This is a genomic window from Glutamicibacter sp. HZAU, assembly GCF_004100365.1.
Lineage (GTDB): Bacteria > Actinomycetota > Actinomycetes > Actinomycetales > Micrococcaceae > Glutamicibacter > Glutamicibacter nicotianae.
Genome location: NZ_SCKZ01000003.1, coordinates 260,094 through 315,808, shown reverse-complemented (window position 1 = coordinate 315,808; position 55,715 = coordinate 260,094). Strand labels below are relative to the sequence as shown.

The 55,715-nt window shown below is 63.7% G+C and carries 53 protein-coding genes, 4 tRNA genes and 1 riboswitch; of the genes, 16 read left to right on the top strand and 41 right to left on the bottom strand.

Annotation, left to right across the window (positions count from 1 at the left end):
• The first annotated feature begins 187 nt into the window (after positions 1-187).
• On the top strand, positions 188-355 hold the full coding sequence (locus EKH49_RS06170) for a hypothetical protein (protein ID WP_201739571.1): 168 nt from the start codon (positions 188-190) through the stop codon (positions 353-355).
• A gap of 72 nt (positions 356-427) precedes the next feature.
• Positions 428-619 carry a hypothetical protein gene (locus EKH49_RS06165; protein ID WP_013349261.1) on the top strand — a complete coding sequence of 64 codons (192 nt, stop codon included), beginning with the start codon at positions 428-430 and terminating at the stop codon, positions 617-619.
• Between the two features lie 15 nt (positions 620-634).
• On the opposite strand, the gene EKH49_RS06160 is transcribed toward EKH49_RS06165, so the two are convergent.
• The gene (locus EKH49_RS06160; RefSeq protein WP_128470134.1) at positions 635-1,585 is read right to left on the bottom strand and encodes a phosphotransferase; all 951 of its coding nucleotides are present in this window, start codon (positions 1,583-1,585) and stop codon (positions 635-637) included.
• A 51-nt stretch (positions 1,586-1,636) separates the two neighbouring features.
• On the bottom strand, positions 1,637-2,389 hold the full coding sequence (locus tag EKH49_RS06155) for a metal-dependent hydrolase (protein WP_038990750.1): 753 nt from the start codon (positions 2,387-2,389) through the stop codon (positions 1,637-1,639).
• A gap of 62 nt (positions 2,390-2,451) precedes the next feature.
• Between EKH49_RS06155 and EKH49_RS06150 the strand changes: the two genes are divergently transcribed.
• Together EKH49_RS06150 and EKH49_RS06145 are read left to right on the top strand one after the other, a co-directional pair.
• Positions 2,452-2,940: a GNAT family N-acetyltransferase gene (locus EKH49_RS06150; RefSeq protein WP_121866957.1), complete on the top strand. Its 489-nt coding sequence runs from the start codon at positions 2,452-2,454 to the stop codon at positions 2,938-2,940.
• Positions 2,940-4,226 (top strand): alpha/beta fold hydrolase, encoded by a 1,287-nt coding sequence (locus EKH49_RS06145; RefSeq protein WP_128470133.1) that lies wholly within the window; start codon positions 2,940-2,942, stop codon positions 4,224-4,226. The genes EKH49_RS06150 and EKH49_RS06145 overlap by 1 nt, the downstream gene beginning before the upstream one ends.
• A gap of 80 nt (positions 4,227-4,306) precedes the next feature.
• On the opposite strand, the gene EKH49_RS06140 is transcribed toward EKH49_RS06145, so the two are convergent.
• The 5 genes from EKH49_RS06140 to coaE form a co-directional block, all read right to left on the bottom strand.
• A complete protein-coding gene (locus EKH49_RS06140) occupies positions 4,307-4,774 on the bottom strand; it encodes a MarR family winged helix-turn-helix transcriptional regulator (protein WP_128470132.1) in 468 nt (155 codons plus the stop codon).
• Positions 4,775-4,884: 110 nt separating this feature from the next.
• Entirely contained in the window at positions 4,885-5,916 is a 1,032-nt protein-coding gene (locus EKH49_RS06135; RefSeq protein ID WP_236641055.1) for a TerC/Alx family metal homeostasis membrane protein, read from the bottom strand.
• Between the two features lie 246 nt (positions 5,917-6,162).
• The gene (gene uvrB, locus EKH49_RS06130) at positions 6,163-8,250 is read right to left on the bottom strand and encodes an excinuclease ABC subunit UvrB (RefSeq protein ID WP_121866960.1); all 2,088 of its coding nucleotides are present in this window, start codon (positions 8,248-8,250) and stop codon (positions 6,163-6,165) included.
• A gap of 72 nt (positions 8,251-8,322) precedes the next feature.
• Positions 8,323-8,571 carry a hypothetical protein gene (locus EKH49_RS06125; protein WP_066138801.1) on the bottom strand — a complete coding sequence of 83 codons (249 nt, stop codon included), beginning with the start codon at positions 8,569-8,571 and terminating at the stop codon, positions 8,323-8,325.
• A 2-nt stretch (positions 8,572-8,573) separates the two neighbouring features.
• On the bottom strand, positions 8,574-9,170 hold the full coding sequence (coaE, locus tag EKH49_RS06120; protein WP_128470131.1) for a dephospho-CoA kinase: 597 nt from the start codon (positions 9,168-9,170) through the stop codon (positions 8,574-8,576).
• A 25-nt stretch (positions 9,171-9,195) separates the two neighbouring features.
• Between coaE and EKH49_RS06115 the strand changes: the two genes are divergently transcribed.
• From EKH49_RS06115 to EKH49_RS06105, 3 genes are all read left to right on the top strand, one after another.
• Positions 9,196-9,870, top strand: a complete 675-nt coding sequence (locus tag EKH49_RS06115; RefSeq protein WP_128470130.1) for an IMPACT family protein — start codon at positions 9,196-9,198, stop codon at positions 9,868-9,870.
• Positions 9,867-11,048 (top strand): class I SAM-dependent methyltransferase, encoded by a 1,182-nt coding sequence (locus tag EKH49_RS06110; RefSeq protein ID WP_236641054.1) that lies wholly within the window; start codon positions 9,867-9,869, stop codon positions 11,046-11,048. Before EKH49_RS06115 ends, EKH49_RS06110 begins: the two co-directional genes overlap by 4 nt.
• Before the next feature lie 61 nt (positions 11,049-11,109).
• Complete coding sequence (locus EKH49_RS06105) at positions 11,110-12,810, top strand: HNH endonuclease signature motif containing protein (protein ID WP_128470129.1); 1,701 nt, start codon at positions 11,110-11,112, stop codon at positions 12,808-12,810.
• A 28-nt stretch (positions 12,811-12,838) separates the two neighbouring features.
• On the opposite strand, the gene EKH49_RS06100 is transcribed toward EKH49_RS06105, so the two are convergent.
• The 5 genes from EKH49_RS06100 to polA form a co-directional block, all read right to left on the bottom strand.
• The gene (locus EKH49_RS06100) at positions 12,839-14,149 is read right to left on the bottom strand and encodes a hypothetical protein (RefSeq protein WP_128470128.1); all 1,311 of its coding nucleotides are present in this window, start codon (positions 14,147-14,149) and stop codon (positions 12,839-12,841) included.
• 257 nt (positions 14,150-14,406) lie between these two features.
• Positions 14,407-15,882, bottom strand: coding sequence for a 30S ribosomal protein S1 (gene rpsA, locus EKH49_RS06095; protein ID WP_038990737.1), 1,476 nt, complete (start codon positions 15,880-15,882; stop codon positions 14,407-14,409).
• Between the two features lie 217 nt (positions 15,883-16,099).
• Positions 16,100-17,413: a GNAT family N-acetyltransferase gene (locus EKH49_RS06090; protein WP_161567461.1), complete on the bottom strand. Its 1,314-nt coding sequence runs from the start codon at positions 17,411-17,413 to the stop codon at positions 16,100-16,102.
• Positions 17,414-17,483: 70 nt separating this feature from the next.
• Entirely contained in the window at positions 17,484-18,392 is a 909-nt protein-coding gene (locus EKH49_RS06085; RefSeq protein ID WP_236641053.1) for a polysaccharide deacetylase family protein, read from the bottom strand.
• 68 nt (positions 18,393-18,460) lie between these two features.
• The gene (polA, locus tag EKH49_RS06080) at positions 18,461-21,073 is read right to left on the bottom strand and encodes a DNA polymerase I (RefSeq protein ID WP_236641065.1); all 2,613 of its coding nucleotides are present in this window, start codon (positions 21,071-21,073) and stop codon (positions 18,461-18,463) included.
• Positions 21,074-21,158: 85 nt separating this feature from the next.
• Between polA and EKH49_RS06075 the strand changes: the two genes are divergently transcribed.
• Positions 21,159-21,641, top strand: a complete 483-nt coding sequence (locus tag EKH49_RS06075) for a hotdog fold thioesterase (RefSeq protein ID WP_128470125.1) — start codon at positions 21,159-21,161, stop codon at positions 21,639-21,641.
• 79 nt (positions 21,642-21,720) lie between these two features.
• Here the strand turns inward: EKH49_RS06075 and EKH49_RS06070 are convergent, their stop codons facing one another.
• The 4 genes from EKH49_RS06070 to EKH49_RS06055 all read right to left on the bottom strand — a co-directional run bounded on the left by EKH49_RS06070 (position 21,721) and on the right by EKH49_RS06055 (position 24,745).
• Entirely contained in the window at positions 21,721-22,266 is a 546-nt protein-coding gene (locus EKH49_RS06070; protein WP_128470124.1) for a dihydrofolate reductase family protein, read from the bottom strand.
• A 93-nt stretch (positions 22,267-22,359) separates the two neighbouring features.
• The gene (locus tag EKH49_RS06065) at positions 22,360-22,608 is read right to left on the bottom strand and encodes a hypothetical protein (RefSeq protein WP_073706076.1); all 249 of its coding nucleotides are present in this window, start codon (positions 22,606-22,608) and stop codon (positions 22,360-22,362) included.
• Positions 22,605-23,837 (bottom strand): inorganic phosphate transporter, encoded by a 1,233-nt coding sequence (locus EKH49_RS06060; RefSeq protein WP_128470123.1) that lies wholly within the window; start codon positions 23,835-23,837, stop codon positions 22,605-22,607. Before EKH49_RS06060 ends, EKH49_RS06065 begins: the two co-directional genes overlap by 4 nt.
• 290 nt (positions 23,838-24,127) lie before the next feature.
• Entirely contained in the window at positions 24,128-24,745 is a 618-nt protein-coding gene (locus EKH49_RS06055; protein WP_066138831.1) for an ANTAR domain-containing response regulator, read from the bottom strand.
• 189 nt (positions 24,746-24,934) lie between these two features.
• Here EKH49_RS06055 and EKH49_RS06050 point away from each other — a divergent pair.
• Positions 24,935-25,019 (top strand) — tRNA-Leu (locus EKH49_RS06050).
• A 185-nt stretch (positions 25,020-25,204) separates the two neighbouring features.
• Here the strand turns inward: EKH49_RS06050 and pyk are convergent.
• The 12 genes from pyk to hisI form a co-directional block, all read right to left on the bottom strand.
• Positions 25,205-26,716, bottom strand: a complete 1,512-nt coding sequence (gene pyk / locus EKH49_RS06045) for a pyruvate kinase (protein ID WP_128470122.1) — start codon at positions 26,714-26,716, stop codon at positions 25,205-25,207.
• Positions 26,717-26,802: 86 nt separating this feature from the next.
• Positions 26,803-28,272, bottom strand: a complete 1,470-nt coding sequence (locus EKH49_RS06040) for a glutamate synthase subunit beta (protein WP_128470121.1) — start codon at positions 28,270-28,272, stop codon at positions 26,803-26,805.
• Positions 28,265-32,884: a glutamate synthase large subunit gene (gene gltB / locus EKH49_RS06035; protein ID WP_442903500.1), complete on the bottom strand. Its 4,620-nt coding sequence runs from the start codon at positions 32,882-32,884 to the stop codon at positions 28,265-28,267. The genes EKH49_RS06040 and gltB overlap by 8 nt, the downstream gene beginning before the upstream one ends.
• Positions 32,885-33,120: 236 nt before the next feature.
• Positions 33,121-33,333, bottom strand: coding sequence for a hypothetical protein (locus EKH49_RS06030; RefSeq protein ID WP_128470120.1), 213 nt, complete (start codon positions 33,331-33,333; stop codon positions 33,121-33,123).
• A 121-nt stretch (positions 33,334-33,454) separates the two neighbouring features.
• A complete protein-coding gene (gene lgt, locus EKH49_RS06025; RefSeq protein ID WP_236641052.1) occupies positions 33,455-34,489 on the bottom strand; it encodes a prolipoprotein diacylglyceryl transferase in 1,035 nt (344 codons plus the stop codon).
• The gene (gene trpA / locus EKH49_RS06020; protein ID WP_128470119.1) at positions 34,489-35,271 is read right to left on the bottom strand and encodes a tryptophan synthase subunit alpha; all 783 of its coding nucleotides are present in this window, start codon (positions 35,269-35,271) and stop codon (positions 34,489-34,491) included. The genes lgt and trpA overlap by 1 nt, the downstream gene beginning before the upstream one ends.
• Complete coding sequence (gene trpB, locus EKH49_RS06015; protein WP_128470118.1) at positions 35,272-36,603, bottom strand: tryptophan synthase subunit beta; 1,332 nt, start codon at positions 36,601-36,603, stop codon at positions 35,272-35,274.
• A 110-nt stretch (positions 36,604-36,713) separates the two neighbouring features.
• Positions 36,714-37,538, bottom strand: a complete 825-nt coding sequence (trpC, locus tag EKH49_RS06010; RefSeq protein WP_128470117.1) for an indole-3-glycerol phosphate synthase TrpC — start codon at positions 37,536-37,538, stop codon at positions 36,714-36,716.
• Position 37,539: 1 nt separating this feature from the next.
• Positions 37,540-37,788 carry an HGxxPAAW family protein gene (locus EKH49_RS06005; RefSeq protein ID WP_128470116.1) on the bottom strand — a complete coding sequence of 83 codons (249 nt, stop codon included), beginning with the start codon at positions 37,786-37,788 and terminating at the stop codon, positions 37,540-37,542.
• A 157-nt stretch (positions 37,789-37,945) separates the two neighbouring features.
• The gene (locus EKH49_RS06000; protein ID WP_128470115.1) at positions 37,946-38,536 is read right to left on the bottom strand and encodes a Trp biosynthesis-associated membrane protein; all 591 of its coding nucleotides are present in this window, start codon (positions 38,534-38,536) and stop codon (positions 37,946-37,948) included.
• Complete coding sequence (locus EKH49_RS05995) at positions 38,533-40,104, bottom strand: anthranilate synthase component I (RefSeq protein ID WP_128470114.1); 1,572 nt, start codon at positions 40,102-40,104, stop codon at positions 38,533-38,535. The genes EKH49_RS06000 and EKH49_RS05995 overlap by 4 nt, the downstream gene beginning before the upstream one ends.
• Positions 40,105-40,207: 103 nt before the next feature.
• Positions 40,208-40,609, bottom strand: a complete 402-nt coding sequence (hisI, locus tag EKH49_RS05990) for a phosphoribosyl-AMP cyclohydrolase (protein WP_128470113.1) — start codon at positions 40,607-40,609, stop codon at positions 40,208-40,210.
• Positions 40,610-40,743: 134 nt separating this feature from the next.
• Here hisI and EKH49_RS05985 point away from each other — a divergent pair, with 134 nt between their 5' ends.
• From EKH49_RS05985 to EKH49_RS05970, 4 genes are all read left to right on the top strand, one after another.
• Positions 40,744-41,385, top strand: coding sequence for a TIGR03085 family metal-binding protein (locus tag EKH49_RS05985; RefSeq protein WP_236641064.1), 642 nt, complete (start codon positions 40,744-40,746; stop codon positions 41,383-41,385).
• A 102-nt stretch (positions 41,386-41,487) separates the two neighbouring features.
• The gene (locus EKH49_RS05980; RefSeq protein WP_128470111.1) at positions 41,488-42,123 is read left to right on the top strand and encodes a hypothetical protein; all 636 of its coding nucleotides are present in this window, start codon (positions 41,488-41,490) and stop codon (positions 42,121-42,123) included.
• A 243-nt stretch (positions 42,124-42,366) separates the two neighbouring features.
• Positions 42,367-43,005: a DUF6318 family protein gene (locus tag EKH49_RS05975; protein WP_128470110.1), complete on the top strand. Its 639-nt coding sequence runs from the start codon at positions 42,367-42,369 to the stop codon at positions 43,003-43,005.
• The gene (locus EKH49_RS05970) at positions 42,969-43,919 is read left to right on the top strand and encodes a hypothetical protein (protein WP_161567460.1); all 951 of its coding nucleotides are present in this window, start codon (positions 42,969-42,971) and stop codon (positions 43,917-43,919) included. The genes EKH49_RS05975 and EKH49_RS05970 overlap by 37 nt, the downstream gene beginning before the upstream one ends.
• Before the next feature lie 54 nt (positions 43,920-43,973).
• Here the strand turns inward: EKH49_RS05970 and hisF are convergent, their stop codons facing one another.
• The 13 genes from hisF to EKH49_RS05905 form a co-directional block, all read right to left on the bottom strand.
• Positions 43,974-44,744, bottom strand: a complete 771-nt coding sequence (gene hisF / locus EKH49_RS05965) for an imidazole glycerol phosphate synthase subunit HisF (RefSeq protein WP_128470108.1) — start codon at positions 44,742-44,744, stop codon at positions 43,974-43,976.
• A gap of 21 nt (positions 44,745-44,765) precedes the next feature.
• Positions 44,766-45,614, bottom strand: coding sequence for an ATP phosphoribosyltransferase (hisG, locus tag EKH49_RS05960; protein ID WP_038991809.1), 849 nt, complete (start codon positions 45,612-45,614; stop codon positions 44,766-44,768).
• 142 nt (positions 45,615-45,756) lie between these two features.
• Positions 45,757-46,020 (bottom strand): phosphoribosyl-ATP diphosphatase, encoded by a 264-nt coding sequence (locus tag EKH49_RS05955; RefSeq protein WP_038991810.1) that lies wholly within the window; start codon positions 46,018-46,020, stop codon positions 45,757-45,759.
• Between the two features lie 72 nt (positions 46,021-46,092).
• Complete coding sequence (ribH, locus tag EKH49_RS05950; RefSeq protein WP_066138867.1) at positions 46,093-46,584, bottom strand: 6,7-dimethyl-8-ribityllumazine synthase; 492 nt, start codon at positions 46,582-46,584, stop codon at positions 46,093-46,095.
• Positions 46,585-46,619: 35 nt separating this feature from the next.
• Positions 46,620-47,867, bottom strand: a complete 1,248-nt coding sequence (gene ribB / locus EKH49_RS05945) for a 3,4-dihydroxy-2-butanone-4-phosphate synthase (protein WP_128470107.1) — start codon at positions 47,865-47,867, stop codon at positions 46,620-46,622.
• Positions 47,867-48,490, bottom strand: coding sequence for a riboflavin synthase (locus EKH49_RS05940; protein ID WP_128470106.1), 624 nt, complete (start codon positions 48,488-48,490; stop codon positions 47,867-47,869). The genes ribB and EKH49_RS05940 overlap by 1 nt, the downstream gene beginning before the upstream one ends.
• Before the next feature lie 34 nt (positions 48,491-48,524).
• The gene (gene ribD, locus EKH49_RS05935; protein ID WP_128470105.1) at positions 48,525-49,565 is read right to left on the bottom strand and encodes a bifunctional diaminohydroxyphosphoribosylaminopyrimidine deaminase/5-amino-6-(5-phosphoribosylamino)uracil reductase RibD; all 1,041 of its coding nucleotides are present in this window, start codon (positions 49,563-49,565) and stop codon (positions 48,525-48,527) included.
• Positions 49,566-49,579: 14 nt separating this feature from the next.
• Positions 49,580-50,281 carry a nicotinamide riboside transporter PnuC gene (gene pnuC, locus EKH49_RS05930; RefSeq protein WP_128470215.1) on the bottom strand — a complete coding sequence of 234 codons (702 nt, stop codon included), beginning with the start codon at positions 50,279-50,281 and terminating at the stop codon, positions 49,580-49,582.
• 115 nt (positions 50,282-50,396) lie between these two features.
• Positions 50,397-50,534, bottom strand: a riboswitch (FMN riboswitch).
• A gap of 41 nt (positions 50,535-50,575) precedes the next feature.
• Positions 50,576-51,238 carry a ribulose-phosphate 3-epimerase gene (rpe, locus tag EKH49_RS05925; protein WP_128470104.1) on the bottom strand — a complete coding sequence of 221 codons (663 nt, stop codon included), beginning with the start codon at positions 51,236-51,238 and terminating at the stop codon, positions 50,576-50,578.
• Positions 51,239-51,266: 28 nt separating this feature from the next.
• Entirely contained in the window at positions 51,267-52,790 is a 1,524-nt protein-coding gene (locus EKH49_RS05920; protein WP_128470103.1) for an RsmB/NOP family class I SAM-dependent RNA methyltransferase, read from the bottom strand.
• A complete protein-coding gene (gene fmt / locus EKH49_RS05915; protein WP_128470102.1) occupies positions 52,787-53,719 on the bottom strand; it encodes a methionyl-tRNA formyltransferase in 933 nt (310 codons plus the stop codon). The genes EKH49_RS05920 and fmt overlap by 4 nt, the downstream gene beginning before the upstream one ends.
• 3 nt (positions 53,720-53,722) lie before the next feature.
• Positions 53,723-54,286 carry a peptide deformylase gene (gene def / locus EKH49_RS05910; protein ID WP_128470101.1) on the bottom strand — a complete coding sequence of 188 codons (564 nt, stop codon included), beginning with the start codon at positions 54,284-54,286 and terminating at the stop codon, positions 53,723-53,725.
• 93 nt (positions 54,287-54,379) lie between these two features.
• A complete protein-coding gene (locus EKH49_RS05905; protein WP_201739570.1) occupies positions 54,380-55,222 on the bottom strand; it encodes a PD-(D/E)XK nuclease family protein in 843 nt (280 codons plus the stop codon).
• 192 nt (positions 55,223-55,414) lie between these two features.
• On the opposite strand from EKH49_RS05905, the gene EKH49_RS05900 reads away from it, so the two are divergent.
• The 3 genes from EKH49_RS05900 to EKH49_RS05890 all read left to right on the top strand — a co-directional run bounded on the left by EKH49_RS05900 (position 55,415) and on the right by EKH49_RS05890 (position 55,710).
• Positions 55,415-55,487: transfer RNA gene (locus EKH49_RS05900), tRNA-Gly, on the top strand.
• A gap of 54 nt (positions 55,488-55,541) precedes the next feature.
• Positions 55,542-55,612, top strand: a tRNA-Cys gene (locus EKH49_RS05895).
• A gap of 26 nt (positions 55,613-55,638) precedes the next feature.
• A tRNA-Val gene (locus EKH49_RS05890) sits at positions 55,639-55,710 on the top strand.
• Positions 55,711-55,715: the final 5 nt, after the last annotated feature.

The window sequence follows — 55,715 nt, the reverse complement described above, 5'->3', positions numbered from 1 at the left end:
CCCTTTTCTTTAACAGCGGTATAGAGAAAGTCGATATTTTCCCACAAACGAGAGCCAATATTGGATATGTTTCCATTTACGAGCGTGGATATTTTCCCAAGTTCGAGGGTGGGTAAAAATAGAACTAAAATGCCGTTTTGACAGCTATTAAGACCTCTCAAAACAGTGGGATGGTGTACCGAGACTTATGGAGCCGGAGCGAACCGCGCAGCTGCGTTGGTTCCCGGTGGATGCCCTTCCGGATAACCTCGTTGAACAGGAAGATCTGGTACTTTCCAGGCTGGATTCCGACCTGCCGCCGATCCTTTCCATGGGATTCGGCACGGAAACGCCCCAGCCCCAACGTCTGGACTAGTCGCACACAATGCCCGCAACATCCTGCCGGAAACCGGTAGCAATGTTGCGGGCATTGTCGTAGGGTGTGGCCATGAATGGATTCAAGCTGCGTCTGCTTGGAGCAGGCATATTGCTGCTGGTCCTGATAGGGCTGCTCAGCGGTTGGTCGGAACTCTTTGCTTCCGGCGCATGGGTCGCGACCGTTCTCCAACTCGGCCTGATATTCCTCGGCCTTGCCCTGATCTACCGCGGGGAAAACGCCGAGATGCCCGGGTCCGGCTAGCAACAGGTCTTAGCATTACCCCAATCGGGCTTTGAGCCAGGCTACGCAGGCCGTTGCCTGCTTGGCGTGATAGCTGCGCAGGGTGGGCAGCCCCGGAACTTCTGGCCTGCGCGCGGCATCAACATAGTAGGCAGCCAAACCAGCCAGCGCTCCAGTCAGAGCATCGGAGCTCGCCGAGGCGAAAATCCGGTGGGATGATGCAATGGCGTCCGCATCCAGTGCCGGATCGAAAATCCTGGCCTCAACCAGCACCGTCAACGCGTCATACCACGCGGCTCCACGCGAAGCCCACGGCCAGTCGACCAGAAGCACGCCCCCATCTTCGCCCAGCAAGATGTTGTCCGAGCGCAGATCAGTGTGCACCAGCTGGTTTCCGGCCAGCGCCCCAATTCCTTCGATGGCCAGTTCATGGAGTGCTTCCAGGTTTTGCGCCAACCAAGGGTCAGCAGGAATCCATTCATCAGCCATGATCCGAGCAAAACCGCTGGCGTCCTCGCGCAGATCTACTTCGAGGGCAGGAAGCAAGCTGGTGATTCCAGCTGGCTGCTGATCCGCCAGCTGCGCGAGCGTGTCCAGCACCCGGATAAGCTCGTCGGCACCCCAGGGAAGCTGCGGGTTAACCCCTGGCGCTTGGTCGAAAATCAACGCCTCCCAGTCATCCCAGCGAATCCTTCCCAGGAATTTCGGAACCGGCATCGAAGCCGGGAGCATCGCTGCGATCTCCGCCTCTCGCGCATGCAGGGCGGCGCCCGGGCCATTCAGCCCGTGGCTGACAGCTTTGGCGAACACCTTCTGCCCTGCGGCGGTGAGCAGCCGGTCGGCGCTGCCCGCAGAGAACCCGCCGTATTGGCTATGCGCCGTGATGACTTGCGATCCCAGGTGCGATTCAATCAGTTCGCGCAGTTCGGCAGGAAGATCTGGCCAGCTGATGCGCTGGGTGTAGTGGATCGGCATAGTTCGGATCATGCCATGGCCTTAGGCCATCTCCCAAAAATGTTCTGGCGTGCCTGCGGGCAGCTAGGCGACGATTAGCGCGATGCCCACATAGGTGGTCAGTCCCGTGGCCAACAGCCATTCGGAGGTGGAACCGGTTTCGCCCAGAATCGGCAGCGCCACCCGGCCGTTGGACTTCCAGCAGCCGCCGATGACCGGCATCCGGCGGAACCAGCGCGGAGAGCCGATCTTGATCGGCCACAGCAGATTGCAGCCTCCGATGGTCAGCATGTCCCCCACCACGTGCGCGATCACGCCGATGGCCACCGCCAGCAGGAACCACTGGTTCTCCGCCGGAGTGTTCATCCCCACGAAGGTGCCGGCGGCCAGGGCGATAATCCAGCACAAGAGCGGCGGCATGAACTTCATGGTCTTCACCGCGAAGGAGATCAGCAGGATCGCGAACAGCGCCGCCGCCGGATAAACCGTCCCCAGGGCCGCGGTTTGCACATCCCAGCCATTGGCCAGCCAGGCCAGGAAGATGAAGAAGGCGATGCCGATCAGCGAATGGGTGCCATTGCGGTGCCCGCCGGAAGCAGAACCGATGATCCGGGTGAAGATGCTGGAAATTGGCGGCAGTGAACGGGCGATCGTGGCCGAATGGTGATCGGCGTCGGGCAGCAGGGCGGCACCTGCGCACACGATCGCTCCGGCCAGGGTTTCCCAGCGGTCCATTTGGAAGGTGCCCAGCCCCAGGTTCACCGATCCCACGGTGACCGGAGTCGTTATTGCCAACCATGCGGCTGCGCCGCTCACCGCGTGGTGTCCACCCATCATGCATTCAACCTTAGGTCTGGTCACCGACGTTTTAGCGGTGCGACGGAGGTAAGCTGGAACACATGAGTATTGTGCGTGAAGCTGTTCCGGGCGACTGCCCGCAGATCTTGGAGATGATCCAGGAATTGGCCGACTACGAAAAGGAACCAGATGCGGTGCACAACACCGTAGCTGATCTCCAAGAGCACCTCTTCGGCCCCAATCCCCAGGTTTTCGCCCACGTGGCCGAGGATGAATCCGGCGAGCTGAAGGGCATGGCCCTGTGGTTCCTGACCTACTCCACCTGGGAAGGCCGGCACGGCATCCACCTGGAAGACCTCTACGTGCGCGAAGCGCGACGCGGTTCGGGCACCGGCACCGCGTTGCTGCGCACCCTGGCGCAGATCTGCGTCCAGCGCGGCTACAAGCGCCTGGAATGGTCGGTGCTGGATTGGAATGAACCGGCGATCAAGTTCTACGACGCGATCGGCGCTGGTTCCATGAACGGCTGGACCACACGCCGCCTGGACGGCGAAGCACTGCACGCACTTGGCACCCGAGGAGCAAACTAATGCGGCATTACCGCGGCATGGACGTCACCGACCATCGCATCGAGGTCCCGCTGGACCATGCAGACCCGCAGGGCGAGAAGATCTCGATCTTCGCCCGCGAGATCAGCACCGACGCATCAAATCCCTGGCTGCTGTTCCTGCAGGGCGGGCCAGGCGGCAAGTCCCCGCGCCCCGGTTCCCTCTCCGGGTGGCTGGCCGAAGCCACCAAGCACTTCCGCGTACTGCTCCTGGACCAGCGCGGCACCGGGCTGTCCACCCCGGCCAACCGCAAGACTCTTCCGTTGCGCGGGGACTCGGCGGCCCAGGCACGCTACCTCACGCATTTCCGGGCCGATTCGATCGTGCGCGATGCCGAGGCGCTGCGCGAGCACCTGGGCATCGAGCAATGGAGCACCCTGGGCCAAAGCTACGGCGGGTTCTGCACCCTGACCTATCTCTCGCTCTTCCCGCAGTCGCTCACCCGCTGCCTGGTCACCGGCGGGCTGGCCTCGCTGGATGCCGATGCGAAGACCGTCTACCGTGCCACCTACCAGCGCATGGCCGAACGCAACCGCGAGTACTTCTCCTGGTATCCCGAGGACTATGAGACTCTGCACAGGATCTACGAGCATGTGCGCGCCAATGACGATGAGCGTCTGCCCAACGGCCAGCGCGTCACCGTCCCGCTGGTGCAGATGCTGGGCATGTACCTGGGCGGCAACACCCGGGTGCACCTGCTGCACCACATCTTCGAGGAGGCCTTCAGTGATACCCCGGGCGGCGAACGCCTCTCGGACGCCTTCCTCGAAGCGCTGAACGCGCAGTCCTCGTTCGCATCGAACCCGCTCTATGCGCTGATGCACGAAACCATCTACGCGCAAGGCGAGGCGACCAATTTCGCCGCGGAACAGGTCTTGCCGGAGTTCCCGGAGTTCACGCACCACGCGAAGGCCCCGTTGCTGACCGGCGAGATGATCTACGGCTGGCATTTCTCCGAGGATCCGGCCTTGCGCCCCTTGGAGGATGTGGCCCGCATCCTGGCCGAGCACGAGGGCTTCGGCCCGTTGTACAACCTGGACGTGCTGGCCAAGAACACGGTGCCGGTGGCCGCGGCGGTTTACCACGACGATGTCTATGTGGACCGCGAGCTTTCGCTGCGCACGGCCTCGCAGGTGGCAGGATTGCAGGTGTGGGTGACCGAGGACTACCACCATGACGGCATCGGCGATGACGGCCCGGCGATCTTCCGCCGCCTGCTGGCCATGGCCAACGGCGAGGAACCCCAGGCCGCGTCCAACGACGACTAGACAAGGGAGCCGATCGGGCAGCTGAGATGGCAAACAGACAACGCGCTTGAATCCCGCCGAGGATTCAAGCGCGTTGCCGATTAAGCCTGCTGTCCGTGGGTGTCCAGCTGCGCGGCGACCTGGTCATTGAGCCGTTGCAGCAGCGGCACCGCCTGCGCCATAACCTGCCGCTCCTCGGCGCTGAAGGAATCGATGCCGCCTGCCAGCGAAGCGATCGCGCGCTGCCGGTAGGCTTCGAGCGCTTCCTTGCCCTCGCCAGTCAGGCTGACCAAGCTGGCTCGGCCGTCCTTCGGGTCCGGCTGGCGCTGCACCAACCCGTCATTCTCCATGCGGATGACCAGGCCGGTCATGGTCGGCTGCGCAACACGCTGCTCAACAGCAAGGTCTCCCACGCGCTGCGGACCCAAGCGGTCCAAGGTGGAAAGCACCCGCCACGCGGTGACCGATCGGCCCTGCCCTGCCGCGCGTCCAAGCAGCCGCGACATGGTGCCCGAGGCGAGTGCAACGCCGGTGGCAATGGCGCTGGCTTCTGTTGATGGATCGCTCATGGAAATTACCTTAGCAGAACTGCATAGGCACACTATCCGGGTACGAAAAACCCGCCGGGACCAGTTGGAATCAACTCGTCCCGGCGGGCTGTTACTCGCGCTACCCGGCGTTAGTCTTGCTTTGCGTGCTCAGCGGCGTCGGCCACTGCGGCGGCTTCGGCGTTCGCGGCTGCGCGCTTGCCCCACGGGCTCCACAGCGAGAGCACGGTGGCGATGACGATCGCGCCGAGGATCACCAGCAGCGAGAGGCCAACGGAGATGTCCAGCCACGCGTAGTGAAGCGGTTCGCCGCCGTTGATGAACGGCACCTGGTTCTCGTGCAGGGCGTGGAAGACCAGCTTCACGCCGATGAAGGCCAGGATGAAGCTCAGTGCGTGCTTCAGGAAGACCAGGCGGTTCATCAGCCCGCCGAGCAGGAAGTACAGCTGGCGCAGGCCCATCAGCGCGAAGATGTTCGCGGTGAAGACGATGAACGCGGACTTGGTCAGGCCGAAGATCGCCGGAATCGAGTCGAAGGCGAACAGCAGGTCGGTCATGCCGATGGTCACGAAGACCAGCACCATCGGGGTGAACAGCTTCTTGCCGTCGACCACGGTGCGCAGCTTGGCGCCATCGAAGTCCTTGGAGATCGGCAGCTTGCTGGTCAGCTTGCTAACCAGGCCGCTTTCCTCGTCCTCGTCTTCGTCCTTGAGCTGGTTCCATGCGGTCCACAGCAGGAAGGCGCCGAAGATGTAGAAGACCCAGGACCACTGCTCGATGATTGCGGCACCGAGCAAGATGAAGATCGCGCGCAGGATCAGCGCGATGATGATGCCGAACATCAGCACTTCCTGCTGGTACTTTCGCGGTACCGAGAAGCGGGCCATGATGATGATGAAGACGAACAGGTTGTCCACCGACAACGCGTATTCGGTGATCCAGCCGGCGTAGAATTCCTGGCCGACCTGCGGGCCGGCCTGCCACCAGATCAAGCCGCCGAAGGCGATGGCCAATGCGATGTAGAAGCTGACGAAGATGCCAGCTTCCTTCATGGAAGGAATGTGCGGACGCTTCGTTACGTACAGTAAGTCAGCGGCCAAGATCACGCACAGGACTACCAGTGCGATGATCTCGAATTGAAGGCTAATTCCAGAAGTGCCCACGGACGAGCGACCTTTCGTTGGAGGGTATGTCAAAATCGCCGCAAGTCTCTCCGCCGCCTGCACGGTGCCCGAAATCTCGTGGCACCCGTGGTGCTGGTCGGCTGCTGCGCCCGGCGGAACATCATTGGTCCGCGTGTTGACGTTCACAGCATTGGGATACTCCCCTACGTCCAGTGATCAAGTGTAGCGCACAGGAACCGCACAGGGTCAGTGGAAGTCGCCATACTGCGCCGAACAGCACACTTCTTACGCGTGGCCGGCGGCCTGCATCTGGCGCAATTCCTTCTTCAGCTCGGACACTTCGTCGCGAATGCGGGCAGCGAGCTCGAACTGCAATTCGGCGGCCGCCGCATGCATCTGCTCCGTCATTTCCTCGATCTGGCCCAGCAGGTCCTCGGCCGGAGCCGCGGCCAGGCCGTCCTTGCGCACCGCCGGGGAGGCCTTGCTGCGCTTGGCATTCTTCGCCAAGCGGTTGTTGTTCAGCAGCTCCTGGGTGTCGGCGTCCTCGCGCGCCAGCTGGTCGGTGATGTCGGCGATCTTCTTGCGCAGCGGCATCGGATCGATCCCGTGCTCCTTGTTGTGCGCTTCCTGGATGGCCCGGCGGCGATTGGTCTCCTCGATCGCCTGGTCCATCGCCTCGGTGATCTTGTCCGCATACATGATCACCTGGCCGGAGACGTTGCGCGCGGCACGGCCGATCGTCTGGATCAGCGATGTCGCCGAGCGCAGGAAGCCCTGCTTGTCGGCATCCAGGATCGCCACCAGCGAGACCTCGGGCAAATCCAGGCCCTCGCGCAGCAGGTTGATGCCGACCAGCACGTCGAAGGAGCCCATGCGCAGCTCGCGCAGCAGCTCCACGCGGCGGATGGTGTCCACGTCCGAGTGCAGGTACTGCACCCGGACCTGGTGCTCGGTCAGATAATCGGTCAGATCCTCGGCCATGCGCTTGGTCAGTGTGGTGACCAGCACGCGCTCGTCGCGGTCCACCCGGGTGCGGATCTCGTCGAGCAGGTCGTCGATCTGCCCCTTGGTCGGCTTGACGATGATCTCCGGGTCGACCAGGCCGGTCGGGCGGATGATCTGCTCGACAAAGCCGTCGGACTTGCCCAGCTCGTACTTGCCCGGGGTGGCCGAGAGGTACACCGTCTGCCCAATGCGCTCCAGGAACTCGTCCCACTTCAGCGGGCGGTTGTCCATCGCCGATGGCAGGCGGAAGCCGTGCTCCACCAGGGTGCGTTTGCGCGACATGTCGCCCTCGTACATGGCGCCGATCTGCGGCACGGTCACATGCGACTCGTCGATGACCAGCAGGAAGTCGTCCGGGAAGTAGTCCAGCAGGCAGTGCGGTGCGGAACCTGCCTCTCGGCCGTCAATATGCCGCGAGTAGTTCTCGATGCCGTTGCAGAATCCCATCTGCTCCATCATTTCCAGGTCATAGGTGGTGCGCATGCGCAGCCGCTGGGCCTCGACCAGCTTGTTCTGCGACTCCAGCTCCTTCAGCCGCACCGCCAGCTCGTCCTCGATGGACTTGATGGCCTTGCCCATCCGCTCGGCGCCGGCCACATAGTGGCTGGCCGGGAAGATGTACATCTCGGTTTCCTCGCGGATCACCTCGCCGGTGACCGGGTGCAGCGTGTAGATGGCCTCCACCTCGTCGCCGAAGAACTCGATGCGCACCGCCTGCTCCTCGTACATCGGGATGATCTCCACGGTGTCGCCGCGCACCCGGAAAGTGCCGCGGTGGAAGTCCATGTCGTTGCGGGTGTACTGCATGGCGACGAACTGGCGCAGCATCGCGTCGCGGTCCAGTTCCTCGCCCTGGCGCACGGTGACCATTCCGGCCACGTATTCCTCGGGGGTGCCCAGGCCATAGATGCAGGAGACGGTGGCGACGACGATCGTGTCGCGGCGGGTGAGCAGCGAGTTGGTGGCCGAGTGGCGCAGCCGTTCGACCTCCTCGTTGATCGAGGAGTCCTTCTCGATGAAGGTATCGGTTTGCGGGACGTAGGCCTCGGGCTGGTAGTAGTCGTAGTAGGAGACGAAGTACTCCACCGCATTGTTCGGCAGCAGCTCGCGGAATTCGTTGGCCAACTGGGCGGCCAGGGTCTTGTTCTGCACCAGCACCAGGGTGGGGCGCTGCACCTGCTCGACCAGCCAGGCGGTGGTCGCGGACTTGCCGGTGCCGGTGGCGCCGAGCAGCACGATGTCCTTCTCGCCGGCGTTGATCCGCTCGGTCAGCTCCTTGATGGCCTGCGGCTGGTCGCCGGCAGGCTCGTACTCGCTGATGACTTCGAAGGGGGCGACCACGCGCTTGATCGGCTGTGCAAGACTCATGCTTCCAGCATATCCACTTGCGCCGGCCGATGGCCGCTCGCCCGAGCCAGCTTTCAGCTTAATGCCCGGGTGCTACTTGCGCATCCCGTAACGGATCGCATTGCGCTTGACGGTGCGCTGGATGCTGCTGCCGAAGAAGCCGACTGTCATGACGGTCGCGGCGGCCAGGCCGATCAGGCCCAGCCAGCCGGAAATGTAGACCACCGGCGAATACGGTCCGGATTCGCTGGCGACGAATTCCTCGCGGCCGCCGAATCCCAGCCACAGCACCAGTGCTGCGGCAAAGGCGAGCAGGGTGGTCCACTTGCAGATCTTGTACATTGTTACTCCTGTGCTGGGGCCAATTGGCGGTAGAGGGAGGCGACCTGGGCCTCGAGTTCTTCCAGGCTGCCGGAATTATCCAGCAGGTAGTCGGCGACGGCCGCCCGCTGGTCGTCCGTGGCCTGCGCGGCCATCCGGGCTTCGGCGTCGTCGCGGCTCCAGCCGCGGTCCTGGACCATGCGGCGGATGCGTTCATCATGCGGGGCCTGGACGACGATCACGGCATCGAAGCGGTCCGCCTGCCCGGACTCGACCAGCAGCGGGATGTCCTCCACCACCAGCGCACCGGGTGCCGCGGCCTCGCGCAGGGCCTCTGCTTGCTCGCGCACCAGCGGGTGCACGATCTCGTTGAGCTTGGCCCGCTGCGCCGCATCGGAGAATACGATCGCGCCTAAGGCGGGCCGGTCCAACGACCCGTCGGGCAGCAGAATCCCCTCGCCGAAGGTGTCCTTGATCGCAGCCAGCCCGGGCGTGCCGGGTTCCACGACCTGGCGGGCTAATGCGTCGGCATCGATGACGACGGCGCCCAATGATGCCAGTTTGGCCGCGACCGCCGATTTTCCGGAGGCCACTCCCCCGGTCAGTCCCACATGCTTCATGCTTCCACCCTATAAACTAAGGGGGATGAACACCAACGACTCGGCCGCGACCCGGTACACGACTTTGACCAGCGATTGCGTGCACGAGCTGGAAATCAAGCGTTCGCGCTTCATCACCTACCTCTACCGGGTCGAGACCGAGGCGGCCGCCCGCGAGCATATTGCCGCACTGCGCAAGAGCCACTTCGATGCCCGCCACCACTGCAGCGCGTTCATCCTGGGCCCCGATCGGATGGCCCAGCGCTCCAACGACGACGGCGAGCCCTCGGGCACCGCCGGGATCCCGATGCTCGATGCCCTGGCCAAGCGCGAAATCGCCGACGGCAGCGCGCTCTCGGATGTGCTGGCCGTGGTGGTCCGCTACTTCGGCGGGATCAAGCTCGGCGCCGGCGGGCTGGTCCGCGCCTACTCCGAGGCGGTGTCCTCCGCACTGGACCAGGCGCAGCTGCACCTGCGCCAGCGCATGCGGATCCACACCTTCGCCGCCTCCCACGCCGACGCGGCCCGCTACGAGAACGACCTGCGCGCCGCCGGCTACCAAATCGAGCCGACCGCCTGGCAGGCCGATGCCGCGATCGTGCAGGTCGGCGTCCCGGACACCCCGGAAGCCGCCGGCCAGCTGCGCACCCATATCGCCACGCTCACCTCCGGCGCCGGGGAACTGGCCCCCGCCAACACGCAATGGGTTGACCTGATTTGAACACTGCCGCTGATTCCCACGACGCCGACGAGAGCGCCAGCGCGCTGCAGGCCCTGCTTCCCGCGCTGCGCCGCTGGCCCGATGTCGAAGCGCCGAACCTCTTCGCCACCGATGCCTCGGACCGGCTCATCCTTGACTCCTGCGCCTCCGCGTCCGGAACCGGCTCCTGGCCGGCATCCATCGCGGTGATCGGCGACCACTACGGCGCGCTGGCACTGGGCTCGCTGGCGCTGGGCAGCACGAGCGTGCGCGTGCACACCGATTCGCTCACCGCCCGCCGCGCCATCGAGGCCAACCTGGCCCGGCTGATGCCCGAAGCGGCCGAACGCCTCGACTTCTTCCCGCTCCAGCAGGTCGCTGCACAGGCCAGCGTCGTCCTGCTGGCCCTGCCCCGCGGATTGGACGTGCTTGGCGAGCAGGCCGCCGCGGTGGCCGCCGTGGCCGCCCCCGGTGCACGGCTGTTCGCCGGCGGCCGGATCAAGCACATGAGCCGTTCCATGAACGAGGTGCTCGCGGCGCATTTCGAGCGCGTCGACGTCTCGCACGCCCGGCAGAAGTCCCGGGTGCTCACCGCCAGCAGCCCGCGCGCCGAGCAGCCCGCCAGCAGCTTCCCGGCCACCGCCACCCACCAGGTGCGCGGCACCAGCTTCACCCTGCATGCCGGTGCCGGGACCTTCGGCAACGCGCGGCTGGACCCGGGTACCCGGCTGCTGTTGGAAAACCTGCCGGATCTGTCCGAACACAGCACGCTCGTCGATTTGGCCTGCGGCAACGGCTCGATCGGCATCTACGCCGCCCTGCGCAATCCGCAGCTGCGCGTGGACGCCTCGGACCATTCAGCTTCCGCCGTCGCCTCCACGCTGGCCGCCGCGCAGCGCAACCAGCTGGCCAGCCGCATCACCGCCGTGCAGGATGATGCCCTGAGCCGCCTGCCCGACGCCAGCGCCACACTCATCACGCTGAATCCGCCCTTCCACATCGGCAACACCGTCACCGCCGACATCGCGTTCAAGCTGATCGACGATGCCGCCCGCGTGCTCGCCCCCGGCGGCACCCTGCTGTGCGTGTTCAACTCCCACCTTCGCTACCGCAGCGAACTGGTGCGCCGGGTCGGCCCCACCAGGCAACTGGCCCGCGACAAGACCTTCACCGTCACCGCATCCACCCGCGCGCACTAGCTTTTCCACAGCCCGCGTCCCGCCCCGGCACGCCGCGCGCGACCAGCCGCATGCTGGGTCCATGAGCGGAACAATCAGCCAAGCCCTCGCCGGGCTGGCACAAGCAATCGAGGACACGCCGGCCCTCAACGTCGACGACGCACTGGCCTTGGCCGCGTTCCTCCCCCGCCTGCAGCAGACCCTGCTCCCGGACGCTTCGTCCACCCAGCCCTCCGATGTTCCGTCCGCCGGCTCCGTGCCGCACTACCTGCACGACCCCCGCTATGCCCTGGCCTTGGCCACCGCCGCCGAGGCAACAACCCACCAGGGACAGCGCCTGCAGATCTACGCGGCCCACCTCATCGAGGACACCGCCGCCCACACCCTCATCCCGGAAGAGCTGGCCGCGGCCCGCGATAACCGGAGCGATTTCAGCATTCCCGCCACGCGCACCGGAGCACGGCCCGGCTCCCCCGGGCCCGCGACGCTGTTGGCATCCTGGCTGCGTACCGAGCATTTCGAAGCGAAACGCCGCATCCAAGCCACCCACCACGTCTACGCGCAATACGACTACCAGCACCAGAGGTACCCTGCACAGTTCCCGCTGCTGGCCGAGCGCTTCAATGACCCGCACCAGCCGCCAGCCGAAGTGCTCAGCGCGGCCCGGCGCCTGGGCGCGCTGGAACCCACGCTGGACGAATTCGCCGCACCGGCCACTGCCTCGGCGCTCAGCGAAGACGGCGAGCTGCTTGAATCCGTCGTCGATGAGCACTTGGATGAACCCGATCCGGGCACCCGCCGCCGCTTGGTCGGCAACTTCCTCAAGGCCCAGAAGGAACGACTCGGCAAGAAGCGGCCCGAAGCGCTGGAAGGGGTGTTCCGGCGAGGTGAACGCGACGGGCTGGTTCATTACGATCTCGCCCTGCGCCCCACCCGTGCGGAGCTCTTCGAGTCGGGCATCTCGCAAATCGACAATCCACGCTCTGCACCGGGCCAGGCCGCGCGCCAAGCTTTCACCGATCCGCTGCAAGACGATCCAGGGCAAGACACTGGAGACGGCACTTTCTACCAGCCGGGCAGTGGAACCCATCCCGACTTCGTCACCGATGAAGAAGCCGCGGCCAGCGAAGAACCTGGCCCTGAGCCACTTTCTCCCGCGGCACGCCGTCTCAACGGCCTGATGAATTTGCTGGAGATCAATTCGAAACGCTTGCAGGAGCTGCTCCACGCAGTGCAGAACGGAAAATCCGGACAGGGTACCGAAGATCTTGCTGACGGCTCCATCAAGGTCCCCGCCATCACGCCGAAGATCGTGGTAATGCTGACCTTGGATGAGCTGGAAGGCCGGGCACGAACCCACGGCATCACCCAGCATGGATTCAAGCTCAACGCTACCGACCTGCGCCAGACCCTCGCCAGGGCACGCATCATCCCGATGGTGCTCGGCGGCAAGGGCGAACTGCTGGATATCGGCCGCAGCCAACGCAAGCATCCGGGATACATGCGGCTGGGTATCGCCGTGCGCGATCGCGGCTGCATTGTGCCCGGGTGCACGATGGACCCCGAGCGCTGCAACATCCACCACATCTGGTTCTGGTCCGAGGGCGGTGTCACCGCAGTCTATTGGAGCGCGATGCTCTGCGACACGCATCATCATGACGTGCATGCCGGACTGATCAAGGTCATTCCCGATGGCGGGGTGCCCAAGGTCATCCTGCCCAGCTTCATCGATCCCGCCCAGCAACCGGTACGCAACAACTACCACATGGCAGCGGCCGCCTAGCTCGCGGTCCTACAGCATCCATACCAGGTTAGATCAAGAATGGGCGCCCACCGTGCACGCGCACTGCATGGGCGTTGATACCTATGGGATGCAGGTCGATCCGGTCAATCTCGGCCCGCTTGTTATTGTCGAAGTCATCGCCAAGAACTGAGTCGCCATTCGGCGTCTTAACCGCCAGGCGTCGTTTGCTGCGGTTCAACGGTTCGCGTGCGAATTCCGGAGAGTAGTAGGCGCTCGCCTGTTTCCCTCCCCCATAGAGCCAGGATGCCCGCACGGCAATCGGGCGCGAGCCCCATCCGGTTAATCCCGCGATGACCAAACGCTGGCCGGTTCCTTCAAGCAGTTTCCCATTCAGGTTCTCCCCGTAGACCCAGGGCTGGGCCGCAATGCCCAGGAACTCCTCGTGGGAGAGCTGATTGACCGCATGCACCCCGTGCTCGGGGCATACCTCGGAACAGAAAATGAATCGCGGATCTTCGAATTCCTTCGTGGATCCGTTCTTGTCGTCGTTCCGGCACAGGCAGTTCGCGGTTTCATCCGTGTCGATGAGGATCGCGTTTCCGCAGGCCCGCAACGAGGTTGGGCCGATCCGGTGATCCGCTGGCACTTCGAGTGCGAAAAGGCCCATTGCTTGCAGGTGCATCCAGCGCAATACGCTGATCAGCAAGCTGATGCCCAACAGGATTACCGCGGCCAACACGTCAAGCCGGTATCCTTCATCCAAGTCATGCAACGAATGCACTTCTGTGCTGATCAGTTCCCAGCCCAGCCGGAGAATCGGATAAGCCAGGGCGCCCAACGCCAGTTTCCAGACTGTGGGCGGCATTTGCTTGGTGATTCCGAAATCGCGTTCCTGACCCGAGGCCAGTTCGATGCCGCCTGTTGCTTCACGTTTCCAGGATTTCAGCTGGCGTCTGAGCCGGGCATCGAGGATGCCTACGGTCAGGGAGAGCAGAAGGAAATAGGCCATCGACAGCATCAGCATCCGTTGCAGATCCCCGGCAGGGGCCAGCAGCAAATAAACTCCAGCTGCTACACTCAATCCCATCCACGGTGCTTGCCGGCCGCCGCCGAAGATCATGGCGAGGACGGTAGCGATCATCGAAAAGGACGCGATATGCCAGAAACCCTGGTCGAGGTACGGCGAATGCAGAAGATCTTGACGGACGAGGATCACTAAAGCAACCAGTGGAAGCCAGGTGGCTGCCGCCACCCAGAAATTGGGAATGGTGCGTGGAACGGACGCCCATTCTTCGTGGCTGACCTGGCGCATCGGGATCTGACGCCCGGCAACGGTACCTGCCGCGTAGCCTACCTGCGAATTCCTTGCCGTTGCCATGTGCTTATACCTGTCGTTTGCGAATCTACTTGATCGGTACACTTTTAGTCTAGCGTCAGCAGGTATTAATTTCAGTGCTCCTCGGGAGCTATTTCTGGCCGGCCACCGTCAGCATAAATAATTACGAAGAAGACTGGCCGCAGCGATAAACCGGACATATCCACGGGTTAACGAACGAAGGTCCAACCCTTGCAGGGTTGGACCTTCGTAGATCAGCTAAAGCTAATCACGATTTCTGCACGTGGCAGAAGCCGGAATTAGTTGCCGGTCAGCTTCTCGCGCAGTGCAGCCAGTGCTTCGTCCGAAGCCAGGGTGCCTGCATCGGTGGCTGGTGCCTCCGAGGAGTACGAAGCTGGAGCTGGCTCGGAACCACCGGCAGCAGCAGGCTCTGCTTCTGCATCGGCGGCGATTGCGGCAGCAACCTGCTTCTTGTGTGCTTCCCAACGCTCCTGGGCAGCAGCGTACTGTGCTTCCCATGCAGCGCGCTGAGCGTCGAAGCCCTCGAGCCATTCGTTCGACTCTGGGTCGAAGCCCTCTGGGTACTTGTAGTTGCCGGCCTCGTCGTACTCTGCAGCCATGCCGTAGAGTGCTGGGTCGAACTCGGTGCCCTCTGGGTCAACACCTTCGTTAGCCTGCTTGAGCGACAGCGAGATGCGGCGGCGCTCCAGGTCGATGTCGATGACCTTGACGAACAGCTCGTCGCCCACGGAGACAACCTGCTCGGCCAGTTCAACGTGGCGAACTGCCAGCTCGGAGATGTGAACCAGGCCTTCGATGCCGTCTTCGACGCGTACGAACGCACCGAATGGAACCAGCTTGGTAACCTTGCCCGGTACAACCTGACCCAGTGCGTGGGTGCGGGCGAAGGTCTGCCATGGATCTTCCTGGGTAGCCTTCAGCGACAGGGAAACGCGCTCGCGGTCCAGATCGACTTCCAGAACCTCGACGGTGACTTCCTGGCCAACCTCGACAACTTCGGATGGGTGGTCGATGTGCTTCCAGGACAGCTCGGAAACGTGTACCAGGCCGTCTACGCCGCCCAGGTCCACGAAGGCACCGAAGTTGACGATGGAGGAAACAACACCCGGACGAACCTGGCCCTTTTCCAGCTTGTTGAGGAAGGTCGAGCGGACCTCGGACTGGGTCTGCTCGAGCCATGCACGGCGGGAGAGCACAACGTTGTTGCGGTTCTTGTCCAGCTCGATGATCTTGGCTTCGATTTCCTGGCCGATGTATGGAGCCAGGTCGCGCACACGGCGCATCTCGACGAGCGACGCTGGCAGGAAGCCACGCAGGCCGATGTCCAGGATGAGGCCACCCTTGACAACCTCGATGACGGTACCGGTAACGACGCCGTCCTCTTCCTTGATCTTTTCGATGTCGCCCCAAGCGCGCTCGTACTGTGCACGCTTCTTGGACAGGATCAGGCGGCCTTCCTTGTCTTCCTTGGTCAGGACCAAGGCTTCGACGCTGTCGCCAACGGTGACAACTTCACCTGGGTCGACGTCGTGCTTGATGGAAAGCTCGCGGGAAGGGATGACACCTTCGGTCTTGTAACCGATGTCGAGCAGAACTTCGTCGTGGTCAACCTTGACGACGGTGCCTTCGACGAGGTCACCATCGTTGAAGTACTTGATGGTGGCGTCGACTGCGGCCAAGAAGTCCTCAGCAGATCCAATGTCGTTGATTGCGACGACTGGTGCGCTGTTGTTCTCGTTCGAGGTGATGGTCATGTAGTAGGGACTCCGATGTGGATAGATTTGATCAGTCGAAACCCCGGAAGTCCCGGAATTTCGAAGGGGGTAAAACTTGATTGCGGACACGGCAAAGCCATGGCACGCTGTTCAAGTCTACGCGCCTACCACACCGCGGGTCAAAGCGTAACCCGCTAACATCAACGCCAGCATTTTGTGAACTTCGTCATAATATCCGGTTTTCGCCCCCATCCCGCTAGAAACCGTGTGGCGTGAATCCCTCGCGCGCCACGCTGAACGCGCGCCGCCAGTTCCCTGCGCCTGCCCCGCCGACCAGTTCTGCACGGCCGGAATCCAGCAATTGATCAAGCTGCACTGTCCCGAGATAGAGGCCAGCCACCTCCCTTTCAGAGAGCGCGACCAGCGGCAGGTCGGGATCGGACTGTCCTTCGTCGATTCGGGTCACCGTGGCGCGGGCATCGGCCACGTCGAAGAGATAGGTCCCGGAAATCAAATCCATCCGGTCGTTCACGCGCAACAGCAACCGGGCATCATGCTGGTAACCGCGAACCTGGAAAGCGGCGGCAACATCTAGTACGCGCAGCCATAGCGAATCGTCGATGGAACGCACGTGGTAGTCCCGCACGTTGTCCAGCACCTGGCGCAGCGGATCGGCCACCGGACCTTGGCCATGCACTTCCTCCACCAGATCATGGTTGCCCAGATATTCGAAGAGCTTGATCCGGGCGGCATCGCTGGTGGCGATCAGCTTGTGCACCACGAGCTTCGCCTTTGGTTCGTCCCAGCCGCCGAACTTGTAGGTGGCGAACCCGCCGAGCTGGCCGGCATCGTCGTAGTAGGCGGCAAAGCGCAGGTTCTTCGGCTTGTCCAAGGTCTCCCAGTTGTCCCAGCGGCCCAGGGCGTAGCCATTGTCGTACTCGGTGCTGTCCACGGAGCCGAAGGTCCGCTCGAATGCGCGCACGGCCAGCGCGGCGTAGTCAGCTTCGAAGCGGGCAGGATCGGCGTCCACCACCTTGCCCGGCAGTTGGACTCGCAGCTTCAACCCGTCGGCGCACTTGAGCGTGAATCGGCATTGGAAGGTGGCCGGTTCAAAACCGTACCGCCCATAGATCGTCGCTTCCGATGCGGTCAACGCGGCCAGCGGGAATCCTTCCTGCTGCGCATAGGCCAGCTCGGCAGTAATCTGCCTGCCCAGGATGCCGCGCCGCCGATAGCTCGGGGCCACGGTGACCGAAGTGATCTTGTGCGCTGGCACCGGTTCGCCGCCACCGGCATTGAGCAGCCCGGGAAATGCCCCGTAGGTGTGCACCGGTTCGGTTGCATGGCGCGAGTGCGGTTCGGCGTGCGGGTCGAACACAAGGCAGAAGCGCATTTTCTGCGCGTAGGTCAGGTCCAGGTAGTTCTTCCAGTTGGGCTCGTCCGGCAGCTGCTCGTAGAAGCCGATCCCGGTGGCCCGATGGAACAGCTTGATCGCTTCGTCGAGTTCCCCGCTTCGCGCATCGGCCTGGAAGGTCCGGGTTTCCAGCTGCGGCTGGGGCTCTGGTCTCATCGTGCTCCTTGGCGTGGAAGTCGGCTGGTCACAGTCTATGCCCCTGCTGGCCTGTTGCGAGGGGAAGGCCTCACCAGGCATCGGAGAGCTTGGCGAATCGCAGGCCAGAATCCAGCGCCTGGACCAGCCCAGGTGCCAGGCCCTTCGCCGTGCCCGAAGCTGGCTGGTTGAAGTGCCCGATGCCGACATCCCCAGCGCGCAGTTGGCTAACCTGCGCGGCGACGGTCGTCGCGTCGAAGCTCGCCCCGGCGTCCAGGTTGACCGTGAAGTTCATCGGCAGCACGCCCAGTTCGCGGCACAGCGCCGCGCCGGCTTCGTCCATGTGGGCGGTGCCGGAGCGGAAGAATTTCGCGGTGATGCCGAACTGCTCGGCCAGATACAGCTGGTTGCCCATCACCTCGTCGTAGGCCTGGGCGATCGATCCAGTACCCATGATGCCGTAGGCGCTCTGGCCCCCTGTGGCCAGCGGGGCATGGCTGGTACCGTGGTTGGCGATCTCGAACAGCTGATCGCTGGCCAGTTCGGCCAGCAGCCGCGCATTGGCCCGAGCCCAGCGCTGGTTCACGAACAGGGTTGCCGGCACCTGCAACTCGCGCAAGGCATCCAGCAGGGTTTCGTCCGCGCCGGAGCCGTTTGGTCCCCCGCAGGCATCGAAGGTCAACGCCGCGTATTCGCTGCCCTTAGGCAAGCCCAGCTCGATGCCCGGGATATCCAGCCCGAACTGCCCGGCCGGAACCTCCTTGAACTTTTCGATCACCTGGCTCCGGCTCGGGTATGCCGTAGAAAAGGCGGACGCTGGCTGGGACGAAGCCGTGGCGGAAGGCGGTGGGGTTGCCGAGGCTGCCGGGGCCGTGGACCGCTGTTCGGGGGCAACTGCGCTGCAACCGGAGATCAGCCCGGCGGCCAACGCGCCGAGCCCCAAGCTGCCGGTTTTCAGCGCCCAACGCCGCGAGTACTGCTCCACGTCCGCCTCTTTCATCAAGCCTTTGGGTCATGCCAAAGGGCAGGAGCACGACGCGGTGCCCCTGCCCTGCTGGTTGCAGCGCGCTAGTGCGCGGCGTCGTGCCAGGTCCGGCCGATGCCCGGCTGGACATCCAGCGGCACCAGCAGGTCTGCTGCCTGTCCCATTTCGCGGGTCACCAGCTCCTGCACCGGTTCCAGCTCGCCCTCGGCGATCTCCAGGATGAGTTCGTCATGCACCTGCAATAGCATCCGGGACTTGTACCCGCCGTCTTCCAGGCCTTCGGCGATGCGCAGCATGGCCACCTTGACCAGGTCGGCGGCCGATCCCTGGATCGGGGCGTTCAGCGCAGCACGTTCGGCAATATCGCGCAGCCGTCGATCGGAGCTGTTCAGCTCCGGCAGGTAGCGCCGGCGGCCGAAGATGGTTTCGGTGTAGCCGTCCTTGCGGGCCTGGTCGACCACCGAGCGCAGGTAGGTGCGCACGGCGCCAAAGCGGTCGAAGTAGTCCTTCATGAGCTTGCGGGCCTCGTCCACGCCGATCTTCAGCTGCTTGGAGAGCCCGAAGCTGCTCAGCCCGTAGGCCAGGCCGTAGCTCATCGCCTTCACCTTGGAGCGCATCTCGCTGGTGACGTCTTCCGGCTCGACGTTGAACACGCGCGAACCGACGTAGCGGTGCAGGTCTTCGCCGTTCTGGTAGGCCTCGATCAGCCCGGCGTCCTCGGAGAGGTGGGCCATGATGCGCATTTCGATCTGCGAGTAGTCCACGGTCAGCAGGCTCTGGTAGCCCTCGCCGACCATGAACACGTCGCGGATGCGCCGGCCCTCTTCCGAACGCACGGGAATGTTCTGCAGGTTCGGGTTCAGGCTGGACAGGCGCCCGGTGGCGGCCACGGTCTGCGCATAGGTGGTGTGGATCCGGCCATCGTCGTTGGTGGCCTTGAGCAAGCCGTCGACGGTCTGGCGCAGCTTGATCGCATCGCGGTAGGCCATCAGCGCGACCAGGAACGGGTGCCCGGTCTTGACCAGCAGATCCTGCAGCGACTCGGCATCGGTGGTGAAGCCGGTCTTGATCTTCTTGGTGCGCGGCAGGTCCAACTCCTCGAACAGGACCACCTGCAGCTGCTTCGGGCTGGAGAGGTTAACCTCGTGGCCGATCGCGGCGAACGCGTCGTTGGTCGCCTGGTCCACCTGCTCGGTGAAGTGGGCGCGCAGCTCATTGAGCCGGTCCACGTCCACCGCCACACCGGCGCGTTCCATCTCGAAGAGCACCGGAATCAGCGGCAGCTCCATCTCGGCGGCCAGCTTGTCCGCGTGCTTCTCCGCCAGCTTGGAAGCCAGGTAGGCGGAGAGGTCGTGGATGGCCTGCGCCTGGGCCAGGGCCGGTTCGGCCAGCTCGGAGGCCAGTCCCAGATCCAGTTCACCCTTCTTGGCCTGGTGCACCGGCACCGTGTACTTCAGGTGGTACTGCACCACGTCGACCAGGTCGTGGCTGCGGCGATCGGGCTGGATCAGGTAGGCGCTGATCAGGGTGTCGTCCCTGATGCCGGCGATCTCCAGCCCGCGCTCGATGAGCAGGTGCATGGCGGCCTTGGCGTCGTGGAAGAGCTTCGGGGCGTTCTCATCGGCGAGGAACTGCGCCAGCACGGCCTCGGTGTCCTGATCGAGGTGTGCCAGTTCCAGCCAAAGGGCTTCGGCGCCGCGGAACAGGGCTAGGCCCACGGCTTCGCCGCCAGCCACGGCGGGCTGGATCGCGATGGCCGCGCCCCTCCCGGCCTCGATGAATCCCCGCAGCGCAGCGGCATCGGCGTCGAGCACCCGGGAGAATTCGGCAACTTCCGGTGCCGCTTCCTCTTCCTGGGCCGCGAACAGGTCGAACAGGCGCTTGCGCAGGGTGTTGAATTCCAGCGCATCGAACAGGTTCTCGATCTCTTCGCGGTTCGGGGCTTCGAGTTCCATCTCATCGAACGTGACCGGCAGTTCCAGGTCGTGCTTGAGCTGGTTCAACCGGCGGTTGCGGGTCACGTTGTCCACGTGCTCGCGCAAGGCGTCGCCAACCTTGCCCTTGATGTTCTCGATGTTCTCCAGGATCCCGGCCAGATCCCCGTAGAGGTTGATCCATTTCGCGGCGGTCTTCGGACCCACGCCCGGCACGCCGGGCAGGTTGTCGGCGGTTTCACCCACCAGCGCGGCCAAATCCGAGTAGCGCTCAGGGCGCACGAAGTACTTGGCTTCCACCGCGGCGGCATCCATCGGCGGGATATCGCTGATGCCCTTTTTCGGGTACAGCACCAGGGTCTTGTCGGTGATCAGCTGGAAGGCGTCACGGTCCCCGGAAACCACCAGCACGTTGAACCCGGCTTCTTCGCCCTGGGTGGCCAGCGTGGCCAGGATGTCGTCGGCCTCGAAGCTTTCCAGGGTGATCGAAGGGATGTTCATCGCCTTCATGACCTCTTTGATCAGGTCGATCTGTCCGCAGAACTCTTCGGGGGTCTTATTGCGTCCACCCTTGTACTCGGTGTACTCCAGCGAGCGGAAGGTCGGGGTGTCCAAGTCGAAGGCCACCGCAACGTGGCTGGGCTTTTGCTGGCGGATCATCGTCAGCAGCATCGACACGAACCCGTGCACTGCATTGGTGTGCTGGCCGGTGCTTGTTGCGAAGTTCTCTGCAGGCAGCGCATAGAACGCGCGGAAGGCCATGGAGTGTCCGTCGATGATCAGCAGTCTCTTGTCCGACGAAGCAGTCGGTTTGGTTGTTTCGCTCACACCTGAAAGCCTAGTTGCCATGAGCGACAATTTCACTTCACAAACCACGCAATCTTCGGCACATCCGTTTGCCGCGCAGCTATCGCGCCATGGCATCCCCGAAACCATGTGGCCCCACCTGCGGCAAAATGGCGTGGGCGAGCTGGTGGAGAAATTGGACATCGTCTTCACCGAGTTCGAAACCCAGCGCGTGGCGGCCACGATGCCGGTGGCGGGCAATACCCAGGTCTATGGGATCCTGCATGGCGGGGCGTCCGCAGCGCTGGCCGAAACCCTCGGTTCGATGGCTGCCGCGCTGCATGGCGCCGGCCGCGCCAACCCGGTCGGCGTTGATTTGAACATCACCCACCACAAGGCCGGCCGGTCCGGGGTTGTCACCGGGGTATGCACCCCGGTGCATCTGGGCCGCAGCAGCACCTGCCATGAAATCGTGATCAGCGATGAGCAGGGCCAGCGGATTGCGACCGCCCGCATCACCAACATGCTGCTGCCCGTCGAATAGCAATCCGTGCAGGCGGCGCTCCGGGCAAGCCCTGCCCTTCTGGAGCGCCGCCGCGTTTTCGGCTGGTCTCCGGCGCCACCTAGCCGATCGCGTAGCGCGAGAGGACGATGTCCGCTCCCAGGTCGGTGATCTCCAGGGAGGAGAGCTGCGTGCTGATCGCGCGGCCGAACAGATTCGCCCCGCCGCCGAGCACCTCCGGAACGGTGACCAGCAGCAGCTCATCGAGCGCATCGGCCTCGACGAAGGCACCGGCCAGGTCGGCCCCGCCTACCACCCACACATCACCGGCCCCTGCACTCTGCGCGATGTCCCTGCTCCAGAAGCCCACCTCGCCGCGGATGAAGGTCAGATCCGCCCCGGGCAGTGTCGGCAGTTCATGGTGGGTGAAGACCCATACCGGCTTGTCGCCGAACACCCACGGCACGGATCCCTCTGTGGCGTCGCGGACGATGTTCTCGTAGGTCTTGCCGCCAATCACTACGGCGCCGACGGTCTCGAAGAACTCGTCGAAATGCTTTTTCACTCCCGGCTGCGAGGCATAGGGCGTGAACCATTGCACGCTGCCGTTGCGATCGGCGATAAAACCATCGATGGAGGCACCCACGTAGTACTTGAAGCTAGTCATGGCTCCAGTCTAGGGGTGCCTCCATCGAAGGTGATATCAAGTTGGCCGGGGAGCCCGGATTCGTGTCGGATCCGCCGGATGCCGAGCGCGGCTCTAGTGGCTTGAGGAGATGCCCAGGATGGCCTCGCTCAGCTGCGGCACGATCAGCACGACGCCCAAGGCGACGATCAGTCCGCACACCACGAAGCAGGCGTAGGCGCCGGCCTTGCTCACGCCCTGGCTGCGGCCGCCATCCTTGGCAACGGCAAGCAGGCGGACTCCGAAGGAGTAGGCTGCCACAATCGCCAACGCGGCAACCCACGTGACGACGGCAACGACGAGGAATGCTGTCCAGTCGATCATGAATTATCAGCTTCCTTCTGCGCGGCGGCGGCCTTGGCCTGCTTGGCTTCCGCCTTGGCCTTGGCGCGGCGTTCCTTCTTGGACAAGATGTTCACGGCTGCGCCGGAGTTGTCGATGTCGGAGATGTTCGACTCGTGGTCATGCGGCTGCTTGCGCGAGATGAACCAGATGGCCAGCATCGCACCGGTACCAGCGACAGCGACGATCACGATGCCGATGTTGCCCAGGTGGGTGATGGCGGCGGCGATGCCGCCGACGATGCCGGCAGCCGGCAGGGTGAACAGCCAGCCCAGGGCGATTCGGCCGGCGGTGCCCCAGCGGACTTCGCCGCCCTTGCGGCCCATGCCCGAACCGATCACGGAGCCGGAAGCTACCTGGGTGGTCGACAGCGCGAAGCCCAGGTGCGACGAGGTCAGGATCGCAGAAGCGGTGGACATCTCGGCGGCGAAGCCCTGCGCAGGCTTCACGTCGGTCAGGCCCGATCCCATGGTGGCGATGATGCGCCAGCCGCCAGTGTAGGTACCCAATGCGATGGCGAAGGCGCAAGTGGCGACCACCCAGAACTGCACTCCGGATTCGGAATCCTGCAGGCCCGAAGCCACCAGGGTCAGGGTGATGATGCCCATGGTCTTCTGCGCATCGTTGGTGCCGTGCGACAGCGCGACCAGCGAGGAGGAGAAGATCTGGCCGTAGCGGAAACCGCCACGCTTCGGCGAGGCTCCGTTTTCACGCTTGGTGATGGCGTACGCCAGCTTCGTGCACAGGTATGCGGAGATGCCCGCGATCAGCGGCGCGCAGATGGCCGGGAGCAGCACCTTGGACAGCAGCACGCTGTAGTTCACCGATGCGAACCCCGCACCGACGATCGCGGCGCCAACGAGGCCGCCGAACAGTGCGTGGGAAGAGCTCGATGGCAGGCCCAGCAGCCAGGTGAACAGGTTCCAGATCACGGCACCCATCAGGCCCGCGAAGATCATCGCCGGGCCGATCGCTACGCCCGTGGTCGGGTCTTCGTTGATGATGCCGCCTGAAATGGTCTTCGCTACCTCGGTGGAGAGGAAAGCGCCGACGAGGTTCAGAATTGCGGCGAGGGCAACAGCCTTCTTAGGGGAAATTGCTCCGGTTGCGATTGGAGTGGCCATCGCATTGGCCGTGTCATGGAAACCATTGGTGAAGTCGAAAAACAACGCCAAGGCAATGACCAGGACGACGATAAGCGTCAAATCCATTGAATACCAGCCTGAGGGGTCGAACGGCAAGGAAAAGTGAACGGGCCATGAAGAAGGGTCCTGCGGAGGGTAATGGCGTGCGGGTCTTCGTTCTCGGCGCAATTTCCATCTTAGGCCTACCACGCAGTACGTCAATCCAGGATTGCAACCCCATTCAGCGGAAGAAAGGGTGAACAAAAGGTTACGGAACGGTGAACGCCCAGTCGAACGCCGTTCCAGCCGGTCGAGGGCATAAAAAATGTGCGCCAAACCATACGTGGTTTGGCGCACACTCTTGTGGCTGGCGGTGCCTACTTGACCTGGTCGACGACCGTCTCGGCGACCTGGCGCATGCTCAAGCGGCGATCCATGGAGGTTTTCTGGATCCAGCGGAACGCTTCCGGCTCGGTCAGGCCCATCTTGGTGATGAGCAGCGACTTGGCGCGGTCCACCAGCTTGCGGGTTTCGAACTGCTCGGCCAGGTTGCTGACTTCTTCTTCCAGCGCGCGCAGTTCGTCATTGCGGGAAATCGCGATTTCGATTGCCGGGGTGAGGTCTGCAGGGGTGAACGGCTTGACCACGTAGGCCATGGCCCCGGCTTCGCGGGCGCGCTCGACCAGTTCCTTCTGGCTGAAGGCGGTCAGCAGGACCACCGGGGCGATGCGTTCCTTGACGATGGCTTCGGCGGCGGTAATGCCGTCCATGACCGGCATCTTCACGTCCATGAGCACCAGGTCGGGCTTCAGCTCGCGGGCCTTTTCCAGAGCCGCCTGGCCGTTGTCGGCTTCGGCGACGACGTCGTAGCCCTCGGAGCGGAGGATTTCGACGATGTCCAGGCGGATCAGGGTTTCGTCCTCGGCAACGACCACGCGACGCGGAGTGGTTTGCACCTCGGATGGGATGCGGGTGATTTCAGGTAGTTCGCTCATTGGCGCCTTCCTCCATGGTCAGAATTCCTGCCCGCTGCGCGGGCGGCATCTAGGTGGTTTAGGTTCAGCGAAGCCACGTTGCCTCGGTTTCACTTCTAAGCCTACTGGCATGTACTCTTGTTCAGGCGAAGACGCGAGGATCCTGATTAGGAAATCTGGAAAACCTCTAGTAAAGTAGTCAAAGTGCCAGCCCAAGTGGCGGAATCGGTAGACGCGCCGCACTCAAAATGCGGTATCGAAAGATGTGTGGGTTCGAGTCCCACCTTGGGCACCAGCTTCAAGGCCGTTGGGCCGGAAATATTTCCGGTTCAACGGCCTTTTTCGCGCCCCCGGCCGATGGGTTGTCGATTGGCTGTGCTCGAGTTCACAACCCGCATTTGCCGACCCAAGCAGAGTCCGCCCTGCCCCAGCTTCTGGGACAGGACGGATCGATACGCTTGGGCTAGAGGGTAGCGGCGACTACAGGTTCTTCGGAGCCGAGACGTTCTCCGGATCCCACGGACCAACCTTCTCGCGTGCAGGCATCGGCTTGCCATCGACCAGCTGGCCGGCATCTGCCAGGTCGCCGATCTTGTGCACGCGCAGCGAGTTGGTCGAGCCGGCCTGCCCTGGAGGGGAACCGGCTGCGATGCAGACCAGGTCGTTGAGGTCAGCCAGTCCCTCGGAGAGCAAAGCTTCGTCCACCTGGGCAGTCATCTTGTCGGTGTGATCGGCGTAGGCCACCAAGCGTGCCTGCACACCCCACATCAGGGTCATGATGTTGTAGGTCTGCTGCAGCGGGGTGAAGGCCAGAACCGGCTTCTTCGGGCGCAGACGCGAGAGGCGCCGTGCCGAGTCACCGGACTGGGTGAAGGCGACGATGTACTTCGCATCGAGCTGATCGGCGATTTCCACTGCGGCGCGGGTGATCGCACCGCCGCGGGTCTTCGGCTTGGAGCCCAGGCGTGGAATGCGATCCAGTCCGTGCTCTTCGGTCGAAGAGATGATCCGAGACATGGTCTCCACCGTTTCCACCGCGTACTCGCCTACGGAGGTCTCTCCCGAGAGCATGACCGCGTCGGCACCGTCGAGCACCGCGTTGGCGCAGTCCGAAGCCTCGGCACGGGTCGGGGTTGGCGATTCGATCATCGATTCAAGCACCTGGGTGGCGACGATGACCGGCTTCGCCCAGCGGCGAGCCAGCTCGACCGCACGCTTCTGCACCAGTGGAACTTCTTCCAATGGCAACTCGACGCCCAAGTCGCCTCGGGCGACCATGATCGCGTCGAAGGCGTTGACGATTTCTTCCAGTGCCGCCACGGCCTGCGGCTTCTCGATCTTGGCGATGACCGGCACACGGCGGCCTTCTTCATCCATGATCTCGTGGACACGCTCGATGTCTTCGGCGTTGCGCACGAAGGACAGGGCGACCATGTCGATGCCGGCACGGATGGCCCAGCGCAGGTCGTCCTCATCCTTTTCGCTCAGCGCAGGCACGTTCACGGCCACGCCCGGCAGGTTGATGCCCTTGTTGTTGGACACTTCGCCGCCCACGACGACCTCGGAGCGCACGGTCTTCTCGTCGACCGCAATGGCCTTGAGCTTGACCTTGCCGTCGTTGATCAGCAGGAAGTCCCCTGGCTGCACGTCGGTAGGAAGTCCCTTGAAGGTGGTCGAGCACAGGTTCCGGGTGCCTTCGATGTCCTCGATGGTGATGGTGAATTCCTCACCGGCCTCGAGGATGTACTTGGCGTTGTCCTTGAAGCGGCCGAGGCGGATCTTCGGACCCTGCAGGTCGGCGAAGATGCCGACAGCACGGCCTACCTCTGCGGCCGCGTTGCGCACATTCGCCAGGGATTGCGCGTGCATGGAGTGGTCTCCATGGCTCATGTTCAAGCGGGCGACGTCCACGCCCGCCTTCAGTACCGCTACAGTGTTTTCATAACTTGCCAGGGCCGGGCCCCAGGTTGCCACAATCTTTGCGCGTCTCATTCCGTCAGCCAAATGCCTTTCATGTTCACAGAGGCAAAATGCGGCCCACCCGGTTTCCGGGTGCGCCGCATTCAAGCCTATGTCACTCAAATGATGCTGATGGCCCTATCGGTTGGAGCAACCGGCGCAGGGAGGGTAGTCGAACCCGTGAGGAACTTGTCGACCGCGGCCGCGCAAGCGCGTCCTTCGGCGATAGCCCACACGATCAGCGACTGTCCCCGACCGGCGTCTCCGGCGACGAATACCGACTCGGTGTTCGTCATGTAGTAGCCATCTCGGGCGACGTTGCCCCGGTTGTCGAATTCGATACTGACCTGTTCGTCCAATCCGGAAACTTCCGGACCGGTGAACCCGAGGGCAAGCAGGACCAGATCCGCTTTGATTACGCGTTCGGTTCCAGGCTTCGGGAGGCGCTTGCCAGCAACAAATTCTGTCTCTGCAACTGTAACACCGATCACCTTGTTTTGCTCAGTTCCCTCGCCGGAGATGAAGTTGACGGTCGAGGCCAGGTAGGTCCGCTCGCCTCCTTCCTCATGGGAGGTCTGCACCTCGAACAGCACCGGCATCATCGGCCACGGCTGGTCCTCGCGGCGTTCGGTGCCCGGCTGCTTGCCGATGGCCAGCGTGGTGACGCTGGCGGCGCCTTGGCGCAGGGCAGTGCCGATGCAGTCCGAACCGGTGTCGCCGCCACCGAGGACGATCACGTGCTTGCCCTTGGCATCGATCGAGCGCTCGGACTTCAGCCCCGCCACCACGCGGTTGTTATCGGTGAGGAACTCCATGGCGTGGTGCACGCCATCGAGCTGGTTGCCCGGCACCGGCAGCTCGCGCGGCACGGTCGCGCCGGTAGCCACGATGACCGCGTCGTAGTCGCGGCGCAGCTGCTTCCAACTGATGTCCTTGCCGATCTCGATGCCGGTGCGGAAGATCGTGCCTTCCGCTTCCATCTGCTCCAGGCGGCGGTCGATGACCTGCTTTTCCAGCTTGAAATCCGGGATGCCGAAGCGCAGCAGGCCGCCGATGGCCTCGTCGCGCTCGTACACCGCCACGGTGTGCCCTGCGCGGGTCAGCTGCTGGGCGGCGGCCAGGCCGGCCGGCCCCGAGCCGACGATCGCCACGCGGTGCTCGGTGTGCCTGGCTGGCGGCTGCGGCTCGAAGCCGCCGGCATCCATCAGGTGCCCGGCGAGCTCCGCCTCGACCTGCTTGATGGTCACCGCGGGCTGGTTGATCCCCAGCACGCAGGAGGCCTCGCAGGGGGCCGGGCACAGCTTGCCGGTCAGCTCCGGGAAGTTGTTGGTGGAAAGCAGCCGGGCTGCCGCGTCGTCCATCCGGCCCTTGTAGGTCAGGTCGTTGAACTCCGGGATCAGGTTGCCCAGCGGGCAGCCGTTGTGGCAGAACGGCACGCCGCAGTCCATGCAACGGCCGGCCTGCTCCTTCAGGGTGCCGGCCTTTTGGCGCTCGAGCACCTCCTTGTAGTCCATCAGGCGCACCGAGACCGGGCGCTTGGGCTGGGTGACGCGTTCGGCCACCTTCAGGAATCCGCGTGGATCAGCCACGGGTCACCTCCAAAATCTTGTTCCATACCTGCGGCGAGTCCGGGTTCTGCCCGCTGGCCACCGCATCGCTGCGCAGCTGCTGCACGGCGGCGAAGTCGCGCGGGGTGATGCTGGTCAGCCGGCCGCGGGTGTTCTCCCAGTCCAGCAGCAGGCGGGAGGCCAGCGGGGACGCGGTCAACGCGATGTGCTCGGTGAGCAGCTCGCGGATGCGTTCGGCTTCCGCGTCGCTGACTGGGGCGACCAGCAGGTCGCCATGCTCGGCGGCCAGCGGGTTCAGCTTGGCCGGATCGAAGTCCAGCACCCAGGCGGTGCCGCCGGAGAATCCGGCGCCGAAGTTCCGGCCGGTGGCGCCCAGGATCAGCACCTGTCCCCCGGTCATGTACTCGCAGCCGTGCTCGCCGATGCCCTCAGTGACGATGCTCGCCCCGGAGTTGCGCACCGCGAAGCGTTCGCCGACCATGCCGTTGATGAACAGCTGGCCGCTGGTGGCGCCGTAGCCGACCACGTTGCCGGCGATGACCTGCTCTTCGGGCTTGGACAGGGTGGTGTGCGGCGGGTGGATCGCGATCCGGCCGCCGGACAGGCCCTTGCCCACGTAGTCGTTCGCGTCGCCGGAGAGCTTCAGCGTGATCCCTTCGGGAAGGAACGCGCCCAGGGACTGGCCGGCGCGGCCGGAAAGGTTCACCTTGATGGTGTCCTGCTCCAGGGTCTGCACCCCGAAGGTCTTGGTCACGTGGTGGCCCAGCAGCGTGCCGGTGGAGCGGTCGGTATTCACGATCTTCGCGTCGATGCTCACCGGCAGGCGGTCTGCCAGCGCCGGCGCGGCGGCGGCGAGCAGCTGCTGGTCCAGGTGCGTGTCCAGCCCGTGGTCCTGGCCGATGCGTCGGCGGCGCGCGGCCAGCTCGACGTCGGGGACATGGGTGATCGCATCCAGGGCCAGCCCTGCCACCTTGTCGTGGGCGGTGATCTGGTCGGCATCGGTGTCCAGCAGCTCGACCTTGCCGATCACCTCGTCCAGGGTGCGGGCCCCCAGCGCGGCGAGCAGTTCGCGCACCTCCTGGGCGATGAACTCGAAGAAGTTCACCACGAATTCGGCCTTTCCGGTGAAGCGTTCGCGCAGCGTGGGGTTCTGCGTGGCCACCCCCACCGGGCAGGTGTCCAGGTGGCATACGCGCATCATGATGCAGCCGGAAACCACCAGCGGGGCGGTGGCGAAGCCGAACTCCTCGGCCCCGAGCAGCGCACCGATCAGCACGTCGCGGCCGGTCTTCAGCTGGCCGTCGACCTGCACGGTGACGCGGTCGCGCAGCCCGTTGAGGATCAGCGTCTGCTGCGCTTCGGCCAGGCCGATCTCCCACGGGGTGCCGGCATGCTTCAGCGAGTTCATCGGCGAGGCGCCGGTGCCGCCATCGTGCCCGGAGACCAGCACCACGTCCGCCTTGGCCTTGGCCACGCCGGCCGCGACGGTGCCGATGCCGGACTCGGAGACCAGCTTCACGTGCACGCGGGCCGACGGGTTGGCGCACTTCGCGTCGTGGATCAGCTGGGCCAGGTCCTCGATCGAGTAGATGTCGTGGTGCGGCGGCGGGGAGATCAGCCCGACGCCCGGGGTGGAGTGCCGGGTCTTGGCGATCCACGGGTAGAGCTTCTCGCTCATCAGCTGGCCGCCCTCGCCGGGCTTGGCGCCCTGCGCCATCTTGATCTGGATGTCATCCGCATTGGTCAGGTACAGGCTGGTCACGCCGAAGCGCCCCGAAGCGATCTGCTTGATGGCACTGCGCCGCTCGGGGTCGAGCAGACGCTCGGGGTCCTCGCCACCCTCGCCGGTGTTGGACTTGGCGCCCAGCCGGTTCATCGCGATGGCCAGGGTCTCATGCGCCTCGGCGGAGATCGAGCCGTAGCTCATCGCGCCGGTGGAGAACCGCTTGACGATCGAGGAGACCGGTTCCACCTCGTCGATGCTGATCGGGGTGATGCCCTCGGTCTTGAACTTCAGCAGCCCGCGCAGGGTCTTCAGCTGCGCGGCCTGGTCGTCCACCGCCTTCGTGTACTCCTTGAACACGTCGTAGCGGCGGGTGCGGGTGGAATGCTGCAGGCGGAAGACGGTTTCCGGGTTGAACAGGTGCGGCGGGCCTTCGCGGCGCCACTGGTACTCTCCCCCGGTCTCCAATTCCAGCGGCTGGGCGCCGCCGTCGATCTCCGGGTAGGCGCGCGCATGGCGGGCGGCGGCTTCGGCGGCCACCACATCCAGCTCGATGCCCGAGAGCTTCGTGGCGGTGCCGGTGAAGTACTGGTCGACCACGCGCTGGGACAGGCCGACGGCTTCGAAGGTCTGCGCGCCGCAGTAGCTGGAGACCGTGGAGATGCCCATCTTGGACATGATCTTCAGCACGCCCTTGCCCAGCGCCTTGATCAGGTTGGCGCTGGCCTGGCTTCCGTCGACGCCGGGCAGCTCGCCGTTCTCGGCCATCTGCTCGACCGATTCCAGGGCGAGGTAGGGGTTGATCGCGCTGGCGCCGTAGCCGATGAGCAGCGCGATGTGGTGCACTTCGCGGGCGTCGCCGGACTCGATGATCAGCGAGACGCGGGTGCGGTTCGAGCTCTTGAGCAGATGGTGGTGCACCGCGGAAGTCAGCAGCAGGGACGGGATCGGCGCCCAGGCGGCCGAGGAGTCGCGGTCCGAAAGCACGATGTAGCGCACCCCGCGGTTCACCGCGGCGGAGACCTTCTCGCAGATTTCCTGCAGCCGGGCGCGCAGCTCGGATTCGCCGCCGGCCGGGCGGTACAGCCCGCGCACCTTCAGCGTGTACTTGGCGCCGGATTCGTCGCGCAGGTTCGCGATCTTGGCCAGCTGGTCGTTGGTCAGCACCGGGTAGTCAAGTGCGATCTGGGTCTGCTCGACGCGGTCCAGGGACAGCAGGTTACCGTCCGGGCCGATCGCGGTGCCCATGGAGGTGACCAGCTCTTCGCGGATCGCATCCAGCGGCGGGTTGGTGACCTGGGCGAAGGACTGGGTGAAGTAGTCGAACAGCAGCCGCGGGCGCTGCGAGAGGGCGGCGATCGGGGTGTCGGTGCCCATGGCGGCCAGCGGCTCGGCGCCAGCGGCGGCCATCGGGGCCAGCAGCACGCGCAGCTCCTCGGTGGTGTAGCCGAAGGTCAGCTGGCGCAGGGCCACGGAAGCCGAATTGTGGCGCACATGCTCCAGGTCCGGGAAGTCGTCCAGGGTCTTCAGGTTCTGCGCCACCCAGTCGCGCCATGGCTTGGAGGCGGCCACTTCAGCCTTGATTTCGGCATCTTCGACGATGCGCTGGCCGGCCAGGTCCACCGCGAACATCTTGCCCGGGGCGACACGGCCCTTGGCCACGATGTGCTCTTCATCGGTGTCGATCACGCCGACCTCGCTGGCAAGCACCACCAGACCGTCGTCGGTGACCCACCAGCGGGCCGGGCGCAGGCCGTTGCGGTCAAGCACGGCGCCGGCCATCTGGCCGTCGGTGAAGCAGACAGCTGCCGGGCCGTCCCACGGCTCGATGAGCATGGACTGGTACTGGTAGAAGGCGCGCAAATCCGCGTCCATCTGGTCGTCGTTTTCCCACGGCTGCGGGATCATCATCATGATCGTCTCGGCGACGTTGCGCCCCGAGAGCATGAGCATTTCGGCGACCTCGTCGAAGGAGGCCGAGTCGGAGGCGCCGGCGGTGCAGATCGGGAACAGTTCCTCGGGCACCTCGCCGAGCAGCGGCGAGGCGAGGGTGGACTGGCGGGCGCGCATCCAGTTGCGGTTGCCCTTGACCGTGTTGATCTCGCCGTTGTGCGCGATGGTGCGGAACGGCTGGGCCAGCGGCCAGGACGGGAAGGTGTTGGTGGAGAAACGCGAGTGCACGATCGCGCAGCGGCTGGCGAAGCGGCTATCGGACAGGTCCGGGTAGAAGGGCTCAAGCTGCGCGGTGGAGACCATGCCCTTGTAGACGATGGACTGCGAGGAGAACGAGGCGAAGTACACGCCCATCTTGTTGTGCGCGCGGCGGCGGATGCGCCAGGCGGCGGCGTCCAGCTCGCGGCTGGTGGCGGCCGGGGCGCCGGCAGGGGCGGCGATGAAGAATTGGGTGATGCAGGGCATCACCTTGCGGGCAGAGGCGCCGAGCACGTCGGCGTTGACCGGTACCTCGCGCCAGCCGAGCACCGCGAGGTTTTCCTCGGCGGCCATGGTTTCCAGCTCTTCTTGGGCGAAGGCACGTTCGCCGGCGTCGGCCGGGAGGAAGCCCATGCCCACGGCGTAGGAGCCGGCGGCGGGAAGATCGAATGCGGTGACGCTGCGCAGGAATGCATCAGGCAGGTGCAGCAGGATGCCGGCGCCGTCGCCGGTGCCCTCGTCGGCTCCGATGGCGCCTCGGTGCTCCAGACGGCGCAGGGCGGTCAGCGCATGGGCGACAATGCCGTGGCTGGCTTCGTTCTTCAGGGACGCAATCATCGCCAGGCCGCAGGCGTCCTTCTCGGCCGCCGGATCGTACAGCCCCTGCGCGCCGGGCAGCGCGGAGAAACGGGTGTAGGGCGAGGGGACTTCCTCGCCAAAACCTGGCGAGGCGTTCATCTGGACTCCGGTCATGCTCATGAGCGTGCCTTTCTGTGGTTCATGCAGGATAGGCGCGCGGCAACCCCCGGTAAAGGGCTAATTCTTCGCAAGGGCTTCCGGCCGCCTGGATGTTTCATCTAGCTGAAACTTTTCGACAGTGCTAAGCGGGGTCTGCTTGCGCATCGAGGTTTCGGGGACGAACATTTCCCACCTCGTTGTGGTGCTGCACCGGAAGGCCGTTCCAGGGGTCGATCAACCAGTTCGGTGCGTGGATCTCACGTTACGCAGGTTTTGTTTCTCCCATGCGCGTGCTTCTGTTTCCGCAATGTTAAAAACTTTTGTCCCAGTTCCCGCGGAAAAAGCAGGTTTTTTGGTGGTAAACGCCCGAAAACCGTTTTCGCCAGCCGATTTTGAAAGCCGCCAAATGTTTCAAGCATGTTGCGCACACGCGTCGGCATCCCGCCAAATTTTTCGCGCTTCTTCGCCATATTGGGTCCCTGGCTCGTCATGGAAGCCGATCCCGGAGGCCGCGGGACGGGTTAAACCAGCGGTGGCCGGCAAGCATGAATGCTTGCCGGCCACCGCAATGGGGCCATGGATTCGCTGCCGCTACTTCTCGTTCTGCGGATCAGCGCCGGTTCCCTTTTCGGACGCGGTTTCCGATTCGGACATGGTTCCCGATTCGGACGTGTCCTGGGCACCGGTGCCTTCAGCTGGCTTGCCGCCTTCTGCTGGGGCCGGCGCGGGCGCCTTTCCTGGCAGGTAGAACGGATCGGCCTGCTGGCCGCGCAGCTTGCCGAGGACCAGGATCAGCGCGAGGATGCCGGCGATGACCATACCGATCGCCAGCCACTGGTGCACGCGCAGGGCCAGCGGCCCGATGGCGATGACCTCGGCCGCATCCAGGCGCAGCGATTCGGTGAAGGTGCGGCCGATCCCGTACCAGATCATGTAGCAGCAGAACAGCGCACCACGGCGCAGCTTGAACTTCCGATCCAGCGCGATCAGCACGAAGGCGCCGAGCACGTTCCACAGCGACTCGTAAAGGAAGGTCGGGTGGAAAAGCGTGTCCGCGGGCAGTCCGGCAGGGAAGTTGTAGCTATCCGGGTCGATCTCCAGGCCCCACGGCAGGTCGGTCGGCGCCCCGAAGAGCTCCTGGTTGAACCAGTTGCCCCAGCGTCCGGCCGCCTGCGCCAGCAGCAGGCCGGGCACGGCGGCGTCGACGAAGGCAGAAAGCCGGATGCCGGCCCTCCGGCAGCCGATCCAGGCACCGAGCGCGCCGAGCGACACCGCGCCCATGATGCCCAGCCCGCCGAGCCAGATCTGCGGGATCTCAGCCAGATGCGCACTCTGCCCGCCGAGCCCGAAGTAGTACATCGGGTCGGTGATCAGCACATGGTAGAGGCGTCCGCCGACGATGCCGAAGGGGATCGTCCAGATCGCGATGTCCCAGAGCATGTCGGAGTTCCCGCCGCGGGCGGAAAGCCGCTTGTTGGTCAGCCACAGCGCGATCAGGATGCCCGCGAGGATGCACAGCGCGTAGGCGTGGATGGTCAGCGGGCCCAGCGAGATCTTCGAGAACTCCGGCGGCGGAGACGGGATCGAAGCCGGCAGGGCCAGGGCCAGCTGCGTGGCGAAAGCCATCAGGCGCGTCCGCTCAGCTCGGCGGCCAGGGCGCCGACTGCCGGCACTCCCCCGTCGCGCAAAGCGGCGACCAGCGCGGTGCCGACGATCACGCCGTCCGCGTAGGCGCCGATTTCTTCCACATGCTCTCGGCGCGAGACGCCCAGGCCCACGCAGGCGTTCTCGGCGCCGGCGTTGTGGGCGGCGTCGACCACTGCCTGCGCGGCGGAGGACACCTCGGAACGGGCGCCGGTGACGCCCATCAGCGACACGCAGTAGACGAACCCGGAAGAGGCGTCGACCGTGCGCTGCACGCGGGCTTCGGTCGAGGACGGAGCGATGAGGAACACGCGCTCCAGGCCGTGCTTCTCGCTGGCTTCCATCCACTCGGCGGCCTCATCGGGCACCAGGTCAGGGGTGATCAGCCCGGCCCCGCCGGCCTCTGCGAAGCGCCGGGCGAATTCGTCCACGCCCAGGCGCAGCACCGGGTTCCAGTAGGTCATGACCATCACGGCCGCGTCGGTGCGTTCGGTGATCCCGCGCACGATCTCGAAGATCTGCGGGACCTTGAAGCCGTTCGCCAGCGCCTGCACGGTGGCTTCCTGGATGACCTGGCCGTCCATGACCGGGTCGGAGTACGGGATGCCGATCTCGATGACATCCACGCCGTTCTCGGCCAGCGCCACGGCGGCCTCGATGCTGGTGGCGACGTCCGGGTAGCCGGCAGGCAGGTAGCCGATGAGGGCCGGACGGCCCTCGGCGCGGGCTGCGGCGATCTTCTTGGCGCTGGTCACGCGGGTCATCTACTTCTCCTTGGAGTTCTGCGAGCCGGAGTTCTGCGCGTTGGCCGCGCTGATTTCGGCCTCGGCGTCCTTTTCGTCGATCATGTTGAACCAGGCGGCGGCGGTGCCCACGTCCTTGTCCCCGCGGCCGGAGAGGTTCGCGATGATGATCGTCTCCTGCGGCACAGCGCCCTCGGCGATCTTGCGGGCGGCCAGCCGGATGGTGCCGGCCAGCGCGTGCGCGGATTCGATCGCCGGCAGGATGCCCTCGGTGCGGCACAGCGCCTTGAACGCCTCCATCGCCTCGGTGTCGGTGACCGGCTCGTAGGCGACGCGGCCGATGTCGGCCAGGTAGGCGTGCTCGGGGCCGACACCCGGGTAGTCCAGGCCGGCGGAGATCGAGTGCGACTCGACGGTCTGCCCGTCCTCGTCCTGCATCAGGTAGCTCTTCGCGCCGTGCAGCACGCCCGGGCGGCCCAGGGTGATGGTCGCGGCGTGGCGGTCGGTGTCCACGCCGTCGCCGCCGGCCTCGAAGCCGTAGATCTCGACCGACGGGTCGTCGAGGAAACCGTGGAAGATGCCGATCGCATTGGAGCCGCCGCCGATGCATGCGGTCACGGCGTCGGGCAGGCGCCCGGCCTGGGCCAGGATCTGCTCGCGCGCCTCGTCGCCGATGACCTCGTGGAAGTAGCGGACAATCGCCGGGAACGGCGCGCCGCCGGCCGCGGTGCCCAGCAGGTAGTGGGTGGTCTCGACGTTGGCGACCCAGTCGCGCAGCGCCTCGTTGATCGCGTCCTTCAGCGTCTGGGAGCCGACGGTCACCGGGATCACGGTGGCGCCGAGCAGGCGCATGCGCGCCACGTTCAGCGCCTGGCGGCGGGTGTCCTCGGCGCCCATGTAGACCACGCACTCCAGACCCATCAGGGCCGCGGCGGTGGCCGAGGCGACGCCGTGCTGGCCGGCGCCGGTCTCGGCGATGATACGGGTCTTGCCCATGCGCTTGGCCAGCAGCGCCTGGCCGAGCACGTTGTTGATCTTGTGGCTGCCGGTGTGGTTCAGGTCCTCGCGCTTGAGGAAGATCCGCACCCCGCCGCAGTACTGCTCGGAGAAGCGCTTGGCTTCGGTGAGCAGCGAGGGGCGTCCGGAGTAGTTCTTGTTCAGGTCCTTGACCTGGGCGATGAATTCGGGGTCGTTCTTGGCCGCCTCGAAGGTCTCGTTCAGCTCGTCCATGGCGGCCATGAGGGACTCGGGCATCCATCGTCCGCCATACGCACCAAAGTACGGGCCGCTTGCGTGCCTCAGCGACTGTGCATCGATCGACTGGCTGTGCTCGGAGTTCTCCGGAGTGCTCATCGATTCCCTCTTTTCTCGTACGAAGCTTGATTCGTGGTAAGTCTCGTGCCCCGCCGGAAGCTCCTGCGGGGCACGAAATGCAATTCTGGGTCCGACGCTGCCGTGCGCGGCTAGCGCTGCGGCTTGGCGTCGGTGCCGGCCTTGATGAACGCGGCGACCGAAGCGCGCGGATCGGCGTGCTTCACCAGCGCCTCGCCCACGAGGATCGCGTCGGCGCCGGCCGCACCGTACTGGGCAACCTGCTCGGTGGATTCCACACCGGATTCGGCGACGATCACCGCCTCGGACGGCAGCAGCGGTGCGAGCTTGCCGAAGGTGGCCGGATCGACGTCCAGCGTCTTCAGGTTGCGCACATTCACGCCGATGATCTTCGCCCCGGCCTTGATGGCGCGGGCGATTTCTTCCTCGGTATGGGTTTCCACCAGGGCGTTCATTCCCAGCTGGTGAGTCAATTCTAGGAAATATGCCAGCAATTCATCATTCAGCGCCGCAACAATGAGCAACACGAGGTCAGCGCCGTGCGCGCGGGCTTCGTAGATCTGGTACTCGTCGACCGTGAAATCCTTGCGCAGCACCGGGATCTGCACGGCGGCGCGCACCGCATCGAGATCCTGGAGCGAACCGCCGAAGCGGCGCGCTTCGGTCAGCACGGAAATCACCGAGGCGCCACCGGCTTCGTACTCGGCGGCCAGGACGGCGGGCTCCGGGATATCGGCCAGCGCGCCCTTGGACGGGGACTTGCGCTTTACCTCGGAGATTACACGCAGCGTGGTGTCGCGGGCGGCCTGATCGGTGTGGCCGCCCAGCGCGGCGAACGCATCACGTGCAGGGGCGGCAGCCGCCGCTGCCTGCTTGATCGCTTCCAGGCTGGTGATTGCGCGACGGGCGCCCAGGTCTTCCCGGACGCCCGCGATGATGTCATCAAGAACAGTCAATTTAGTGCGATGCTCCACTGCGAGCGCCCCCGACGCCGAAACCGGCTGCCTTCAGGATCCAACCCAGCAACAGGCCGACTACGACGATGCCGCAACCGACCCAGACGATGGACCAGGCGAGGAAGGCGAAGGCGACGCCTGCCACGATTGCACCGACAATCATGGTCAGCACGCAGGCCCACGCTGCGATGGAGTTGCCGTGGCCAATCTCTTCGGTGTAAACCGGATCGATCTCGGTGTTCTGCGACATGTTCGATGTCTCCTCATGTTGTGATGCTGCGCCCCGGCAGGGCGTTGCTGCCGAAGGACGTTGGTCTTCAGGTTCCATTCTGCCACCTGCGCGCGAGAACCTCCTATTCCAGGGGCCTTCGTTGCGCGCCGGTGGTGCGAATCACGCTCGGCTCGGGCTATTTCCCGCCAGCGGTCGGGTCTTCGCCCTGCGAGAGCTGCTCCCAGCTGGCGATATTGCGCGAGGACTGGTCCTTGGGCTCCACGCTGGCCTTGGCCGCTTGCCGGTCGTACTTGCTGGCCTTCGCGGGCCAGCGTCCGGCAAAGACCAGCACCAGCACCGCCTGCAGCACGATCAGCACGCCGGCAATCACCGCTACTGCCGGCCACGCGGTGAGCGTGTACTCGCCGGCGTTCTGGGCCAGGCCGGTGGCTTCGGCCACGGCGGTGGAGGCCACGGCCTGCGGGTCGCGCAGCGCGCCAATGCCGGCGGTGATCACCGTGGCGCCGGCGAGCAGGCAGATCGCCGCGATGATGTAGCGGGCGATCTTCCCGGCGATCAGCAGCGCCAGCGAACCGGCCAGCACCACCACGGAGACCGCGGTGACCGAGGCGGCCGCGGTCGCCCCGTCAACGACAATCTGCGGGATCTGCACGGAGCTGGAGGCCACATCAACGGTGACCCAGGTCCGGGTGGCCGACCAGAGGCCGATCAGTGCGCCGGCCAGGCCGAAAAGTGCAAGGCTGCGGGCGCTGGTCAATTTCTTCACTTCGCTTCACCTGATTCGGTGTTGATGGTGTGGGCGGCACGCATGGACTGCGCGGCCCAGACGGCGCGCAGCGGGGCGGCCGCCTTGTTCACGGTTTCCAGTGCCTCGTCGGCGAACTTCGAATCGTTCACGATGCCGCCGCCGGCCTGCACGTAGGCGCGGTCCCCCTTGAGCAGCGCGGAGCGGATGGCGATGGCCATGTCCATGTCGCCGGCGAAGTCCAGGTAGCCGACCACGCCGCCATAGATGCCGCGGCGGTACGGCTCGTACTCGTCGAGCAGCTGCAGGGCGCGGGGCTTCGGCGCCCCGGAGAGCGTGCCGGCCGGGAAGGTCGCGGCGAGCACGTCGTAGGCGTCCACGTCGTCGCGGGTCTTGCCGACCACGTTGGAGACCAGGTGCATGATGTGGCTGAAGCGCTCGACCTCCATGAACTGGGTGACTTCCACGGTGCCGGCCTTGCACACCCGCGAGAGGTCGTTGCGCGATAGGTCCACGAGCATCAGGTGCTCGGCGCGTTCCTTCTCGTCGTTGACCAGCGACTTCTCATGCAGCTGGTCGTCCTCGTAATTGGCCCCGCGCGGCCGGGAGCCAGCGATCGGGTGCGTGACCACGTGCGAGTCGTTCACCGTGACCAGCGCTTCTGGCGAGGAGCCGACGATCTCGAAGCGTTCGCCGTCCTCGTTGACGAAGTTGAACAGGTACATGTACGGGCTCGGATTGGTTGCGCGCAGCACCCGGTAGACATCCAGCGCGTCGGCCTGGGTTTCCAGCTCGAAGCGGCGCGAGACGACGATCTGGAAGACCTCTCCGTCCACGATCGCGGTCTTGGACTTGGCCAGCGTTGCCAGGTATTCGTTCTCATCCCAGGAATGGGTGACGGCGTCCATCAGGGTTTCGCGCGGCACATCGGTGCCGGTGAGCACCGCCGCTGCCGAATCCACCGGCACCGCGAGCTGGTCGAGCATCGCCTGCAGGCGGGCGACGGCGCCGTCGTAGGCCGCATCGACGTTCTCGTCGCTGCCATTGAAGTTGATGGCGTTGGCGATCAGCGTGACCGTGCCTTCGGCCGCATCATGGGCCGCCATGTCGGCGACCAGATTCATGCTCAGCTCCGGCAGGTTCAGGTCGTCCGCCGGAGGGTTGGGCAGCTTCTCCCAGTGCCGCACGCATTCCCAGCCGATGAAGCCGACCATGCCGCCGGTCAGCGGAGGCATGCCGGGAACCGGTTCGGTTTTCAGCGCACGCACGGTGTCGCGCAACACCTCCACGCCGGCCCCGCCGGTGGGCAGGCCGTCGGGAGCGTGCCCCTGCCAGTAGGCTTCTCCCCCGCGGGTGCTCAGCGTGGCCGGCGAATTCACCCCGATGAACGAATAGCGGCTCCAGACGCCGCCCGGGGCCGCCGATTCCATCAGGAAGGTGCCGGGCCGCCCCTGTGCCAGCGTGCGATACAGGCCGATCGGCGTGAGCGAATCGGCCAGCACGGTGATGGTGACCGGGATGACGCGGCGGTTCGCGGCCATGGCGCGGAAGGACTCGCGGGACGGGGAAATCTTGCCAAGGGTTTTCATCAATGTTCTTCTTCTACGTGTTCTTCGAGCCGGTGCTGCAACGCGCAGCTGGGTGCTCAATTCTCGGCGATCGCCTGCTGCGGCTGCCGGTGCTTCGGCAGTCCTACTCGGGGCGGTGGCCCACCACGGCCGGCAATTCGCGATCGGTGAAGCAGGATTCGGTGCCGGTGTGGCATGCGGCGCCCATCTGGTCGACCTGGACGAGCAGCGCGTCGCCGTCGCAGTCCAGGGCCACGGACTTCACGAACTGATAGTGGCCGGAGGTGTCGCCCTTGCGCCAGTATTCCTGCCGGGAGCGCGAATAGAAGGTGACTCGGCCGGTGGTCAGCGTGCGGTGCAGCGCTTCATCGTCCATCCAGCCGAGCATCAAGACCTTCCCGGAATCGTACTGCTGCGCGATGGCGGCAATAAGGCCATTGGCATCGCGCTTGAGGCGCGAGGCGATCTCCGGGTCGAGGCTGTGGGATTCAGGGCTCGGAATCGAGCCGTCGTTAGAAGTAGGCATCCCCATTAGCATACTGGTTTTCCGCGGAATCCTGAGACCTGTGACGTACCGCTCGTCGACGCGCCATGCCGACTGGGCGACACCTCTCTCGCCTTGCACAATTAGTCAGTTGCAGCGTGCTAGTTTCAGAAGTGATGCACTTAGTTCAGGCTTCCAGACTTGCGTTGGCCGAGACCCTGCTTGCGGCAGGACCTACCGCCGACACCCTTTGCGACGGTTGGCAAACCCGCCATCTCGCCGCGCACCTCGTGTTGCGCGAAAGCTCGCTGCTTTCCGCCGGCACGTTCTTCAAGCCGCTTTCCAAGAAGCTTGAAGCGAAACTGAACCAGATGGTGGTCGTGGCGCAGACCCCGGAAGGCTACGCGAAATTGGTCCGCAGCTTCCGCTCGGGTCCGCCCGCGTTCTCGCCGTTCGCCATCGACAAGGTCAACCAGTCGGCGAACCTCTCGGAGTTCTTCATCCATACCGAGGATGTTCGCCGGGCCCGCGGCCAATGGGCTCCGCGGGTGCTGGACAAGGAGTACACAGAACTGCTCTGGCAGTCGCTGACCCGCATGTCCCGGCTGCTGTTCCGCCACGCGCCCATCGGCATTATTCTCACGCGTCCCGATGGCCAGCGCCATGTTGCCAAGAAGGCGCCAAACGCTGTGTCCATTACCGGGCCGGTGACCGAACTGATGATGTACTCGTTCGGCCGCATCGACCAGAGCCTGGTCTTGTTCGAGGGCGGCGAAACCGCTTTGGAAATCGTCAAGGGATTCAAGCCGGGACTTTAAGCCTCGCCCGGTTATCCACATTCGTGGATCTGGCATCCAAGTTCGCTTCGCACCGGCTTAGGATTTCGAGCATTCGATATCCAGCAGCTTCGGAGCTTGAACATGAACGCGCACAAGGTTATTCGCCACGGCTCTAGTGCAGCCATTGCCGCAGTCCCCGCTTTCGTCCTGATCGCCTTGATACCGGCGTTGTTCATGTCCGTAGCACCGGCCGAGGCCGAATCTTCGGCTTCATCGCCGACCGGATCTTACACCTCAGAGGCGACGCCACCCAGCGAACCGGATCCTCCAGACTCGGCAAGCCTTCTGTATGAAAAATCGGATTACGGGGCGCTCGAAGCGGCACGGCGCTTCTTCCGATTTCTCGATTACGAAATCCTCTATCGTTCCCCCGCCGATTTCGCGCCGATAGTTACTGGCAAATGCGAATTAGAGCAATGCTGGAAAACGTTTCAAGAGCTAGACGACCTGAGAAAAGGGCCAGAAGACATCCAGATCGGGGGCTACCACTATCTCCACACGGACTACATCGTCCAGTTCGACGGAAACCAGGCCTACCTGATGGGAGAGCTCACCTTGTCCCCACGCTCCCTGCTACGACCAGATCAGGAAGTCATATTCTTCGAAGAACAAAATCTGGGTGAGATCACCGTAGGACTTGAATATACCGACACCGGGTGGAAAGTCTCTGACGTCTCGCTTGATAATCCACGTTCAGCAACGCGGCGCGACACTTGAGCCTGGATTCATTCGAACCAGTTCCACTGCTCAGTTCTACGCTGACGCCAATGCCGGCAGCCGGTGGTCATGAGGTTCATCTATGCACGCCTGACCAGCATCAATCGTCGTGAGAGTTCACAGTGCTTCCGAGATAGGGCGCGGCTAGTTTTCCACAGATTCATCGAAAACTCTCCACTTTCTTGAAACACGGGCATAGGATGGCGCACAACCTCGCATTCCCAATGATCATGGAGAGTTCGAATGGATACGCGGAAAATTGCAGTTGTCGCGTCGTTTGCAGCAGTTGCACTCGCACTATCTGGCTGCAGCACAGGGAACACTGAGGAACCAACCAGCTCAGCGTCGACTGTCGAAGCAGCTCCCTCGGCGACATCGCCTAAGTCAGTTTCCCCCTCGGCGAGTGAAACTGATAAATATGAACCGGCATCGGCAAATGGCCCAGCTAAAAATGTCCCTGTCCCCAATCTGCCAGCTGCAGCCAAAAAGAATTCTGAAGAGGGTGCCGCTGCCTTCGCGGAGCACTACTTCGATTTGGTCAATTACACAATCGAAACTCGTGACCCGGACTTAATTGGGAAGGTAACAACCTCAGACTGCACTGTCTGCAAAGAATCTACTATTGACCCTGCATCCAGAGCAGAAATAAGCGGAAAATGGCAAGTTGGCGGAAAATACCATCCTGAAGTAATCGACTCGTATATTTCTGGCAAGAATCTCGCAATTGTTACAGTTCGATACACCGCTGACGCCGCCCAATATTACTTAGTTCCAAATGAAATCGATTCAGAACTCTCTGAACTTGGAGCCACAGAAACTGCACTAGGATTAGAATTCGATAAACAGTGGAAAATTTACTCGATTGCCGGAGTGGAAGACTGATGAGGCTCAGAGCAGAATTGTCAATCACACTTCTTGCAGTTTCCCTTGGCATTACTTTACTCTCAAATACTGTCATACTCACCGAAAAGTCCGCTTCTGACAAGGATCAGGTGTTTTTCAACAACGATGAAATCGAAGAAAGGTATACGGAAAGGAACTCCCCCGATGATGCGCCTAGGAACAATATAAATAACCGGAAAGATCGCGAAAAACACGACGAATATGATCTTGAGAAAATCCCCAAGAATAAGAAATTCATGTACCGTGATTTTGATGCCTGCATACCCGGTCAAGAGTCTGTCAATAGTTGTGACAGCAATCCCGATCAAGCCCGTTGTGATGACGGAACTTATCCGATCACACGCCAACTCGTCGATGACGAAGGACGATTCGTAAGACAATATCGTTTTTGTCCGGGCGATCCTCCCCAATTTGAGATCCCTAAAGATCAACTGGTTCCAGAAATCTTAATTGACATCGAGCGGTTCAGATCTTATCCAATCAAGGCATCCACTATTAAGAGCGAACCTAATGAGTTTTCCCTGCGGAATGGACACACTCATCTATGGGCGACTGCGGAAAATCAAACATTCAATTCAAATTTATCTGGATCCACCGTTCGAATAAAGGCGATTCCGATTCAATGGAATTGGAACTATGGTGACGGGACCACTCGGAATTTAGATTTCCCTGGAGAGCCAGCGCCAAACCATACATTGAGAGATGAAACCCCCACGAGTCATTCTTATGGTGAGACTGGCAAGTTCAAGGTCGGGGTTACCACCCTCTACCGAGGAGAATTCAGCGTCGATGGAGGCCCATGGCAGGCCATACCCGGTCAAGCCGCCGTCGCAAGCACACCGATTGAAATCGACGTTTGGCGCACTGAGAAGGAGCTCATTGCCAACGATTAGCCAAGTACAGCATGAGGCCCAGCGCCATGTGGTGCTGGGCCTCATGCTTGGATCCTAGCGAACTGGGTAACCAGCTTCGCGGATCGCTTGCTTAACCTTGGCGATCATGTCCTTCGGTCCGAAGTGGAAAATCGAGGCTGCCAATACTGCGTCGGCACCCGCTTCGATCGCTGGAGGGAAGTCCTCAGGCTTACCCGCGCCACCCGATGCGATCAGCGGAACCGAGACCTCGGCGCGAACCGCACGGATCATTTCCAGATCGAATCCATCCTTGGTGCCATCAGCATCGATCGAGTTCAGCAGGATCTCCCCCACGCCTCGTTCAGCGGCTTCCTTGGCCCAGGCGACGGCACACATGCCGGTGCCGGTTCGACCGCCATGGGTGGTGACCTCATAGCCCGATGCGATAGATGGATCATCGGTGCGGCGCGCGTCCAGGGACAGCACGAGCACCTGGGAGCCGAAGCGCTGGGTGATCTCGTTGATGACCTCAGGACGGTTCACCGCCGCGGTGTTGATCGAGGCTTTGTCGGCACCGTTCCGTAGCAGGCGATCAACGTCTTCAGCAGTGCGGACGCCACCGCCCACGGTCAGCGGGATGAAGACTTCTTCTGCGGTATGGCGGACCACTTCGTAGGTGGTTTCACGATCCGCGCTGGATGCGGTGACATCGAGGAAGGTCAGTTCGTCGGCGCCTGCGTCGTTGTAGCGGCGGGCAAGCTCGACTGGATCGCCAGCATCGCGAAGGCCCACGAAGTTGACGCCCTTGACGACGCGTCCGGCATCGACATCGAGGCAAGGAATAACACGAATTGCAACGCTCATCAGCGAAATTTCCTTGTCTCGTTAGATGCGGCAGGCGTGGATCTGGCTGACCAAGATGGCGCGCGCGCCAACGTCGTACAGCTCATCCATGATGTTGTTGGTCTGCGATTTCTTGACCATGGCGCGCACGGCGACCCACTCGGAGTTGGCAAGGTCCGACACGGTTGGCGATTCCAGGCCTGGGGTCAGTGCGCAGGCCTTGTCGGCCAGCTCGCGGCGTACGTCGTAGTCGAGCATGACGTACTGGCGGGCGACAAGCACCCCGTTGAGACGGCGGATCAGCACATCCAGGCCGGATGGCTTGTGCCCGACACGGCCAATCATGACCGCTTCGGAGTTCAGCAGCGGATCGCCGAAGATCTCCATGCCGGCGGCCTTGATGGTGTTGCCAGTTTCCACGACGTCGGCAATTGCATCGGCTACGCCAAGGCGGACAGAGGACTCGATGGCGCCATCAAGACGGACGATCGAAGCTTCGATGCCAGACTTCTCGAGGTAGTGGCGCAGCAGCACGTCGTAGCTGGTGGCAATGCGCTTGCCATTGAGCTGCTGGGCATCGTTGAACGCGCCAACCGGGGCAGCGAAGCGGAAGGTCGACTTGCCGATGCCCAGCGAGAGCTGCTCTTCGACAGCGTCGTCGACATCTGCATCGAGGTACAGGTCGCGGCCGGTGATGCCTACGTCCAGGATTCCGCGGCCGACATAGACGGCGATATCGCGGGGACGCAGATAGAAGAATTCGACTTGGTTGTCCTCGTCGACCAGGACCAGTTCGCGGGAATCGCGGCGCTGGAGGTAGCCGGCTTCTTTGAACATGGTGGAAGCGATTTCGGACAGGGCACCCTTGTTGGGTAGGGCTACGCGGAGCATTTTTGACTCATTTCGTCATGAATGGCGCTGCGGCGATTAGCCATAAACAAGCGCCAAGGATTAGTTCGTTGGCCGTTGTTTCTGCCGCCGTGCGTTGACTGCGGCCTGATCTGCAGTGGATCAGGCCGCAGTCGCGCGACGGCTATAGATGCTTGTAAACGTCGGCCAAGGTCATGCCCTTGGCGATCATGAGAACCTGCAAGTGGTACAGCAACTGGGAGATTTCCTCCGCCGCGGCCTCATCGGTTTCGTACTCCGCAGCCATCCAAACTTCGGCGGCTTCCTCGACGATCTTCTTGCCGATGCCGTGGACACCAGAGTCGAGTTCGGTGACAGTACGTGAGCCTTCCGGGCGGGATTGTGCCTTGAGCGATAGTTCGCTGAAGAGCTCGTCAAAAGTTTTCACGGAACTAATCCTAGCTGTTTTCTTGACCGGGGCCGTATTCTGGTGCCCCTTTGTGACAGGACCGGCCCGATGCTAAGGCAGTGCGGCGACTGTCATCACGGCAGCCGAGTAGGCTTCATAGCCCTTGTCCTCGCTGGAGTTCTCCAAGCCAGCGCGATCCAGAGCCTGCTCTTCGTTATCGCAGGTGAGCACGCCGAAACCGATAGGGGTTTTGGTGTCCACACTCACATTGGTTAAGCCATTGGTCGCTGCCATGCAGACATAGTCGAAGTGCGGTGTACCTCCGCGGATGACCACACCCAGCGCGATGACCGCGTCGTAGTCCCCGGCGAGGGTGGAAGCCGCGACCGGCAACTCGAAAGTGCCCGGTACCCGAATCAGGGTGGTGCTGGATTCCAGGCCGGCGTCCTTGGCGGCGCGCTGGGCACCGTCAATCAGTCCGTTCATGATCACTTCGTGCCAGCTGGCGGCCACGATGGCCACCTTGAGCTGGGAGAACTTCTCGTCACTGGCCAGGGCGGCCAGCTGTTCGCTGACATCGGTTGGTGCGCCATGCTTGCTCATCTTGATGCTCCTTGGTTCTTCTGGATTCGTCGTGTTCAGGCGCCGTGGTAGGCGTCGGGCTGCTGGCCATCGTCGGTATCGGGCAGGTCCAGATGGTGGCCAAAGCGAATCTGCTTGGTCCGCAGGTAGGCGGAGTTCTGCTCGCGCGGCGCGATCTGCAGGCCGACCAGCTCGGCCACCTTGATTCCCGCGTCGTTCAGTTGTTGCTGCTTGTCCGGGTTGTTGCTCAGCAAGCGGATCTCGTCCAGGCCCATGGCCTTGAGGATCGCGGCAACGGCGAAGTATTCGCGTGCGTCGGCCGGGAAGCCCAAATGCAGGTTGGCGTCCAGGGTGTCCATGCCCCCTTCCTGCAACGCGTAGGCGCGCAGCTTGTTGGCCAGCCCGATGCCACGGCCTTCATGCCCGCGGATGTAGATGACGTGGCCGCCTTCGCGGGCGATGGCTTCCAACGAGGCATGCAGCTGTTCGCCGCAGTCGCAACGGTAGGAGCCGAAGATGTCCCCGGTGAGGCACTCCGAATGGATGCGCACCATGTTGCCCGGCGCGCCGCCATTGGGACCTTCATGGCTGAGCACGATGTGCTCGTGGTTCTCTGCGGTGGCTGCTCTGGCGGTGAAGTCCCCGAACGCAGTAGGCAGCTTGATCGGGTCGGTCAGCTCGATCTCGTCGTTGACCCGTCGCCAGCGGGCCAGGTCGTCGATGGAGATCAGCGGCAGGTCATGCACGGCGGCGAAGACCCGCAGGTCATCCAGGCGCATCATTTCGCCGTCGTCCTTGGTGATCTCGCCGATCACGCCCACCGGTTCCAGCCCGGCGGCCTGGCACAGGTCCACTGCTGCTTCGGTGTGGCCCCGGCGTTCAAGCACTCCCCCGGCTGCGGCGCGCAGCGGGAAGATGTGGCCCGGTCGGGAGAGCTGGGACGGCTGGGTAGCCGGGTCGGCCAGCAGGCGGCTGGTCAATGCACGATCGGCGGCTGAAATGCCGGTGGTGATGCCTTCGGCGGCATCGCAGGTGACGGTGAAAGCGGTTCCCTTGGCGTCCTGGTTGATGCCGACCATCGGAGCCAGACGCAGCGCGTCGGCACGTTGCGCGCCGAGCGGCACGCAGATCACCCCCGAGGTGTAGCGGATGGTGAAGGCCATCAGTTCGGCCGTGGCGTGCTGGGCGGCGAAGATGATGTCGCCTTCGTTCTCGCGGTCTTCGTCGTCGACAACGACAACTGCACGACCCGCGGCAAGGGCCGCCAGCGCGGTTGGGATGGGATCAAGGGTTGACGTAGCCATTACTGCTGGCCTCCGAATTCGTGCAGGCGTGCCACGTACTTGGCGAGCACGTCGACCTCGATATTGATCTTGTCGCCGACTTGTCGGGTGCCCATGGTGGTTTCGGCGAGGGTGATCGGGATGATGCCGACCTCGACCCAGTGGTTGCCGGCATCCGCTGCCGGGGAGACCGCGGTGATGGTCAGCGAAATGCCGTCCAGCGCGATGGAGCCCTTTTCGGCGGTCAGCGGCGCGTACGCGTCGTCGATACCGATGCGGAAGGTGGTCCACTGGCCGTGGTCTTCGCGGGCCAGCACCGTGCCGACGGTGTCCACGTGGCCCTGCACCACGTGTCCGTCGAGCCGGCCGCCGGCCGGGGTGCAGCGTTCCAGGTTGACCTTGTCGCCGGTTTTCAGGGCGCCGATGGTGGTGCGGCGCAGGGTTTCGCCCATGACGTCGACGCTGAGCTTCTCGCCTTCCAGCTCGGTGGCGGTCAGGCAGACCCCGTTGACGGCCAGTGAGCCGCCCAGGCCCAGGTTGTCGGTGTGGCCTGGGGCGCGCAGTGTCAGTACTGCCAGGTCCTTGCCGGTGAAGGTCTCGATGCCTTCGATGGCTCCCTGGCCGGTGACGATTCCGGTGAACATGTTTACTCCTTGAAAAATTTAGGGTTGCCTGCGATCAGTCGCGGGGCAGCGGTTCCAGATGCAGGGCAATGTCATCGCCCAGCCGGGTCAGCGATTCGTTGCTGGCCGAGTCCAGCCGGAAGCGCCGCGCATCGGCAAGCGTGGTGGTGCTCGGCATGTTGACCGAAGTGGTGCCCGCGCCGATCAGCAGCGGCGCCTGGTAGCAGTAGATCTCGTCGGCCAGATCGGCTGCGATGAAGGCCGAGGCGACCGTTGCGCCGCCTTCAACCAGCAGATGGGCCAGGCCCAGCTCATTGGCCCGGGCGATCGCCTCGTGCACGTCGTGGCTGCGGATCTGCGCCCAGTCGTCTCCCTGGGCGAGCGCCAGATCGGCCGGCAGATCGCGTTCGCCCATGACCAGCCGGAAGGGCTGGCGCTCATGCAGCTGGCCATCGGGTGTGCGGGCGCTCAACCGCGGGTTGTCGATAAGCGCGGTGCTGGTGCCGACGAGGATGCCATCGACTCGCGAGCGCAGGGCGTGCGCGTGATTGCGCGAGGCCGTGGACGTGATCCACTGGCTCGTGCCGTCCGGTGCGTTGATCCGGCCGTCGAGCGACTGCGCCATCTTGACGGTGATGAACGGCCGGCCCTCCTCCTTGGCGATGAACCAGCGGTGGTTCAGCTGCTTCGCGGCGGAGGAATCGGCCAGCTGGGTAGCCTGGGTTCCGTGGCTGCGCAGATAGTCGGCGCCTCCGCTGGCGGCGGTGTTGTCCGGAACCGCATAGTACACGTGGCCGATGCCGGCTTCCACGATGGCCTGGGCGCAGGGACCGGTGCGGCCGGTGTGGTTGCAGGGTTCGAGGGTGACTACCATCGTCAGCTCGCGGGCCTTGGCCGCAGGCATCTTGCCCAGTCGGCGCAATGCGTCGATCTCGGCGTGCGGGTGTCCTGCACCGATATGGAAACCGGTAGCAATGATATTTCCCTCTGCATCCAAAACGCAGGCGCCGACCAGCGGGTTGGCTCCGCGGTGGCCGCGTCCGGCGGTTTCCAGTGCAGTGCGCAATGCCGCGTCGAGCTGCTGGGTCGTAATCATGGTCCTGTCGCCTTTCAGCGTTTGCGCGAAATGGTCGGATCGAGCATTTCGGTTTCAACCTGGGGTTTGGCGCCGCGCTTGGAGTTGGCCCAGACGAAGAAGCCGACCAGGGTGAAGGCGCCGTAGAACAGGTACATGAATGCGCTGGCGTAGTATCCGGCGGAGAACAGCAGTGGCACGCCCACGGCGTCGACGGCAACCCAGATCAGCCAGAATTCGACCCAGCCCTTGGCCATGCCGTAGGTCGCGAGCAACGAGCCGACGAAGGTCCAAGCATCCGCCCAGACCGGCTCGTAGGAACCGAGCATGCGGAAGATCGGGGTCAATGCGACGGTGCCGAGGATCAGCACGGCAATCAGGCCCAGTCGGGTCTTGCCGGACGCCCATTGCGGGGTCACTGCGCTGCCGGTGCCGTCCTTGGCCTGCTTCCAGCGGTACCAGCCGAAGACCGATACGGCAATGAACATGATTTGGCGGCCTGCTTGGCCCCAGAGATTGGCCGTGTACCCGGTATCGAAAATGCTGCCCAGGAAGACTGTCAGCAGCAGGAGGTTGCCGGCTATGCCAATGGGCCAGGCCCAGACTTTGCGGCGCATGCCGCCCACGGCGCTGGCCAGGCCGAAGATGTTGCCTACGACTTCGCGCACCAGCAGTGCCGACGAGCCGATCGCAATTTGTGAGTTGAAAGCTTCAATGAGCCACCGCAGGAAATCCATCATTCCACCCTTCTCGAAGCGGCGGCTCCGGGGGTGTGCATTTGATGGGCCTGTGGCTCTGCTTTAGAAGATAGCCACTGTGAGTGCTATCGGCAGTGCCAAAAGGCATATCAAATTCGTGCTTCTCCCATCCAGACTTTAACTGTCGGTACTGGAATTCCACCAGTTCAACCGTTCCCTCAGCTTGTGGCTTTGGTCGCGGGTCGCGGACTATGACCGCCGGTTCGGACTTTCACCGACCCCGGAGCACGTATTCGTGTTTACTGAAAACATTCTGGCACACTTTGCGTGGTCTTAGTGACCACCCAGCGCAAGATTGCGTAATACGTCGATTTCCACCGATGGCTCTTCTGCCGAGTACACCGCGGAACCGGCAACAAAGATATCCGCCCCGGCTTCGGCGGCACGCAAGATCGTGTCGCGCGAAATGCCTCCATCGACCTGTAGCGCAATCGGCTTGCCGCTGCCGTCAATGGCTGCACGGGCGCGCTTGATCTTCGGAAGGACCAGATCCAGGAACTTCTGTCCGCCGAAACCTGGTTCCACGGTCATCAGCAGGACCATGTCCAGCTCGCCGAGCATATCCAGGTAGGGTTCGATCGGCGTTGCCGGGCGCAGGGCCATGGAGGCCTTGGCGCCGGCCGACCTCAGCTCGCGGGCCAAGCGGATTGGGGCTGCCGATGCCTCGGCATGGAAAGTTACCGAGTCCACGCCGAGCTGCGCGTATTCCGGGGCCCAGCGATCCGCGTTTTCGATCATCAGGTGCACGTCGATGGGCAGCTTGCTGACCTTGTGCAGCGCATCAACCACCGGCAATCCGAGGGTCAGGTTGGGCACGAAATGGTTGTCCATGACATCCACGTGAACCGCGTCGGCGGTGTGGATGCGTTCCAGCTCGCTGGCAAGGTTCGCGAAGTCTGCGGACAGGATCGACGGGTTGATCCGCGCGTTAGGCATGGATGCTCCTCGGAATACTCGGGCTTGGCTAGGCTTTTTTGGTCAGGATTGCCATGAACATGGCATCGGTGCCGTGCACATGGGGCCACAATTGCACGGTGCTGCCCTCGGCCAGCGCATGTCCTGCCGGCGGGGCGTCCTGATGCATCACCGCGGAAACGGCGGCACTGGTATCCAGCAGAGCAGCATTTTCGTGGCGCTTCAAGAAGTCTTCCACAACGAGGCGGGTTTCCGCCTGATGCGGCGAACAGGTGACGAAGCCGATGACTCCTCCGACGCGTACCGCGTTGAAGGCGGCGTCGAGCAGCTCGCCTTGCAATTTGGTCAGCTCAGGGATGTCCCGTGGTGCCTTGCGCCAGCGTGATTCCGGGCGGCGGCGCAGTGCGCCCAGTCCGGAGCATGGCGCGTCGACCATGATGCGGTCGTAATCCCCCGCATAATCCTCGCCGCCAAAGATGCGTCCGTCTTCGCCGGTGACCATCCAGTAGTCATGCGGCACAGCATCCAAGGAGTTCTCGACCAGCCGGGCACGGTGCGGGGTTGGCTCATTGGCGGTCAGGCGGGCGTCGCGCTGCACGGCGATCGCCGCGAGCAGTGCCGCCTTGCCGCCTGGACCTGCGCACATATCGAGCCAGTAGCGGTCTTCGCCGGCTTCGGGCAATTCGATAGCAGCCAGGGCGCGGGCCATGACCTGGCTGCCGGCGTCCTGGACGCGCACGGTGCCTTCCTTGACACCAGGTACACGTGAGACGTCGCCGTGCTTGTAGGTGGCAGAATCCGCAAGCAGGATGCCTGGCTCTGCGCCGGATTCCAGCGCTCCGGACAGATCGCCCAGGCCGGGCAAGGCTACGAGGTTCACCACTGGGGCCAGGTTGTCCGCTTCCAGCAGGGCTTCAAGTTCACTCGCGTCGCGGCCATGGGCAATCAGTGCGCCACGCAGGGCGCGGACAATCCAGTCCGGGTGCGAGTGCTCGATGGCCAGTCGCTCGGAATCCGATGCGGCGGCGTTGCCCAGCTGTTCGGTCCATGCAGCGGCTTCCTGGGCGGACACGCGGCGCAGCACCGCGTTGATCAGGCCGGATGGGCCGGCGCCAATTTGCGCACGGGCCAGCGACACGGTTTCATCCAACGCTGCGTGCTTGGGCACGCGCATGGCCAGCAGCTGGTGGGCGCCCAGGCGCAGCGCATCGAGGATCGCCGGATCCAGCTCGGCCAGCGGGCGGTCGACCAAGGTGGCCAGGATCGCGTCGTAGAAGCCCTGGCCGCGCAGGGCCCCGTAGGCCAGTTCGGTGGCGAAGCCCGCGTCGCGGCGGTCGAGCTGGTATTCGCGGATCATCTTCGGCAGCACCAGGTTGGCGTAGGCATCCGCACTGGATACTTCGCGCAGGGTCTTGAAAGCTACCAGGCGTGCCGGATCGGCCGCGCGCTTGCGCTGCCCGGGTGCGGCTGCTGAATACTTGCGCGGGCCGGACTGGCCGCGGTTGCGGGTACGTCCCTGCTCGTTGCGGCGTACGTTATCGCGGTGTCCACCGCGAGGTTCCTGCCCGCTCATGCGAAGCTCACTTCCGTTCCCTGGGTGAGCACTCCTCGTGCCCAGTCGCTGGCGTTCATCATTTTCTTGCCCGGAGGCTGGATTTCGGTGGGTTGCAGGGCCCAGGTGGCGGTGCCGATGTACACCTTCGGCTGCTTGCCCGGTTCAATGCGCACTTCGCCCGGCGCAAGGTCAGTGATCTCGCGGTGCTCACGCAGCGGGCCGAATTTGAAGCGCTTGTCCGCGACCTTGACCCAGGCGCCAGGGGCAGGAGTGGTTCCGTGGGCGCGTCTGCGGATTTCGGTGGCGGTCCGGGTGAAGTCCAGTTCCGCATCCACGTCGGTAATCTTCGGTGCGTAGGTGTGCGATCCGGACTGCGGAACGGCGATCGCCTGGCCTGAATCCAATGCCTGCAGGGTCTGCACCAGCAGGGTCGAACCGGAACGGCTGAGCCGTTCGAGCATGATGCCTGCGGTGTCCAGCTCTCCGATCCGCTCGGTGACTTGCCCGAAGACTGGTCCGGTATCCAACCCGGTTTCCAGCTGGAAGGTGACTGCGCCGGTGATGTCGTCGCCGTTGATAATTGAATGCTGCACGGGGGCGGCACCGCGCCAGTGCGGCAACAGCGAGAAGTGCAGGTTGATCCAACCGTGGGTTGGGACGGCCAAGGCCGCTTCTGGGACCAGTCCCCCGTAGGCGACGATGGCCGCTGCTTCAAGGTCCAACGCTGCAAGTTCAGCCGTTGTTTCTTCGGTGATCTTGGCGGACTTGATGATCGGCAGGCCAAGTTCCTCGGCTCGGGCAGCTACCGGAGAGGGAGTCAATACGCGTTTGCGACCCAACGGAGCATCGGGACGGGTGAGCACTGCGGCAATTTCAAAGCCGGCTTCGTGCAGGTAGTCCAGGGAAGTGACAGCGACCTGTGGCGTGCCGGCGAACAAAATACGCATGAGCTAGAACCCCAATCCTGCGCCAAAGCTGGAGCCGAGGGCCCCTGAACGTTTTTTCACTGTGGCGTTGGCGGTCTGCGAGTAGTTGTTCGCCCGCAAGGTGCGCCACGCCGCTTTCTTTTCTTCTGGTTCCAGCCGGTCCAGGAACAGGATGCCGTCCAGGTGGTCCGTTTCGTGCTGGAAGCAGCGGGCGAGCATGTCGGAACCTTCGATTTCCACCGGATTGCCGAACTTGTCGAAGCCGGTCGCCTTGACGTGGCGCCGCCGGCGCACCGGCGCTGCTATGCCCGGGATGGACAGGCAGCCTTCTATCTGGTCGTCCTGGTAATCGTCGCTGAGCTCCAGCACCGGATTCACGATATGTCCGCGTTCTTCGCCAATTTGGTAGGTGAAGACGCGCAGGGACACGCCAACCTGAGGTGCGGCGAGGCCTGCACCTGTGACGTTTTCCATCGTCTGGTCCATGTCTTCGACGAGCTTCTGGAGCTCCGGGCCAAAGTCGGTCACCTCCTGCGCTGGGGTGCGTAGAACGGGGTCTCCGATGATCCGAATTCCCAAAATCGCCATAATCCGCTGGTACCTTCCCTGCCGTGGACATTGGTATTAGGTTTCGCAATGCCGAAAGCTAACCGTTCCAGTCTACGCGGTGAAGGGAGGGCTTTACTGAGCTGGCGGCGTGATTTCGACCAGTGAGGCACGCGACTGGGCAATCTTGAATGCAGCTTCCCAGTTCCGCCGCAAGGCATAGAACTTCGACCAGTAGTCGGGCAATGCCGGCGGCGGTGCCATGAAGGTCCGCGAACCGGTCTCGCCCAGGGCCACCGCGAGCAGCATCGTGTCGGTGCCGTATCCCCACTCTTTCCATGCGCCCCGCTCGGCATCCACCACTTGCTCCTCCGCCTTGCAAGCGGCCGCCAGCTGCATGATGACCTTGTCATCGGGGCGCTTGACGAAGCCGTCCCGATCGGTGTTTTTGGTCTTGTAGTCCACGAGGCAGGTTCGGCCGCCGATCTGTGCGATCAGGTCAATGGTGCCCGCGTAGCCGACGCTGTGATTCCATACCGTCACCTCTGCGGCAATGGGCTGGACATTGTAGTCATCCCACCACTGGTCGAAGTGGCGCGCGAACCCCAACTCGTTGTTCGCTTCGAGCGCGGCTTGGGCTGCTTCCAAATCATGTTCCAGATCCAGCGCCCGCAGTGCTCGCTGCTCAGCGTAGTTATGCACCCGATCGCCGCGGGCCGCCGCGGAGTCCCGATAGGCCTCGGCAGCACTGGCTGCATCTCGCACCAGGGAACGCAATTGGCGAGGGTCCCCTACAGCGTGCACCAGGCGGTGATCGTCCGAGAGTGCCTTGGCCGCCATGTACCCGGCCCAACCGGAAAGGTCCAGCTTGTCCATGGAGATGACTGTGGTGATGGATGGGACAATCGCTTCGCCGCCGACCTGCCGGCAGTACATGCGGCCCAGATCTGTTTGAATAGCCAGTTTTGGTGACGTCATGCACACGATCATGGCACGCGTTCGGTCTGCTTCGCTCCTAGTCGTACCGGAAAAATGAATTTTCCGCGTAGTTCCGCGGATTTTCGGGCGTGTGAACCAGATCTCAGCGTTTCGATTTGTGGGGATGCGAAAACTCGTATAGAGTTTTTACTCGTTGGAGCGAACGGAAACGTTCAGTAAACAACAAATTTTGCGGACATAGCTCAGCTGGTAGAGCGCAACCTTGCCAAGGTTGAGGTCGCGAGTTCGAACCTCGTTGTCCGCTCGCAAAAAGATTCACCGACTAGGTAAAACTAGTCATTCTGACTCCGGTCAGTATGGTGGGGTGGCCGAGAGGCGAGGCAGCGGCCTGCAAAGCCGTATACGCGGGTTCGAATCCCGTCCCCACCTCGCAATGAAGATTGCTGATCTTTTTAGCGCGATTGGCGCAGCGGTAGCGCGCTTCCCTGACACGGAAGAGGTCACTGGTTCGATCCCAGTATCGCGCACGGAC

What these genes read in the sequence shown, in the direction of transcription:
- EKH49_RS06170 (WP_201739571.1), top strand. Translation starts at nt 188, where the DNA reads ATGGAGCCGGAGCGAACCGCGCAGCTGCGTTGGTTCCCGGTGGATGCC.
- EKH49_RS06165 (WP_013349261.1), top strand. Translation starts at nt 428, where the DNA reads ATGAATGGATTCAAGCTGCGTCTGCTTGGAGCAGGCATATTGCTGCTG.
- EKH49_RS06160 (WP_128470134.1), bottom strand. Translation starts at nt 1,585, where the DNA reads ATGATCCGAACTATGCCGATCCACTACACCCAGCGCATCAGCTGGCCA.
- EKH49_RS06155 (WP_038990750.1), bottom strand. Translation starts at nt 2,389, where the DNA reads ATGATGGGTGGACACCACGCGGTGAGCGGCGCAGCCGCATGGTTGGCA.
- EKH49_RS06150 (WP_121866957.1), top strand. Translation starts at nt 2,452, where the DNA reads ATGAGTATTGTGCGTGAAGCTGTTCCGGGCGACTGCCCGCAGATCTTG.
- EKH49_RS06145 (WP_128470133.1), top strand. Translation starts at nt 2,940, where the DNA reads ATGCGGCATTACCGCGGCATGGACGTCACCGACCATCGCATCGAGGTC.
- EKH49_RS06140 (WP_128470132.1), bottom strand. Translation starts at nt 4,774, where the DNA reads ATGAGCGATCCATCAACAGAAGCCAGCGCCATTGCCACCGGCGTTGCA.
- uvrB (WP_121866960.1), bottom strand. Translation starts at nt 8,250, where the DNA reads ATGAGTCTTGCACAGCCGATCAAGCGCGTGGTCGCCCCCTTCGAAGTC.
- EKH49_RS06125 (WP_066138801.1), bottom strand. Translation starts at nt 8,571, where the DNA reads ATGTACAAGATCTGCAAGTGGACCACCCTGCTCGCCTTTGCCGCAGCA.
- coaE (WP_128470131.1), bottom strand. Translation starts at nt 9,170, where the DNA reads ATGAAGCATGTGGGACTGACCGGGGGAGTGGCCTCCGGAAAATCGGCG.
- EKH49_RS06115 (WP_128470130.1), top strand. Translation starts at nt 9,196, where the DNA reads ATGAACACCAACGACTCGGCCGCGACCCGGTACACGACTTTGACCAGC.
- EKH49_RS06105 (WP_128470129.1), top strand. Translation starts at nt 11,110, where the DNA reads ATGAGCGGAACAATCAGCCAAGCCCTCGCCGGGCTGGCACAAGCAATC.
- EKH49_RS06100 (WP_128470128.1), bottom strand. Translation starts at nt 14,149, where the DNA reads ATGGCAACGGCAAGGAATTCGCAGGTAGGCTACGCGGCAGGTACCGTT.
- rpsA (WP_038990737.1), bottom strand. Translation starts at nt 15,882, where the DNA reads ATGACCATCACCTCGAACGAGAACAACAGCGCACCAGTCGTCGCAATC.
- EKH49_RS06090 (WP_161567461.1), bottom strand. Translation starts at nt 17,413, where the DNA reads ATGAGACCAGAGCCCCAGCCGCAGCTGGAAACCCGGACCTTCCAGGCC.
- EKH49_RS06085 (WP_236641053.1), bottom strand. Translation starts at nt 18,392, where the DNA reads ATGAAAGAGGCGGACGTGGAGCAGTACTCGCGGCGTTGGGCGCTGAAA.
- polA (WP_236641065.1), bottom strand. Translation starts at nt 21,073, where the DNA reads ATGGCCTTCCGCGCGTTCTATGCGCTGCCTGCAGAGAACTTCGCAACA.
- EKH49_RS06075 (WP_128470125.1), top strand. Translation starts at nt 21,159, where the DNA reads ATGAGCGACAATTTCACTTCACAAACCACGCAATCTTCGGCACATCCG.
- EKH49_RS06070 (WP_128470124.1), bottom strand. Translation starts at nt 22,266, where the DNA reads ATGACTAGCTTCAAGTACTACGTGGGTGCCTCCATCGATGGTTTTATC.
- EKH49_RS06065 (WP_073706076.1), bottom strand. Translation starts at nt 22,608, where the DNA reads ATGATCGACTGGACAGCATTCCTCGTCGTTGCCGTCGTCACGTGGGTT.
- EKH49_RS06060 (WP_128470123.1), bottom strand. Translation starts at nt 23,837, where the DNA reads ATGGATTTGACGCTTATCGTCGTCCTGGTCATTGCCTTGGCGTTGTTT.
- EKH49_RS06055 (WP_066138831.1), bottom strand. Translation starts at nt 24,745, where the DNA reads ATGAGCGAACTACCTGAAATCACCCGCATCCCATCCGAGGTGCAAACC.
- pyk (WP_128470122.1), bottom strand. Translation starts at nt 26,716, where the DNA reads ATGAGACGCGCAAAGATTGTGGCAACCTGGGGCCCGGCCCTGGCAAGT.
- gltB (WP_442903500.1), bottom strand. Translation starts at nt 32,884, where the DNA reads ATGAGCATGACCGGAGTCCAGATGAACGCCTCGCCAGGTTTTGGCGAG.
- EKH49_RS06030 (WP_128470120.1), bottom strand. Translation starts at nt 33,333, where the DNA reads ATGGCGAAGAAGCGCGAAAAATTTGGCGGGATGCCGACGCGTGTGCGC.
- lgt (WP_236641052.1), bottom strand. Translation starts at nt 34,489, where the DNA reads ATGGCTTTCGCCACGCAGCTGGCCCTGGCCCTGCCGGCTTCGATCCCG.
- trpA (WP_128470119.1), bottom strand. Translation starts at nt 35,271, where the DNA reads ATGACCCGCGTGACCAGCGCCAAGAAGATCGCCGCAGCCCGCGCCGAG.
- trpB (WP_128470118.1), bottom strand. Translation starts at nt 36,603, where the DNA reads ATGAGCACTCCGGAGAACTCCGAGCACAGCCAGTCGATCGATGCACAG.
- EKH49_RS06005 (WP_128470116.1), bottom strand. Translation starts at nt 37,788, where the DNA reads ATGTCGCAGAACACCGAGATCGATCCGGTTTACACCGAAGAGATTGGC.
- EKH49_RS05995 (WP_128470114.1), bottom strand. Translation starts at nt 40,104, where the DNA reads ATGAAAACCCTTGGCAAGATTTCCCCGTCCCGCGAGTCCTTCCGCGCC.
- hisI (WP_128470113.1), bottom strand. Translation starts at nt 40,609, where the DNA reads ATGCCTACTTCTAACGACGGCTCGATTCCGAGCCCTGAATCCCACAGC.
- EKH49_RS05985 (WP_236641064.1), top strand. Translation starts at nt 40,744, where the DNA reads ATGCACTTAGTTCAGGCTTCCAGACTTGCGTTGGCCGAGACCCTGCTT.
- EKH49_RS05980 (WP_128470111.1), top strand. Translation starts at nt 41,488, where the DNA reads ATGAACGCGCACAAGGTTATTCGCCACGGCTCTAGTGCAGCCATTGCC.
- EKH49_RS05975 (WP_128470110.1), top strand. Translation starts at nt 42,367, where the DNA reads ATGGATACGCGGAAAATTGCAGTTGTCGCGTCGTTTGCAGCAGTTGCA.
- hisF (WP_128470108.1), bottom strand. Translation starts at nt 44,744, where the DNA reads ATGAGCGTTGCAATTCGTGTTATTCCTTGCCTCGATGTCGATGCCGGA.
- hisG (WP_038991809.1), bottom strand. Translation starts at nt 45,614, where the DNA reads ATGCTCCGCGTAGCCCTACCCAACAAGGGTGCCCTGTCCGAAATCGCT.
- ribH (WP_066138867.1), bottom strand. Translation starts at nt 46,584, where the DNA reads ATGAGCAAGCATGGCGCACCAACCGATGTCAGCGAACAGCTGGCCGCC.
- ribB (WP_128470107.1), bottom strand. Translation starts at nt 47,867, where the DNA reads ATGGCTACGTCAACCCTTGATCCCATCCCAACCGCGCTGGCGGCCCTT.
- EKH49_RS05940 (WP_128470106.1), bottom strand. Translation starts at nt 48,490, where the DNA reads ATGTTCACCGGAATCGTCACCGGCCAGGGAGCCATCGAAGGCATCGAG.
- ribD (WP_128470105.1), bottom strand. Translation starts at nt 49,565, where the DNA reads ATGATTACGACCCAGCAGCTCGACGCGGCATTGCGCACTGCACTGGAA.
- pnuC (WP_128470215.1), bottom strand. Translation starts at nt 50,281, where the DNA reads ATGGATTTCCTGCGGTGGCTCATTGAAGCTTTCAACTCACAAATTGCG.
- rpe (WP_128470104.1), bottom strand. Translation starts at nt 51,238, where the DNA reads ATGCCTAACGCGCGGATCAACCCGTCGATCCTGTCCGCAGACTTCGCG.
- EKH49_RS05920 (WP_128470103.1), bottom strand. Translation starts at nt 52,790, where the DNA reads ATGAGCGGGCAGGAACCTCGCGGTGGACACCGCGATAACGTACGCCGC.
- fmt (WP_128470102.1), bottom strand. Translation starts at nt 53,719, where the DNA reads ATGCGTATTTTGTTCGCCGGCACGCCACAGGTCGCTGTCACTTCCCTG.
- def (WP_128470101.1), bottom strand. Translation starts at nt 54,286, where the DNA reads ATGGCGATTTTGGGAATTCGGATCATCGGAGACCCCGTTCTACGCACC.
- EKH49_RS05905 (WP_201739570.1), bottom strand. Translation starts at nt 55,222, where the DNA reads ATGACGTCACCAAAACTGGCTATTCAAACAGATCTGGGCCGCATGTAC.